52 protein-coding genes and 5 pseudogenes (2 of these 57 running past the window's edge) are annotated in these 57,502 nt (G+C 59.4%); 27 read left to right on the plus strand and 30 right to left on the minus strand.

What is annotated here, in order from left to right; all coding sequences use genetic code 11:
* From bcsA to FZ934_RS21010, 3 genes are all read right to left on the minus strand, one after another.
* Positions 1-1,202 carry the 5' portion of a UDP-forming cellulose synthase catalytic subunit gene (bcsA, locus tag FZ934_RS21000; protein WP_153272847.1) on the minus strand. It extends 988 nt beyond the left edge of the window, so 1,202 of the gene's 2,190 nt are visible here — the first part of the coding sequence; its start codon is at positions 1,200-1,202; its stop codon lies off the left edge, out of view.
* A 52-nt stretch (positions 1,203-1,254) separates the two neighbouring features.
* On the minus strand, positions 1,255-2,214 hold the full coding sequence (gene bcsN, locus FZ934_RS21005; RefSeq protein WP_153273971.1) for a cellulose biosynthesis protein BcsN: 960 nt from the start codon (positions 2,212-2,214) through the stop codon (positions 1,255-1,257).
* Between the two features lie 290 nt (positions 2,215-2,504).
* Entirely contained in the window at positions 2,505-3,302 is a 798-nt protein-coding gene (locus FZ934_RS21010; protein ID WP_153272848.1) for an inositol monophosphatase family protein, read from the minus strand.
* A gap of 220 nt (positions 3,303-3,522) precedes the next feature.
* Between FZ934_RS21010 and FZ934_RS21015 the strand changes: the two genes are divergently transcribed.
* Positions 3,523-4,530 carry a LacI family DNA-binding transcriptional regulator gene (locus FZ934_RS21015; protein ID WP_153272849.1) on the plus strand — a complete coding sequence of 336 codons (1,008 nt, stop codon included), beginning with the start codon at positions 3,523-3,525 and terminating at the stop codon, positions 4,528-4,530.
* A gap of 25 nt (positions 4,531-4,555) precedes the next feature.
* Here FZ934_RS21015 and FZ934_RS21020 read toward each other — a convergent pair whose 3' ends face one another.
* From FZ934_RS21020 to FZ934_RS21045, 7 genes and pseudogenes are all read right to left on the minus strand, one after another.
* Positions 4,556-5,134, minus strand: coding sequence for a sugar transferase (locus FZ934_RS21020; protein ID WP_153272850.1), 579 nt, complete (start codon positions 5,132-5,134; stop codon positions 4,556-4,558).
* A 2-nt stretch (positions 5,135-5,136) separates the two neighbouring features.
* A complete protein-coding gene (locus tag FZ934_RS21025) occupies positions 5,137-6,069 on the minus strand; it encodes an NAD-dependent epimerase/dehydratase family protein (protein ID WP_153272851.1) in 933 nt (310 codons plus the stop codon).
* A 34-nt stretch (positions 6,070-6,103) separates the two neighbouring features.
* The gene (locus tag FZ934_RS21030; protein WP_153272852.1) at positions 6,104-8,020 is read right to left on the minus strand and encodes a polysaccharide biosynthesis protein; all 1,917 of its coding nucleotides are present in this window, start codon (positions 8,018-8,020) and stop codon (positions 6,104-6,106) included.
* A complete protein-coding gene (locus tag FZ934_RS21035; RefSeq protein ID WP_153272853.1) occupies positions 8,010-9,368 on the minus strand; it encodes an O-antigen ligase family protein in 1,359 nt (452 codons plus the stop codon). Before FZ934_RS21035 ends, FZ934_RS21030 begins: the two co-directional genes overlap by 11 nt.
* The gene (locus FZ934_RS28240; protein ID WP_246737999.1) at positions 9,365-9,634 is read right to left on the minus strand and encodes a hypothetical protein; all 270 of its coding nucleotides are present in this window, start codon (positions 9,632-9,634) and stop codon (positions 9,365-9,367) included. Before FZ934_RS28240 ends, FZ934_RS21035 begins: the two co-directional genes overlap by 4 nt.
* Positions 9,631-10,185, minus strand: coding sequence for a glycosyltransferase family 25 protein (locus tag FZ934_RS21040; protein WP_246738000.1), 555 nt, complete (start codon positions 10,183-10,185; stop codon positions 9,631-9,633). The genes FZ934_RS28240 and FZ934_RS21040 overlap by 4 nt, the downstream gene beginning before the upstream one ends.
* 284 nt (positions 10,186-10,469) lie before the next feature.
* A pseudogene (locus FZ934_RS21045) lies at positions 10,470-11,781 on the minus strand (hemolysin family protein).
* A 254-nt stretch (positions 11,782-12,035) separates the two neighbouring features.
* Between FZ934_RS21045 and FZ934_RS21050 the strand changes: the two are divergent.
* The gene (locus tag FZ934_RS21050; RefSeq protein ID WP_153272854.1) at positions 12,036-13,280 is read left to right on the plus strand and encodes a D-arabinono-1,4-lactone oxidase; all 1,245 of its coding nucleotides are present in this window, start codon (positions 12,036-12,038) and stop codon (positions 13,278-13,280) included.
* Positions 13,281-13,362: 82 nt separating this feature from the next.
* Here the strand turns inward: FZ934_RS21050 and speB (FZ934_RS21055) are convergent, their stop codons facing one another.
* From speB (FZ934_RS21055) to FZ934_RS21065, 3 genes are all read right to left on the minus strand, one after another.
* Positions 13,363-14,409, minus strand: a complete 1,047-nt coding sequence (gene speB / locus FZ934_RS21055; protein ID WP_153272855.1) for an agmatinase — start codon at positions 14,407-14,409, stop codon at positions 13,363-13,365.
* 84 nt (positions 14,410-14,493) lie between these two features.
* Positions 14,494-14,886: a YybH family protein gene (locus FZ934_RS21060; RefSeq protein WP_153272856.1), complete on the minus strand. Its 393-nt coding sequence runs from the start codon at positions 14,884-14,886 to the stop codon at positions 14,494-14,496.
* A gap of 15 nt (positions 14,887-14,901) precedes the next feature.
* On the minus strand, positions 14,902-15,528 hold the full coding sequence (locus tag FZ934_RS21065) for a TetR/AcrR family transcriptional regulator (RefSeq protein ID WP_153272857.1): 627 nt from the start codon (positions 15,526-15,528) through the stop codon (positions 14,902-14,904).
* Positions 15,529-15,644: 116 nt separating this feature from the next.
* Between FZ934_RS21065 and FZ934_RS21070 the strand changes: the two genes are divergently transcribed.
* From FZ934_RS21070 to speB (FZ934_RS21100), 7 genes and pseudogenes are all read left to right on the plus strand, one after another.
* The gene (locus FZ934_RS21070; RefSeq protein WP_153272858.1) at positions 15,645-16,739 is read left to right on the plus strand and encodes a polyamine ABC transporter substrate-binding protein; all 1,095 of its coding nucleotides are present in this window, start codon (positions 15,645-15,647) and stop codon (positions 16,737-16,739) included.
* Positions 16,740-16,812: 73 nt separating this feature from the next.
* Complete coding sequence (locus tag FZ934_RS21075; RefSeq protein WP_153272859.1) at positions 16,813-17,676, plus strand: ABC transporter permease; 864 nt, start codon at positions 16,813-16,815, stop codon at positions 17,674-17,676.
* A complete protein-coding gene (locus tag FZ934_RS21080; protein WP_153272860.1) occupies positions 17,676-18,467 on the plus strand; it encodes an ABC transporter permease in 792 nt (263 codons plus the stop codon). Before FZ934_RS21075 ends, FZ934_RS21080 begins: the two co-directional genes overlap by 1 nt.
* Positions 18,464-19,558 (plus strand): ABC transporter ATP-binding protein, encoded by a 1,095-nt coding sequence (locus FZ934_RS28575; protein WP_153272861.1) that lies wholly within the window; start codon positions 18,464-18,466, stop codon positions 19,556-19,558. Before FZ934_RS21080 ends, FZ934_RS28575 begins: the two co-directional genes overlap by 4 nt.
* 9 nt (positions 19,559-19,567) lie before the next feature.
* A complete protein-coding gene (locus FZ934_RS21090; protein WP_153273972.1) occupies positions 19,568-20,302 on the plus strand; it encodes an MBL fold metallo-hydrolase in 735 nt (244 codons plus the stop codon).
* 13 nt (positions 20,303-20,315) lie between these two features.
* Positions 20,316-21,749, plus strand: a complete 1,434-nt coding sequence (locus FZ934_RS21095) for an aldehyde dehydrogenase family protein (RefSeq protein WP_153272862.1) — start codon at positions 20,316-20,318, stop codon at positions 21,747-21,749.
* An 83-nt stretch (positions 21,750-21,832) separates the two neighbouring features.
* Positions 21,833-22,803, plus strand: a pseudogene (gene speB / locus FZ934_RS21100) (agmatinase).
* A 14-nt stretch (positions 22,804-22,817) separates the two neighbouring features.
* Here the strand turns inward: speB (FZ934_RS21100) and FZ934_RS21105 are convergent.
* Positions 22,818-23,345 (minus strand): flavin reductase family protein, encoded by a 528-nt coding sequence (locus FZ934_RS21105; protein ID WP_153272863.1) that lies wholly within the window; start codon positions 23,343-23,345, stop codon positions 22,818-22,820.
* A 15-nt stretch (positions 23,346-23,360) separates the two neighbouring features.
* On the minus strand, positions 23,361-24,713 hold the full coding sequence (locus tag FZ934_RS21110) for an LLM class flavin-dependent oxidoreductase (protein ID WP_153272864.1): 1,353 nt from the start codon (positions 24,711-24,713) through the stop codon (positions 23,361-23,363).
* Between the two features lie 306 nt (positions 24,714-25,019).
* Between FZ934_RS21110 and FZ934_RS21115 the strand changes: the two genes are divergently transcribed.
* Positions 25,020-25,799, plus strand: a complete 780-nt coding sequence (locus FZ934_RS21115) for a polysaccharide lyase (RefSeq protein WP_153272865.1) — start codon at positions 25,020-25,022, stop codon at positions 25,797-25,799.
* 8 nt (positions 25,800-25,807) lie between these two features.
* Positions 25,808-26,989 (plus strand): adenylate/guanylate cyclase domain-containing protein, encoded by a 1,182-nt coding sequence (locus FZ934_RS21120; protein WP_153272866.1) that lies wholly within the window; start codon positions 25,808-25,810, stop codon positions 26,987-26,989.
* A gap of 61 nt (positions 26,990-27,050) precedes the next feature.
* Here the strand turns inward: FZ934_RS21120 and FZ934_RS21125 are convergent, their stop codons facing one another.
* A complete protein-coding gene (locus FZ934_RS21125; RefSeq protein ID WP_246738001.1) occupies positions 27,051-27,395 on the minus strand; it encodes a c-type cytochrome in 345 nt (114 codons plus the stop codon).
* 181 nt (positions 27,396-27,576) lie between these two features.
* Between FZ934_RS21125 and FZ934_RS21130 the strand changes: the two genes are divergently transcribed.
* On the plus strand, positions 27,577-27,801 hold the full coding sequence (locus FZ934_RS21130; protein ID WP_153272868.1) for a hypothetical protein: 225 nt from the start codon (positions 27,577-27,579) through the stop codon (positions 27,799-27,801).
* Positions 27,802-27,972: 171 nt separating this feature from the next.
* Complete coding sequence (locus FZ934_RS21135) at positions 27,973-29,652, plus strand: glycoside hydrolase family 3 protein (protein WP_153272869.1); 1,680 nt, start codon at positions 27,973-27,975, stop codon at positions 29,650-29,652.
* Positions 29,653-29,667: 15 nt separating this feature from the next.
* Here the strand turns inward: FZ934_RS21135 and FZ934_RS21140 are convergent, their stop codons facing one another.
* The 3 genes from FZ934_RS21140 to FZ934_RS21150 form a co-directional block, all read right to left on the minus strand.
* Entirely contained in the window at positions 29,668-30,048 is a 381-nt protein-coding gene (locus tag FZ934_RS21140; protein ID WP_246738002.1) for a hypothetical protein, read from the minus strand.
* A gap of 85 nt (positions 30,049-30,133) precedes the next feature.
* The gene (locus tag FZ934_RS21145; RefSeq protein WP_153272870.1) at positions 30,134-31,072 is read right to left on the minus strand and encodes a LysR family transcriptional regulator; all 939 of its coding nucleotides are present in this window, start codon (positions 31,070-31,072) and stop codon (positions 30,134-30,136) included.
* Positions 31,073-31,090: 18 nt separating this feature from the next.
* Entirely contained in the window at positions 31,091-31,810 is a 720-nt protein-coding gene (locus FZ934_RS21150; protein WP_153272871.1) for a UTRA domain-containing protein, read from the minus strand.
* Between the two features lie 230 nt (positions 31,811-32,040).
* On the opposite strand from FZ934_RS21150, the gene FZ934_RS21155 reads away from it, so the two are divergent.
* The 4 genes and pseudogenes from FZ934_RS21155 to FZ934_RS21170 all read left to right on the plus strand — a co-directional run bounded on the left by FZ934_RS21155 (position 32,041) and on the right by FZ934_RS21170 (position 35,043).
* Positions 32,041-32,868 carry a transporter substrate-binding domain-containing protein gene (locus FZ934_RS21155; protein ID WP_113363884.1) on the plus strand — a complete coding sequence of 276 codons (828 nt, stop codon included), beginning with the start codon at positions 32,041-32,043 and terminating at the stop codon, positions 32,866-32,868.
* An 81-nt stretch (positions 32,869-32,949) separates the two neighbouring features.
* A complete protein-coding gene (locus FZ934_RS21160; RefSeq protein ID WP_153272872.1) occupies positions 32,950-33,591 on the plus strand; it encodes an amino acid ABC transporter permease in 642 nt (213 codons plus the stop codon).
* Complete coding sequence (locus FZ934_RS21165; RefSeq protein WP_153272873.1) at positions 33,588-34,256, plus strand: amino acid ABC transporter permease; 669 nt, start codon at positions 33,588-33,590, stop codon at positions 34,254-34,256. Before FZ934_RS21160 ends, FZ934_RS21165 begins: the two co-directional genes overlap by 4 nt.
* Positions 34,253-35,043: pseudogene (locus FZ934_RS21170) on the plus strand (amino acid ABC transporter ATP-binding protein). The gene FZ934_RS21165 and the pseudogene FZ934_RS21170 overlap by 4 nt, the downstream one beginning before the upstream one ends.
* Positions 35,044-35,085: 42 nt before the next feature.
* On the opposite strand, the gene FZ934_RS21175 reads toward FZ934_RS21170, so the two are convergent.
* A complete protein-coding gene (locus FZ934_RS21175; protein ID WP_432443660.1) occupies positions 35,086-35,397 on the minus strand; it encodes a helix-turn-helix transcriptional regulator in 312 nt (103 codons plus the stop codon).
* Positions 35,398-35,493: 96 nt separating this feature from the next.
* Here FZ934_RS21175 and FZ934_RS21180 point away from each other — a divergent pair, with 96 nt between their 5' ends.
* The 7 genes from FZ934_RS21180 to folD all read left to right on the plus strand — a co-directional run bounded on the left by FZ934_RS21180 (position 35,494) and on the right by folD (position 42,591).
* Positions 35,494-38,400 (plus strand): monovalent cation/H+ antiporter subunit A, encoded by a 2,907-nt coding sequence (locus FZ934_RS21180; protein ID WP_153272875.1) that lies wholly within the window; start codon positions 35,494-35,496, stop codon positions 38,398-38,400.
* Entirely contained in the window at positions 38,400-38,738 is a 339-nt protein-coding gene (locus FZ934_RS21185; RefSeq protein WP_056815445.1) for a Na+/H+ antiporter subunit C, read from the plus strand. Before FZ934_RS21180 ends, FZ934_RS21185 begins: the two co-directional genes overlap by 1 nt.
* Complete coding sequence (locus FZ934_RS21190) at positions 38,735-40,369, plus strand: monovalent cation/H+ antiporter subunit D (RefSeq protein ID WP_153272876.1); 1,635 nt, start codon at positions 38,735-38,737, stop codon at positions 40,367-40,369. Before FZ934_RS21185 ends, FZ934_RS21190 begins: the two co-directional genes overlap by 4 nt.
* Positions 40,370-40,846, plus strand: a complete 477-nt coding sequence (locus FZ934_RS21195) for a Na+/H+ antiporter subunit E (protein WP_153272877.1) — start codon at positions 40,370-40,372, stop codon at positions 40,844-40,846.
* Positions 40,843-41,124 carry a K+/H+ antiporter subunit F gene (locus tag FZ934_RS21200; RefSeq protein ID WP_113363843.1) on the plus strand — a complete coding sequence of 94 codons (282 nt, stop codon included), beginning with the start codon at positions 40,843-40,845 and terminating at the stop codon, positions 41,122-41,124. The genes FZ934_RS21195 and FZ934_RS21200 overlap by 4 nt, the downstream gene beginning before the upstream one ends.
* On the plus strand, positions 41,121-41,492 hold the full coding sequence (mnhG, locus tag FZ934_RS21205; protein WP_153272878.1) for a monovalent cation/H(+) antiporter subunit G: 372 nt from the start codon (positions 41,121-41,123) through the stop codon (positions 41,490-41,492). The genes FZ934_RS21200 and mnhG overlap by 4 nt, the downstream gene beginning before the upstream one ends.
* A 199-nt stretch (positions 41,493-41,691) precedes the next feature.
* Complete coding sequence (folD, locus tag FZ934_RS21210) at positions 41,692-42,591, plus strand: bifunctional methylenetetrahydrofolate dehydrogenase/methenyltetrahydrofolate cyclohydrolase FolD (RefSeq protein ID WP_153269491.1); 900 nt, start codon at positions 41,692-41,694, stop codon at positions 42,589-42,591.
* Positions 42,592-42,726: 135 nt separating this feature from the next.
* On the opposite strand, the pseudogene FZ934_RS21215 reads toward folD, so the two are convergent.
* From FZ934_RS21215 to FZ934_RS21240, 6 genes and pseudogenes are all read right to left on the minus strand, one after another.
* Positions 42,727-43,751 (minus strand): annotated as a pseudogene (locus FZ934_RS21215) (ABC transporter permease).
* A gap of 36 nt (positions 43,752-43,787) precedes the next feature.
* Positions 43,788-45,329, minus strand: coding sequence for a sugar ABC transporter ATP-binding protein (locus FZ934_RS21220; RefSeq protein WP_153272879.1), 1,542 nt, complete (start codon positions 45,327-45,329; stop codon positions 43,788-43,790).
* A gap of 71 nt (positions 45,330-45,400) precedes the next feature.
* Positions 45,401-46,330: a sugar ABC transporter substrate-binding protein gene (locus tag FZ934_RS21225; RefSeq protein WP_153272880.1), complete on the minus strand. Its 930-nt coding sequence runs from the start codon at positions 46,328-46,330 to the stop codon at positions 45,401-45,403.
* 402 nt (positions 46,331-46,732) lie between these two features.
* Positions 46,733-47,710, minus strand: coding sequence for a SphA family protein (locus FZ934_RS21230; protein ID WP_153272881.1), 978 nt, complete (start codon positions 47,708-47,710; stop codon positions 46,733-46,735).
* 84 nt (positions 47,711-47,794) lie between these two features.
* Positions 47,795-49,720: a mechanosensitive ion channel family protein gene (locus FZ934_RS21235; protein WP_153272882.1), complete on the minus strand. Its 1,926-nt coding sequence runs from the start codon at positions 49,718-49,720 to the stop codon at positions 47,795-47,797.
* Positions 49,717-50,511: a hypothetical protein gene (locus tag FZ934_RS21240; RefSeq protein WP_153272883.1), complete on the minus strand. Its 795-nt coding sequence runs from the start codon at positions 50,509-50,511 to the stop codon at positions 49,717-49,719. The genes FZ934_RS21235 and FZ934_RS21240 overlap by 4 nt, the downstream gene beginning before the upstream one ends.
* Before the next feature lie 175 nt (positions 50,512-50,686).
* Here FZ934_RS21240 and FZ934_RS21245 point away from each other — a divergent pair, with 175 nt between their 5' ends.
* On the plus strand, positions 50,687-50,983 hold the full coding sequence (locus FZ934_RS21245; RefSeq protein WP_153272884.1) for a hypothetical protein: 297 nt from the start codon (positions 50,687-50,689) through the stop codon (positions 50,981-50,983).
* Positions 50,984-51,102: 119 nt separating this feature from the next.
* Complete coding sequence (locus tag FZ934_RS21250; protein WP_246738003.1) at positions 51,103-52,806, plus strand: tetratricopeptide repeat protein; 1,704 nt, start codon at positions 51,103-51,105, stop codon at positions 52,804-52,806.
* A gap of 510 nt (positions 52,807-53,316) precedes the next feature.
* On the opposite strand, the pseudogene FZ934_RS21255 reads toward FZ934_RS21250, so the two are convergent.
* Together FZ934_RS21255 and FZ934_RS21260 are read right to left on the minus strand one after the other, a co-directional pair.
* Positions 53,317-54,956 (minus strand): annotated as a pseudogene (locus tag FZ934_RS21255) (arylsulfatase).
* Between the two features lie 246 nt (positions 54,957-55,202).
* A complete protein-coding gene (locus tag FZ934_RS21260; RefSeq protein WP_432443653.1) occupies positions 55,203-56,141 on the minus strand; it encodes a recombinase family protein in 939 nt (312 codons plus the stop codon).
* 195 nt (positions 56,142-56,336) lie between these two features.
* Here FZ934_RS21260 and FZ934_RS21265 point away from each other — a divergent pair, with 195 nt between their 5' ends.
* Positions 56,337-56,726: a RidA family protein gene (locus FZ934_RS21265; protein ID WP_153272885.1), complete on the plus strand. Its 390-nt coding sequence runs from the start codon at positions 56,337-56,339 to the stop codon at positions 56,724-56,726.
* A gap of 19 nt (positions 56,727-56,745) precedes the next feature.
* Here FZ934_RS21265 and FZ934_RS21270 read toward each other — a convergent pair whose 3' ends face one another.
* Together FZ934_RS21270 and FZ934_RS21275 are read right to left on the minus strand one after the other, a co-directional pair.
* Positions 56,746-57,327 (minus strand): NAD(P)H-dependent oxidoreductase, encoded by a 582-nt coding sequence (locus FZ934_RS21270; RefSeq protein WP_065693286.1) that lies wholly within the window; start codon positions 57,325-57,327, stop codon positions 56,746-56,748.
* Positions 57,324-57,502, minus strand: partial view of an FAD-binding oxidoreductase gene (locus tag FZ934_RS21275; protein ID WP_153272886.1) — the 3' portion only. The gene runs 1,231 nt beyond the window's last position; 179 of the gene's 1,410 nt are visible here — the last part of the coding sequence; its start codon lies beyond the right edge, outside the window; it ends in the stop codon at positions 57,324-57,326. Before FZ934_RS21275 ends, FZ934_RS21270 begins: the two co-directional genes overlap by 4 nt.

Consider the following 57,502-nt stretch of genomic DNA (forward strand, 5'->3'; position numbering starts at 1 on the left):
GACGACATGTAGCAAAGGCGCTGCGGGATCGTCAGGCCGCGTTTGAGAAGCGGAAAACGGAACCGCAGGATCTGCATCATTCCTTGCGCCCAGCGGCTGCGCTGGCCGATAAAGCTTGCGAACGTCGCTGGCTGCAATCCGGCAATCAGCGGCTTGTCCACGTAGATGCTGTTCCAGCCGCTGCCGTGCAGGGCAAGTGCCGTCTCGCAATCCTCGGTGATGCTGATGCCGCTGAAGCCATTTTGCGATTCCAGTGCCTTGCGGCTGAGGACCGCGGCCGAGCCGCAGAAGAACGCCGCGTTCCATTTGTCGAGGCCGCGCTGGATGATCCCGTAGAACATTTCGTTCTCGCTCGGCATCTTTTCGAACGTGCGCAAGTTACGTTCAAGTGGATCGGGATTGATGAAGAAGTGCGGCGTCTGGACGAGGAATAGCTTCGGGTCGTCGTCGAAATAGCCCACGGTCTCGAGCAGAAAATCGCGTGCCGGCGCATGGTCGGCGTCGAATACGGCAATGAGCTCGCCGGACGAGTGTTTCATGCCGTTGTTCAGGTTGCCGGCCTTGGCGTGCTCGTTTCGCTCTCGGGTCAGATAGTTGACGCCGATATCCTCGCAAAGCTGGCGCAGTTCGTTGTGACGGGCGACGGCCGCCTGGGCCTCAAGCAGCTTGTTCGAATTGCGCTTCTGAAGCGTGCCGCCGTCATCGAGCAGCCAGACATGCAGCTTATCGGCCGGATAATCCATCGCCTTCGCTGCCGACAGCGTATTGGCAAGCAGATGCGCATCCTCGTTGTAGGACGGCACGAAGACGTCGACGTGAGGAAAGCGCTCAAGCTTTGCGGCGCGCGACGGACGTGGGGGCAAAGGGGTGGCGACGATGAAGAGGCTGAGCGCCAGCATCGCGACGCTGTACATTTCTGCGAGATAGAGCAGAAGGCCGGGAATGAAGTTTTCGAGCTGGTTGATCGGGGGCAGCGTGTTGGTAGTGCGCCAGTAGACATAGCGCAGAACAATGGCCGTGCCGAATGCCAGCGCGACCAGACGCCAGGTGCCGCCGCCGTTCAGCCCTTTGATGATGGCCATGCATGCCACCACGCTTATGCTGGCGATCAGCTGCGTCTGTAGGTTCACCGGCAACGTGATCAGTACGATCACGCAGAGCGAAACCAATGCCCATATCAAGATGCTTCGGGCTTTATGCATCGGTGTCCCTTCGAAAGCATGGAGCCGGCCTGTGTCGCCGGCTTAGTCTCGTCTATCTCCGGCAAGCGGCACTCATTGCCGCATCACCCACGCAGTCTGGCGACGGCACGGTAACTCCGCTTGCCGTCAAGGCTTGTTGTTGGACCGGCGCCGGGGCAATTGCACCGGCTTGCGGCATGTCGGGCCCCGGCACGAGCGGACCGACTGCTTGCGGAAGCACCGGTGCCGTATTCGGGGTAATAGCGGCGGCGCGCCTGACCGGGCCCCTGCTTATCGTCGCCGGTGCCGGTTCGTAGCCGATCGACATCGGCATATTCCGATATCCGCCATCGTCCGGATAAATCGGGCTCCCCGGTCGGCCGATAGTCGGATCCGAACCTTGCGTCAGGCCGTAGGGATTCCAGATCTCACCATTGAATGTCCCGACGATCGTGTAGCCGTAGACGATGCCGAGGAGCTGCCGTTCGGAAGCGCGCGCATCGCACAACCGAAGTCTGATCTGGATCATGCCGAAATTGCGCGCCTGCGTCTGGGCCGAGCGGCTGGAGCGAACCTGCTGCCAGGCGTAAAGGCATGTATCTCCGGTTCTGCTCTTTCCGGACGCATAGCCGAACGGCCCGTAGCTGTTCTGCAGGAAGGTCGCTGACGTCGCCAGCCGCACGCCCGGGACCGCGCTTGCCATCTCGCGCGCAAGACCGCTCTCGCTGACCATATGGTAGGGCGCGCTTCCCGTTCCGGGGTTCTCGCCGCTTGCGCCGAGGAACTGCACCTTCAGGAAGTTCTGGCCGGGTACCGAGGAGGATGTGAACAACGAAATCGTCTGTTCGATGCCGTTGCCACGGGTGTGCTGAACGACATTGACAATAGAAGGGCCGCCAGGCGGAGGCAGCGCTAGCGCTTTCTCGCTGGTAATTGTCTCCGGCATGTTCGGCTGCCGAATGCTCCCTGTCGAGGTGCAGCTGGCTGCTAAACCGGCCAACCCGGCAAGGGCTATCCATCTCAGCAGATGCATCGTTTGGACCACCGCAATCGTTCTTCCTAGCAACCCACACAAATTTCGCGCAGGCCTTTCGAATCAACGACCTAGAGGGTCGCTAGTAATGGTAAACGACGGATATGGTTAACGATCGGTTAACTGCGGTGATGGATGACGCGCCCGTGATCGCCGCTTCCGCGGCCGGGCGGGACCAATATCGGCGATGTTGCCGCCCGCCGTCTCTAGCCCAGTCGGCGGGCGTTTCGCCCGCCAGGACGAATGGTCCGGCAGACGTTTGTCCGGAAGTGCGTAACTCGGTTGTCAGGCTATAGACCGGCGATGGCCTTCAGGTCGTCGATAGCTCCAGGTGCTGTGGCAATGACCGGTGCGCCCTTGGTGAGCTTTTCGCCCTCGGTCGGAAATACATGATACCAGCCGCCTGCTTCCTTCACGAGGCAGTAGCCGGCGAGGCAGTCCCAGGCGTGCATGTAAGGTTCGTAGTAGCCGACCAGACGCCCGGCGGCGACATAGGCGAGCATTAGGGCGCCGGAGCCGTTGCGAATGAAGTTCCCGCCGGCGGTAAGCAGATCCTCGACAATCTTGGCGACGGTCGCGGGTGTCACATGGCTGTTCGCGCCGATCCCGGTGACTGCATTTCGAATGTTGCGCGACGGATCAAGTGTGAGCTTCTTGCCGTTGAGCGTCGCGCCCATGTCGAGTCCGCCCGCATACATTTCATCGTGGCACGGCGCGAAAATGACGCCGACCACGGGCACGCCGGAATACAGCAAGCCGATCGATATGCACCAGTTCGGCATGCCGTTGACGAAAGGGCTGGTCCCATCGATCGGATCGACAACCCAGGTAAACCCGGAGCTACCCGATTGCAGGCCATACTCTTCGCCGAGAATGCCATCGTCAGCGTAAGCGGCCAGTATCCGGGCGCGGATCAACTCTTCCACTTCGCGATCGGCAACGGAGACGACATCCTGCAGGTCCCGCTTCGTTTCGATGACGAGGGTGTCTCGTCGATTGAAGTAGTCGAGTGCGACGGCGCCGGCTTCTCGGGCAATTGCCTGCGCAAGAGCAAGGCGCGCGGGCAAATCGGGGGCTAGGCTTGGCATTTCATGGTTCCTTTAGATCGGCCGGGTTCCGGGCAACAGTTCGGGACAGTCAACCGATTATCCGGCAGACGATTCCAGCTTGTTGCAAACGCGTGCAAAACTCGCTCCGAAACCGACAGCTGTCAATAATGCATTCTTGCATAACCGCTTGAAATGAAAGTCTTCCCGATTGCACGCCTATGCGCACTTGTGCACAATAACGACAAATGGGGAGAGTCGGTTGGCTTCGAAGTTGTTTGTCAGTGCCCAGGAGGTCGCGCGTAGGGCGGGAGTGTCCCGTTCCGCGGTCTCTCGGACGTTTACGCCCGGTGCCAGCGTATCAGCCGAAACGCGTCAACGCGTTCTTAAGGCTGCCGAAGAGCTCGGCTATCACGTCAATCACCTTGCGCGCGGGCTGATGCGCAACGAAAGCGGCATCGTCTGTCTGATCGTGTCGGACGTGGCGACACCCTACCGGGCTGCCGTTCTCCGGGAGCTTACCCTGCAGCTTCAGAATGCAGGCAAGGTCGCCATGCTTATCAATACCGACCGCTCGGATGGCAGCGTGGATAGGGCCTTGCATCAGGCGATCCGCTACCGGGCCGACGCCTCGGTCATCCTCTCCGGTCTGCCCGACAAGTCGATCGTTCAGCTGTGCCTGCGCAGCGGCCAGCGCCTTGTCCTGATCAACCGCGATGACGACCAGCCCGGTCCACTGAGGATCAATGTCGATGATGCCGATGCCGGCTCCAGGGTTGCGACGGCGTTTGCCCGTGCCGGCTGCCGTAGACTGGCATTTGCAAATTCGCTTGCCGGTACGCCAAGTCTTGTGCGTCGCGAGAAGGGCTTTGTCGCCGCTGCCGCCGCGCTTGGGCTGGAGGTGGTCGTCGAGCGTTATGGCGCGACAGGCTACGAGGCAGGGCAGGTGCTGGCGCAGCGCTTGTTGACGCGCAGCGAGCGCCCGGATGCCGTGTTCTGTGCAACCGACCTTCTGGCCTGCGGCTTCATGGATGCCGCGCGCCGGCAATTCGGGCTTGCTGTGCCAAGTCAGCTCTGCGTCGCCGGTTTCGACAATATCGAGCAGGCGTCGTGGCTATCCTACGAATTGACGACATTCGCCCAGCCTGTCGACAGGATCGCGAAGTACGCGATTGACTGGCTTGGGACGGATGACAACGGCGAAGACGGACCCGAGCCAATCACCTTGCCAGCGGAATTGATCTGGCGCAGTTCGATCCGGGGCGGCTGACGTCGCCTCGCGGCTAGCCTCAAGTTCAGCGCGTGGCGGCGTCGCCGCTACCCTTGCCGGCGATCGAGCCGAAGATCAGCTTGAGATCCCGCCACAACCCGGCCGTCCTGATGTACTCCGCGTCGGCCTTTGCAAGAGCCTCGGGGGTGGACATGTCGATCCCGGAGAGCTGCGCCAGGCCGGTGATACCCGGCCGGATCGAAAAGACATTCTTGGCGCGCCGCGCGGCGATGACGCCCTGCTGTGTTGGCAGGCACGGGCGAGGGCCCACAAGACTCATGTCTCCCCGCAACACATTGATGAGCTGCGGAAGTTCATCAAGCTTATAGGCGCGCAACGTGCGGCCGATCGGGGTGATCCAGGCCTCGGCTGCATCATGAGATCCGACGTTGGGCGTACCCGCGGCCATGGTTCGGAATTTGATGCAGGTGAACGGCTTTTCGGCGTAGCCGACCCGCTCCTGCAGAAACAGGGCACCGCCGGGGGAGCTGCGGCGAACGAGATACGCGATGACCAGAAGAACCGGCGAGAGCACGATCAGGCCGACAAGCGAGGCGGAAAAGTCGAGCACGCGTTTCAGTCCGCGATCGAGAGTCTGCAGCATTGTCATTCCTTTTCACGCGGGCGCGGCGACAGCACTCTGTCTAACCCTTCGCGCATCGTGAAGGGAGGTGTCCAGCCAAGCGATCCACAGGTCTGCGAGCCGTCGACCTCAAGCGACTGCGTTAATCGCTGAACGAGCTCGGCCTTTCCAAGCATGCGCGCTGCCCTCTCAAGCACGACCACAGGAAAGGGCAACAGCATTGCCGACGTACCCGCAGCCGAGGCGATCATCCTGAGCAGCTGTGGCGTGGAAACAGCATCACCGTCGCTTGGCAGCAAAACCTTGCTCGTCACCGTCGGGCGAAGTGCCGCCGTCACGATGAGGTCCGTCAGGTTCTCCAGATAGATCATCGAGCGACGGTTTTCGACCGACCGCAAGGGCAGCGGCAGGCGCTTTCTGACAAGGCCGGCGAGGGCTTCGAAGCTGCCGCGTCCTCCCTCACCGTAAACGAGCGGCGGACGGATCGATATCGTCGTCAGGCCGGTTCGCTCGCCGATTTCGGCGAGACGCTGCTCCGCTTCCAGTTTGGAGCGGCCGTAGGCGCTCTCGGGCGACGGAATAGAGGTCGGCGTGAACGGACGACCGGGTACCGTCATTTCCCCGTTCGCCTTGATCGAACTCAGGAAAATGAAGCGCTTGACGCCAGCCGTCGCGGCTTGCTCCGCAAGCCGAGCGGTTCCGTCGACGTTGACAGTCCGATAGCTGCTGTCGTCTGTCTTTCCCTCGATAACATTCTGGTTTGCCGCGGCGAGGTGGACGACCGTATCGATGCCCTTCAGGGCCTCGGACCAATCGGTATCGGTCCCGACATCGGAAATGGGAAAATAGCCGGGCAGAGCGCGGCGGCTCACGGCTCGGTAGGGGAGGCCGCGTTGCTTCAGGGTTTCCTGCAGCCCCTTACCGATGAAGCCGGAAGCGCCTGTTATCAAAAACATTCAATCTCCATCAGGTGGGAGGAGGTCAAGGCCTTCAGGGCGCGAGTTCCTGCCTTAGCGACACAAGATCAACGACCTTCTCGAAGGGGCGATAGCCGGAGACGAGTTCGCTCAGGCAAACTCGAAGGGCCGCCGCATCTCCAGCGAGCGCGAAGTCGCGCAGTTCGTCGAGCTTGGTCGACAGCCCCGGCCACGGCATGAAGTGCTCTGTTGCTGTCCGGATCTTCGGATGCTCTGTAAATTCGGGGTTGTCGCTGATCAGCAGCTCTTCGTAGAGCTTTTCGCCGGGACGAAGGCCGGTCGTGACAATCTCGATATCGCCCGCCGGGTTTTGATCGTCGCGCACCGTCAGTCCCGACAATTCGACCATCCGCCGCGCCAGATCGATGATCTTGACCGGTTCACCCATGTCGAGCAGGTAGACGTCGCCGCCTTTGGCCATGGCGCCGGCCTGGATAACGAGCTGTGCGGCCTCCGGCACGGTCATGAAGAAGCGGGTAATCTCCGCATGGGTCAAGGTGATCGGGCCGCCGCGACCAATCTGCTGGCGAAACAAGGGAACGACTGAGCCCGAAGAACCAAGAACGTTTCCAAAGCGGACCATGGAGAATGTCGTTGTCGAGCTCTGCGCCGCCTGTGCCTGCAGGACCATTTCCGCAAGCCTCTTTGTCGCGCCCATGATGTTGGTCGGTCGGACCGCCTTGTCGGTGCTGACAAGGATCAACCGGTCCACACCGGCGGCAACTGCCGCTCGTGACACGGTGAGCGTGCCGAAAACATTGGTCTTGACGCCCTCTGCGGGGTTTTGCTCGACAAGGGGAACATGCTTGTAGGCGGCGGCGTGATAGACCGTAGCCGGTTGCCACGTGTCGAATATGCTTTTGATGCGCGCCTCGTCGCAGACGCTGGCGAGCAGCGGCACGATCGGAAACATATCCTCCGTCACGTCGCCCGATAGCTCGTTGTGCAGCGCATAGATGCCGTATTCGTTCTGATCGAGCAGCAGAAGTGCTGAAGGCTGGAGTTTCGCGATTTCACGGCAAAGCTGGCTTCCGATCGAACCAGCAGCGCCGGTGACGAGGACCACGCGCCCCTTCACATTCTGCTCGAGAAGCGATGGATTAGGAGGTACTGCGCTACGTCCAAGCAGATCTTCGATGTCGAGATCCTGCAGATCCGTCAATTGCGCGCGCCCGACCGCAAGCGCGCCGATATCGGGAACGGTGCGCACTGCTACTTTGGCGCTTCTCAGCGTCTCGATGATTTCGTTGCGGCGTGCCCTGTCGATCTGCGGGAGGGCCAGAAGCACCGTCCGTACTCGCAGCTCGGCGCAGGTCTTCAGAATGGTTGCGGGATTGAAGACCTTCACGCCGTTGATCAGGTTGCCCTGCAAACCGGGGTCGTCGTCCAGAAAGCCAACGACCTTGAATTCGCCTCCGTGACCCAGCGCACTTACGAGCTGCCGCCCTTGTGGGCCGGTGCCATAAACGAGGGTCCTGACTTCGGTGTTCTGCCTCAGAATGCGGTTATAGGCATCGTAGAGGAAATAGCGCGCCACGAAGCGCGAAAGGCCAACGGCGAGGAGCAAAAGCAGCGGCTGCAATATGCCGACCGTGCGCGGTATCGTCGGAATGCTGACGACAGTGAAAATCACCATGTACAGCAATCCGTAGATCGCCACGCATTTGATCACCGTGACGAAAGCGGCCCAGCCGATGAAACGGAATATCGCTCTGTAGAGGCCCGAGGTCACAAAAAGCGGTAACGCAATCAGCAGCGATACGGGAATCGTGACGTATTGGACGCCAGACAGGGCATACCAATCGTTGAAGCGAAAGCAGAACGCCAGCCAAACGGTCAGAACACAGAGGCCAGCATCGAAAATGAGCGCCACGAGCCGCTTGGCCGGCCGCGGGATAGCGAGAATTCTCTGGGTATAGCTATCCACGATGCGATCCGCCCTGGCCGATCATTCCGCCCTCGAGTCCCGTAGCCGTCGAGAGCTTGATGTCTCTTGCGCGATCACGCATGCGAAGAGTGCATGCAAAAGTCAAGGCGCCGCAGAGGAGGACGAAGCTCTCGCCGATGGCAAGCCGGTTGTTGGAGTTGCTGAGAATCGTGAAGCAGAAGTAGATCACGAATGTCAGGTAGCATGAAAACGCGCTCTTGCTGATAACGCCTACAAGCGCGGCCCGGTGCAGCCGGTAGATCGTGGCCGCAAGAATGAACACGAAAATGCCGAGACCGACAAAGCCGTAGCGGACAAGGATCTCGAGATAGCCGTTGTGGATCAGCGTATAAGGAACGCCCGCATAGTCGGTCGTATGCCAGATCGTCAGCCAGCCGTTGCCACTACCGAAGATCGGATGCACCTTGAGCACCTCGAGCGCGTTGGTCCACAGCTGAAGACGTTCATCCAGTGACGTTGGCGTTCCGTTCGATGCGATCGCGTCCTTCATGACCGCAATGAGGGAATCGCCGTCGTAGAGGCGTGTGCCGATACCGGCTACCGAATTGAATGTCGCCAGTGCGACTTTCTCGACATTGGCGCGGACAAGATAGGAGCCGACGACCACGATGCCGAGCAGGGCGATCATTGCAGTCCTGACATGGGTCTGGCGGATGTAGACGAAAGCGCAGATCACCATGGTTGCCAAAGCCGGAAGCATAGCAAGCCACACGCCCTTGGATTTGGCGCCGTAGATATTGAAGAGGGCAAACGCCATGATCACCAGCGCCAGGGCGATTGCCACGGTTCTCGCACGTCGCGCGGCACCGACTTCGATCTGGTGGGCCATGAAGTGAAAGACGCCCAGAAACAGAAAACCGCAGCCGACGGCGCCGTGTATCGAATTGTGGTGAAGGAGAGGGGAAATCTGCTCGCCGGCCGCGATCGACCGGTACGGCGTGAGAACGACGAAAAGCAGCACCGCGATCGTGAAGAGCGCAAACAGCGCTCGTTCGACGGATTTCCACGTCGCCGCAAGAGCGACGCCGAGGATCGGAAAAAACGCCGGAAACACATAGAGCCATTCGGAAGCACCATGTTCCCCGAAAGCAATGTATTCGAATAGGAACCGGATCAGCGCGTAAGCTGCCCACGCCACGCACAGCACCGCCAGCCAGTCTCGCATGACGCGACGGCAATCCGCCTGGCAGGTGACGGCGGTTATGATGGTCAAAGTGATGGCGGCGTAGCGGTAAACGTCGCTTTCGACGACGACCGCGGACATGAACGCCAGCCACAGGACGACGGGAACAGCGGCGGCGATGCGGTTGTAAACGGGTGTTGTGTTCATCCGAGTGCGTACTTTATCCGTCGGGTTAACTCGATGATGCGAAAGATGTGCGTCGGGATCTTCCTGATGCCGCGGAGCTTGATCGAACGGTACTTGGCTCGATCGGCTATCTGGCTTTCCTGCGACCGTTCCGAAAGATGCAGGACATTATCCTTGACGCTGTAGACGTCGAGGCCGGTCGCCCAGCCGCGTTCCAGAGCAATATCGTAAGGTAGTTCGATCCGCTCCAGCTTTTCGAGCAGCCTCAAGGCGCCCTTGCGCGTCACCAGATAGCAAGCAGCAGACCCTTGGGGCCAAACAGACAACGACCGACGTCGTCGCCGTGGCTTGTTCTGGCGACGCTGCGATGAAACACTGTTCTGTGGTTCAAGAGCTTTACGACATCCGCGGACGGTGCGGCAGCAAGGATTGCGGCTGCGCGTTCAACGAGGTCTGCCTGCAAGGAGACGTCGTCTTCCATGATAATCGCGGTATCGGCACTGCTGGCGAGGAACGTGCGGATTGCGCTCATGTGCGCCAGATAGCAGCCATACTCGGCCTGCAGCATGGGGCGCCCGTTGGCGCGAACGAAGGCGCGGTGCAGATAGAATGGCGCCTCTGCGAGCGAAACCTTGCTTGCATCGACGCCTGCAACCCGCTCAACAACTAGTCCAAGCCTCTCTGCTTCGCTCTGGATGTGTTCCCATCTGTCGAAAGAGCGATCGAGATTGATGACGTAGGCCGCAATGGAATCGGGAAGCGTTTGGCCGCAAGCCGTTGCGGTCAGCTTTGTCGCTTCACCCAGTTGCGTCTCCTGCGTGGACAGCCGATCCTGCATCACCGCTCTTCCAAACCTCTTCGATCAGAACAGCCAGAAAATGACATTTCGATGATCGGCAAGCACTCGCCCATAAGGTGCGTACTGCATTAATGCGTCTTCATGGTAGGCGCAAGCCGCCTGAAACGCAGCCGGTGTCGCTGTCACCGTATCGGCGTTTGAGCGCGCTGTTATCAGTCAAATGTAGCGAAGGAAACCAAAAGTTTTCCACAGTCGCGATGCCGTCAGGCCTGATTATCGGCGAAAAGGGATGGAGTGCGTGCATCCGCCGCACTCCAGTTTGCTTAATGCAGGGATTGTCCGCCATCCGCGGCGGACGGCGGTGTTTCGGCTGTCAGCAGCAGCTTGTCGATGCGGCGTCCGTCGAGATCGATGACTTCAAATCGCCAGCCGTTCTTGACGAAGCTCTCGCCAAGATCCGGCAGATGCTTCAGTTCCTCCAGAACGAGACCGGCAACCGTCTGATAGTCGCGATCGTCGTCAGGGGCAAAGCCCATGAAGTTTGCAAACTCGTCGATCGGCGTCCAACCGGAGACGAGATAGCTGCCGTCATGGCGGCGAACGATTGCCTGTTCGCCGATGGTGTCCTCCTGTACCGCGCCGAGAATACCCTCCAGGATGTCGCCTGACGTCACGATGCCTTCGAAATGGCCGTACTCGTCATAAACGAGAACCAGGTGGCAGGGGGACCGGCGGATCGCCTGAATGACATCGAGAGCACCCGACAGATCGGAAACCACCGGCACCTCTTGTACCATGCCGGCGATATCCACCTTCTGCGATGATGCCAGAGCATCGTAGAAATCCTTCGCAAGCAAAATGCCGATGATTTCATCGGAGTTGTTTTTGCGGACTGGAAGTCGGGCCTTCGTCGAGCGCTGAAGCTGGCTCCGGATCTCTTCGAAGCTGTCCTCGATGTCAATCACCTCGACGTCGCGGCGTGGTGTCATCAATGCGCGCGCGTTTCTGTCGGCCAAACGCATGACACCCGAGATCATCGCCGATTCCTCGGTTTCGATCACACCGGCGCTGTGTGCTTCCGCCAGAACGGTCTTGATTTCTTCGTCGGTGACGCCATCGGCCGTCTTTCCGGATTGGCCGAGGATGCGAAGGACGAGCCTGCCGGAAAAGTCCAGCAGCCAGACAAGCGGAGATGCCAGGCGCGACATCCACAACATGGCGGGGGCGACCTTGGCTGCGACGGCTTCAGGCGCGCGCAAGGCGATCTGCTTCGGCACCAGTTCGCCGACGATGAGCGAGAGGTAGGTGATTGCAACGACGACGGAACCGACGCCGAAACCGTCGGCCATCGCCGGGACAAGCCCTGCGCGGCGAGCCAGCCGGACAGGCGAGCGCCGAGCGTCGCACCCGAAAACGCCCGGAAAGCACACCGACAAGGGTGATGCCGATCTGCACCGTCGATAGAAAACGGCCGGGGTTCTCGGAGAGCTTGATAGCAATGGAAGCGCCTCTGCTTCCCTGGTCCGCGAGAACCTTCAGTCGGGCCGGGCGTGAAGAGACTACAGCAAGCTCGGACATGGCCAGAACGCCATTCAGGACCGTAAGAATAATGACAATCGAAATTTCGAGAAGCAAAATCGAACCTTATGTTTTTTGCAGTTCTGCAAAGATAGGCAAACTATGCGCCGAACGCCAGTCGAAGAAATGTGACTGACATCTTAAGAGTAATAACGCGCATTCATTCGCTCCGATGATGCGCTCTGCCATGGAGCGCTACCGGCGCCTTTCGCGATTCCCAAGCGGAGGCTCTTATGATCATCCTTGCGTCGCCATCGGAGTGATTCTCGGACGGCGGTCGTTCAATTCCGTACAGCCTGTCGAGGTTCCTCATGAAAACCCCACCGAGCACCAACTGGGCAGCGAGCTTTCGCTACGGCTTTCGCGACTGCGTTTATCCGACATCCGTCGATGCGCTCTGCGAGACCGTTGCACGATCCAAAAATCTGAAGGTTCTCGGCTCTCGGCATTCATTCAATGCGATCGCCGATGGCGATCTGGCTGTCATCTTGTCCGATATGCCAGTTGATCCGGTTGTGGAAGCTGATGGTGCAAGCGTTTCGGTGGGTGGGCACGCGACATACGGGGAACTCGCCAGTTTTCTCAATGAACGCAAGCTCGCAATCCATAATCTCGCGTCGCTTCCGCATATTTCGATTGCCGGCGCCATAGCGACGGCCACGCACGGCTCGGGCGATGGGAATGGAAATCTCGCAACGGCGGTAAGCGCAATAGAGTTCGTCGCTGGTGACGGCACTCTCGTTCGCCTTAAACGAGGTGATCCCGATTTCCCAGGCGCTGTCGTGCATCTGGGAGCGCTTGGCGTCATTACCCGGGTGACGCTGGATGTGTTGCCGGAGTTCGAGGTCGCGCAAGGCGTCTATGAGGGACTATCGTGGCCCGCTTTGCTCGAGAATTTCGATGCGATCATGGGGGCATGCTATAGCGTCAGCGTTTTCACGCAATGGCGCGAGCAGGCCGGTGCGATCTGGCTGAAACGCAAGGCTGGCGCTTATAACTGGGCCGAAGATATGTTTGGCGCGATGCGCTCGACGGTCAAGCGCCATCCCATCATTGGACTGGACCCGCAGAATTCGACCGACCAGTTGCAGCAATACGGACGCTGGTCGGATCGCCTGCCGCATTTCAAGATGGGATTCACGCCAAGCAATGGCGAGGAAATCCAGTCGGAGTTCCATGTTCCACGGCGGTTCGCGGCTGCTGCCATTGAAGCGCTTCTTGGTATTCGCGAGCGCTTTGTCCCTTTGATCCAGGCCAGCGAATTTCGCACAGTTGCCGCTGACGATCTCTGGCTAAGCCCGCAATACCAGCGTGATACGCTTTCAATCCATTTCACGTGGGTTCGAGAACAGGCTGCCGTCGATGAGGCCGTTTCTCATATAGAGGAGGCGCTTTCTGCGTTCGAGGCCCTGCCGCATTGGGGCAAGGTGTTCTCGCTGCGCCCGATTGGCCGGCTCTATCCGAAGTTTGCAGATTTTTCAGCGTTGAGGGATCGATTGGATCCTCAGCGGAAGTTCTCCAACCAGTGGCTGGAGACCGTTCTCTCTGAGCGTTGACCGTTGAGCCTGCTCCGGCCGCGGGCTTCCCTTTACAGGTCGATGGCGGAGCGAAAAACGCGCTGCCATCGACTGTGTTTAATCAGCCCTTGGTCACGGCAGGGCTGAATACCAGCAGGCTCAGGATTTCAAACAACACCTGAGCACCAGCCTGCGCGGTGTTGGTCGTGCTGTCATATTGCGGCGCCACCTCGACGACATCGCCTCCGACAAAATTGAGCCCCTTCAGGCCGCGCAGGAGTTCCAGAGCCTCACGGCTGGTCAGGCCGCCGATCTCGGGCGTGCCGGTGCCTGGTGCAAAGGCGGGATCAAGGCTGTCTACGTCGAAGGACAGGTAGGTCGGGCCATCGCCGACGATCTGCCGAGCCTTCTCGATGATCGCCGGGATGCCCATCCCGTTGATTTCCTCGGCGTGAATGACCGTCATTCCGGATTCATAGGAGAATTCCCAGAGGTATTCGGAAGGCCCTCTGATTCCGATCTGGATCGTACGCGTCGGATCGAGGACGCCGTCCAGAACGGCATTGCGCATCGGGCCGCCATGGTGGAACTTCGTCTGGTCAAACGGGCCGCCGGTATCGCAATGGGCGTCGATATGGATAAGCCCGACGGGCGCCTTGGCGCCGACCGCTTTCAGAATCGGATGCGTGATCGAGTGGTCGCCGCCGACGGAGAGCGGAATGACGCCTGCTTCGACAATCTTGCCGATAGCTGCCTCGATATTCTGATGGCATTGCTCCAGCCGGTAGCGGCTCCCAAAAGGGATATCGCCGATGTCGGCGGCGCGCAGGTCGTAGGCCGGTGCGCAGTCCAGTACGTGGTTATAGGGACCGATACGCTCGATACTGCGCACTGCGCGCGGTCCGAAGCGTGAACCCGGCCGATTGCTGACGCCGAGATCCATAGGGATACCGACTGCGGCAACCTGAAGGTCTCCGAAATCAGGAGCGGCAAAATTCACTTCCTTGTAGGGCAGGCCTGCAAAGGTCGAAATACCGGAATAAGGTGCCGCGCGCGTCCCTCCTTTGAAGATTTTCTCGGCCACGCGCCTGAAACGCGGATCGAAGAACTCGGCACTGTCGCCAAACTTCTTGCGCAGATCCTCTAGGTGCTTCTTCAAATCGACCATTTCGTATTCCTTCTTCCCCAGTTCTTAATAGAATTTCTGATGACGGCCGCTCGCTGAAGTCGGGCCGCATCTGGTCAGCAGGCCTCAGGGCCGTGGCGAGAGATGCTCATGGATTGCCAGCCACTCACCGGTCACCTGCTTCTCGAAAACGATTGTTTCCCGCTCTGCACTGGTGACCGGCTCCCCGTTAAAGGTGAGGTCTGTCTCGACGGAGTGGGTGAAAATGGCAATAGGGCCGGCGATGCGGACGTCTCGATCGCTCGAGCGGCAAGCGCGCACACGAAAGCCGTCACGGCTCTCCCAGAGTACCCATTCCGCTTCATATTCGGCGCGTGTGCCGAGCCGTCGGTCGAGATTATGAAATATGAAGGTGGCTTCGGGCGCGAAAGCCGCGAAATATCTGTCGCGATCGTGCCTGCCGAACGCGTCGACGAGGCTATCCGCAGCCGCAAGCACGGCATCCTGCTGGTGTTCCATCCCTTTGGTTCCCTGTTATTGAATTCTTGGGCTGCTGATCAGGAGTGCCAGCGGCCTGTTCTGTCTCGCCACGTGCTCCTTGAGCGCCTCAAGCGTCATCGCTTCCTCTCTGACGAACTCGATGAACATCATGTTGAGATTGTTGAAAACCATCTGCCCGACGGCGACCGCATCAATTCCCGGCATCACGGCACCGCGCAGCTGGAGCTTTTGCACCAGCATCGAAACCTGATCGCAGAGGCGCCCGTCCAGTTCCGTGTAACGCCTGCTGAACGGGCTTCCCGGCTGTTGAATGGACGTCGCCATCGCAATGCGCCACATTTCCTTGCTGAGATAGACGAGAGAGTGATCGAAATACTGGTCGATCAGAGCCTGCAATGCATCGAGCGTCGTGGCCGGAGGATTCTCGACGATGGCTTTGCCTGATTCCAGCACTTCCTCGACTTCCATCGAGACGGTGGCGACGAGGATATCTCCCTTGTTCTCGTAGTAATTGTAGAAAGTGCCGACGGAGACTTCTGCGCGCTCGGCAATATCCTCGATCCGCGCACTGTCGTAGCCAACCTCGCGAAAAAGGCTCGCTGCGGCTTCCAATATGCGGCGATTGCGATCGGCTTTCTGCTTGGCGCGCAGTCCCGTCATGTCTCATCTTTCAAATAATGAATGCCCTCAAAATTCATATTGACTTAAAAAATGAACTCATTCAATCTTTTTCATGAAGGCGCCGAAACGAGCGCTACCGACCAGAGGGCAACATCATGACTGATCTTATTGCAGGCATATCTGCGCGCAGATTTCTGACTTCGGCTGCGACATTGGCTCTTGCCGCGGCATCTGTGGCGCTGACTTCCGCGCCGGTTCTGGCGCAGGACGAGTTGAATGCACTTGTCTGGTGCGATCACACCGACCCGGCATTGATCGAGCCGTTCGAGAAGGCGAACAACGTCAAGGTCAACCTGAAGGAATACGAGGGCACCGGCGCCGGGCTTTCGATCATCGATCAGTCGCGTCCTGGAGACTGGGACGTCCTGGTTATCGACGGTGTCGACGTACAGCGTGCTGTCGACAAGGACATCCTTGCCGAGATGCCTGCCGATGCGCTGCCGAATGCGGATATCTTCCCGGAAGTGCGCATGGAAGCGAACAACAGCAGGGACGGCAAGATCTACGCCGTCACCGAGAAGTTTGGCTACAATACCGTCTCCTACGACAAGACCAAGGTTGATCCGGCAGACATGAAGGACATGTCGAAGCTCTGGTCCGACAAGTACAAGGGACGCATTGCCGTTTACGACTACTACCTGCCGATGATCGGTCTGACCGGTATCGACCTCGGCAAGGCAACGGCAAGCCTGTCGGATGCCGACATGCCGGCGATCAAGGACAAGCTGTTCGCGCTGAAGGCCAATGCAAAGCAGGTCAGCGATGTGGTCTCGTCGCAGACGGCGCTTGCCACCGGCGAGGTCGACATCGTGTTCGGCGGCGGCGAATGGCTGACGGCTGGGCTGGTCAAGGATAAGCCCAATCTGGACTGGACCATTCCTGAACAGGGCGCGGTGCGCTGGGCGCAATCGATCGGTGTGATGAAGGACTCGACGAAAAAGGACCTCGCCCTGAAGTTCGTGCAGTATATCGTCAGCCCGGAAGGGCAGGCGCGGCTCGCGACGTCGTCCTGCTACTGGGCAATGCCGGCGAATGCGAAGGCAGGCGAGCATTTGACTGCCGAACAGAAGACCGCTTTGCGCTGGGATGAACAGGCCGATTATCTGAAGCGCACCCAGCTTTATCCAATCCCAAGCGCGGAACTGGACGCCAAGATGCAGGACGCCTGGACCGAAATGCTGCAGCACTGACAGCGTCGTTTCCTTCTTAGTGCCATCCATCACCCCTCTCCCTCGTCGGGAGAGGGCAGTCGGAGACTTGTCCGTGGCTGCTGTTTCCCTTGAAGATACCGAACGCCGGAAGGCCTGGGGCTTTGTCGCCCCGGCGCTTGTCTGGACGCTCGTCTTCTTTGTCGCCCCATTTCTCTTCATGGTCGCCATGAGCCTCTGGGCGCAGCAGGGCGGTTCTATTGTCCGCGTCTGGAATTTTGGAAACTATATCGCCTTCTTCGAAAAGGACGCGCTCTTCCGCGGGCTGACGAACTCGCTGGAGATTACTGCCATCGTCACTGTTCTTTCGATCCTGCTGGCTTATCCGCTTGCCTGGATCATTGCTGAGCGGGTGCCGAAGAAATATCAGCGAACGGCGTTAATCCTGGCGATCTTGCCATTCTGGACGTCCTACGTCGTCAGATCCTATTCCTGGCTGCTGGTGCTGGCGCGCAACGGCGTGATCAATCAGACACTGATCAACATCGGCGTCATTACCGAGCCGCTGGAGCTTGCCAGCAATCGTACGGCAACGGTTATCGGCTTCGTCCACTTCTTTGTCATGCTTCTCACGCTGACGATCTATGCCAATCTCGTGCAGCTTTCGCCGAATTATCGGCGTGCGGCAGCGGACCTCGGGGCGAATGCATTCCAGACGTTCTGGCATGTCATCCTGCCACTCACCATGCCTGGCATCATGACCGGTGCGTTCCTGACTTTCGTTCTCTGCATCGGCGATTATGTCACGCCGCAAATTCTCGGCGGCAACAATGAGCTTGTCCTGCCGCAGATCATCATGTTGCAGCTTGGCCGCCGTGCGGACTTCCCGATGGCTGCTGCGCTTTCCATCATCCTGATGCTGGCCGTTACCGCCGCATACGTTGCCTGCGCCCGCTGGCTGAAGATTGAGAGGACGTGATGACGCGCGATAGAGCCACCAATATCGTTTCCAGCGTCTATGCCGCCCTGATTTTCGGCTTCATTTTCCTGCCGGTGATCGTGCTTGTGCTCTTCTCGTTTCAGGACGGGCGCCTGCCGGTGCCGCCTTTCAACGGTTTCTCTCTTCAATGGTACGAGGCCGTCTTTGCCGATCGCAAGCTGATGTCGGCGCTGCTGCATTCCTTCTTCGTCGCAACGCTGTCGTCCCTTGTCGCCTGCCTTCTCGGGTTCCTCGCCGCCTATGCGCTCGCCCGCTTCAAGCTGCCGGGCTCCGCCTGGCAACGAGGTTTGCTGATCGCGCCGATGACGGTCAGCTACCTGATCATCGCGCTAGGGCTGCTCACCGTCCTCAATGTGCTGGGCATCGCCCTTTCGCTCTGGACTGTCGGTATCGGTCACGTGGTGATCAATCTGCCGCTCTGCTTCGCGATCATCTATTCGTCCATGGGTGACCACCACATCAATATCGAGCGCGCGGCGCGCGATCTCGGGGCCAGCGACTTGAAGGTCATGGCGCTTGTGACGGCACCGATGCTGTTGCCGTCGTTGCTTGCCTCCTTTTTCCTGTCGATGACGTTCAGTTGGGATGAATTCATCATCGCCTTCCTGCTGTCGCGCTTCGATGTGACCCTCCCGGTCGAGATCTGGAGCCTGCTTCGGTCCGGTCTCAACCCCAAGACCAATGCCATCGGCTCACTGGTGTTCCTCGTTTCGGTCATCCTGCTGGTCGTGCTGGAACTGTTCCTGTTCGGAAGGACAAAGAAATCATGACCGCACCGGTTTCAATCGAGAACGCCACGAAAACCTTCGGCAGTTTCACCGCGCTCGACAACGTTTCGCTCGATATCAACGCTGGCGAATTCATCGTTCTGCTCGGGCCTTCCGGCTGCGGCAAGACCACGCTTCTCTCCATCCTAGGAGGCTTCCTGTCGCCGACCAAGGGACGGATTGCGATCGGTGGCAAGGAGATGACCAACGTGCCGCCGGCAAAGCGCCCGACGACCACGATGTTTCAGGACTACGCGCTCTTCCCACACATGAAGCTGAAGGACAATGTCGGTTTCGGCCTGCGAATGCGCGGTGTCGGCAAGACGGAGCGTGAGGAACGGGCGAAGAGCTTTCTCGATCTTGTCGGCCTCAAGACCTCCGCCGACAAAAAGCCCCACGAGCTTTCAGGGGGGCAGCGACAGCGCGTGGCGCTCGCGCGGGCTCTGGCTGTCGATCCCGACGTTTTGTTGCTCGATGAGCCGCTTGGCGCGCTTGACCTCAAGCTTCGCCGGCAGATGCAGGACGAGTTGAAGGCGATCCAGAAGCGTGTCGGCACGACCTTCGTTCACGTCACACATGACCAGGAAGAGGCGATGGCGATTGCCGATCGGATCGTGGTCATGAACCAGGGAAAGATCGAGGATTTCGGGCCGCCTTCAGAAATCTACATGCGTCCCCGGTCGCTCTTCTCGGCCGGCTTCATGGGCGAAGTGAACTTCATTCCAGGCAAGGTGATGGAAGCCGCTAGCGGCCGGGCGGTTGTGGAGACCCGGCTGGGCAATGTCGCCCTGCCAGGCACCTGCTTTACGGCGGGGGTGCCATCGGCCGGCGACGCGACGACACTCTGCATCAGGCCGGAACATTTTCGCGGGGCCGGCGAGGGAGATGCGCCGGTCACGGTCATGGGGCAGGCCACAATATCCGGCAGCGCGTTCTTCGGCACGCATTACCGCTGCCACCTTGCGCCCATGGCGGCGCCCGACATGAGCATCGTCGCGCATATGCCGCAATCAGCGGCGGTAGCGGAAGGGCAAGCGGTCGCGCTTGCCGTCAACGTCGGCGATATCGTAGCCTTGCCCTCGAAACAGGCATAGGCTGAGATGATGGAACGTATTGCGCCGGACAGGTGGTACCAGGTGAAGCGGCTGGGGGATGACATCACCCTCATATCCGAGCCTTTCATTCAGGAGTTTTACCGGTGCAACGTCTGGCATGTGCGCGGGCGCGACCGCGACATGCTGGTTGATAGTGGCATGGGGGTCGTATCGCTGCGCGAATGGGTGCCGCTCGTCACCGAGCGTGATCTGATCGCCGTCGCGAGCCACACTCATTTCGACCATATTGGCTGCCATCATGAATTCGAATGCCGCGCGGTTCATTCAGCAGAGGCCGATCTGTTGGCCAACCCGACGCGGGCAAATACGCTCGCGGATCCGTACGTGACCGACGATATCTTCGATGCGCTGCCGCCCGAGCCATATTGCTCGAAATGCTACGCCGTGAAGAAAGCGCCGGCGACACGCCTCCTCGAGGATGGCGACGTTATCGATCTCGGCGACCGGACCTTCGAGGTCATCCACACGCCCGGCCATTCGCCGGGAGGCATCGCCCTTTGGGAAGCTGAGACTCAGACCCTGATTTCCGGCGACATTCTTTATGACGGCCCGCTGATCGAGGATACCTACCATTCCAACGCCGCCGATTACCTCGCCTCGATGGAACGGCTTTTGGCCATTCCGGCCCGCGTCGTGCATGGCGGGCACTTTCCAAGTTTCAGCGGCGAACGATATCGCGAGCTGGTCACGGGCTGGCTGAATGAAAAACAGAAGAAAATCTGACGGGAGTGACGAAATGCTCGACAAGCGCAAATTCTACATCAACGGCGAATGGGTAACGCCACTGGCAGCTGTTGACCTCGAGGTCATCAACCCCGCAACCGAAAAGCCGGTTGCCATCATCTCGATGGGAACACCTGCTGACATCGATCGTGCCGTCGCGGCTGCAAAGAAGGCCTTTGTGAGCTACAGCCGGACAACTGTCGAGGAACGTCTGGCGCTGCTCGAAAAGCTGCTTGAGATCTACAAGCGCCGTTACGAAGAAATGGCGCAGACAATCACCCTTGAGCTCGGCGCCCCGATAACGATGAGCCGCGAACAGCAGGCGGATGTCGGTGTCGGTCACCTGCAGGGGTTCATCGATGCCCTTAAGAAACTGAAGATGCGGGATGAGCTGCCGAATGGCGACGTTCTGCTGCGCGAACCGATCGGCGTTTGCGGACTGATTACCCCTTGGAACTGGCCGATCAACCAGATCGCGCTGAAAGTCGTTCCGGCCTTGGCGACGGGCTCGACCTGCGTGCTGAAGCCCTCGGAGTTCACGCCGCTCAACGCCATGCTTTATGCGGAAATGGTGCATGAAGCGGGCTTTCCCGCCGGCGCCTTCAACCTCGTCAATGGTGACGGCATCAATGTTGGAGCGGCGCTGTCTCGGCACAGGGACGTTGACATGATGTCGTTCACCGGATCGACCCGCGCCGGCGTTGCCGTCAGCAAGGATGCTGCGGACACGGTCAAGCGGGTCACGCTCGAACTCGGCGGGAAGTCTCCGAACCTCGTCTTCGAGGATGCAGATCTTGAAGACCGGATCACAGGCAGCGTTTTCGAATGCTTCAACAATTCAGGCCAGTCCTGTGATGCGCCGACCCGCCTCCTGGTGCAGAGGTCCGTTTACGACAAGGCTGTGGAGATCGCCGAGCGCGTCGGTCGCGGCGCCAGCGTCGGTAACCCAACGGAAGAAGGCGGGCATATCGGCCCGCTGGTCAGCGACATTCAGTTCGGTCGCGTGCAGGCATTGATCGATGCGGGGATCGCCGAAGGTGCGCGCGTCATCGTTGGCGGAGCCGGGAAGCCGGAAGGTTTCGAGACTGGTTACTTCGTCAAGCCGACCATCTTTGCCGACGTCAACAACGAGATGCGCATCGCCCGGGAGGAGGTGTTCGGACCCGTATTGGCAATCATGCCTTTTGACACCGAGGAAGAAGCGATCGCGATCGCCAACGACACCAGCTACGGATTGGCAGCCTACGTCCAGACCGGCGACCCTGTTCGCGCCGAGCGGGTGGCGACACGGCTGCGGGCCGGGATGGTTCACATCAACGGTGCGCCGCATCGCTACGGGAGCCCTTTCGGCGGCTACAAGCAGTCGGGCAACGGACGAGAAGGCGGTATGTTCGGCCTTGAGGATTTCCTTGAAGTGAAGACGCTTCATCGTCTCGACGCCGCCTGATCGCAATGTGAAAACAAGGGCTTGCGCACGCAGCGCCCGCATCGCACATTGCGCGGCAAGTCTCGCAATCACAGGAAAAAACGATGAGTGGAACTTTCCATCAACCGGTTGATGCGGCGGAAGTTCCGCGCTTCGCCGGCCATTCGACCTTCATGCGGCTGCCGGCGGTAGAGACCGCGGCCGGGCTCGATATCGCGCTTGTCGGCATTCCCTGGGACGGCGGAACAACCAATCGGGCGGGCGCGCGCCACGGGCCGCGAGAGGTTCGCAATCAGTCGAGCCTGATGCGGCGCGTCCATCATGTCTCGGGAACCGAGCCGTTCAGCATCGCGAACGTCGCCGACGTCGGCGATCTCTCCGTCAATCCCATCGATCTCATCGACGGTCTCAAGCGCATCGAGAGCGGCATGAACGAGATTGTCGCGGCCGGCGCCATTCCCTTGTCGGTGGGCGGCGACCATTTGACGACGCTTCCGGTTTTGCGTGCTGTAGCAAAAAACCGTCCAGTCGGATTGATTCATTTCGATGCGCACTCCGATACCAATGATCGCTATTTTGGCGACAACCCTTACACGCACGGAACGCCGTTCCGGCGGGCGATCGAGGAGGGGCTGCTGGATGCGAAACGGATCGTCCAGATCGGAATCCGCGGGTCGATCTACGATCCCGGCGAGCATGACTGGGCGAAAGAGCAGGGCATCCGGATCATTTACATGGAAGAGTTCGTCAGCCGCGGTGCGGAGGACGTCATGCGCGAAGCTCGCGAGATCGCCGCTGGACTGCCGACCTACGTGACCTTCGATATCGACAGCATTGATCCATCGATGGCGCCGGGAACGGGAACGCCGGAGGCGGGCGGTTTCACGACCCGCGAGGCGCAGCAGATGATCCGCTTGCTTGCCGGGGTTGATATCGTGGGGCCGATGTCGTGGAGGTCTCGCCGCCATTCGACCTCGCGGGCATGACGGCGCTTGCCGGCGCCACTGTCATGTTCGAACTTCTCTGTGTTATCGCCAAACAGGTCGGGGATCGGCGTAACGCTGCCGGAGCCTGATCCGCCGGCGTCTATCAGGAGCGAATGGCGGCCTCGCCCGACAATCGCCGGTAGCCGCCACGCCAGTAAAGCAGCGGCTCGACATCCTCACGGGTTTCGATCGCGCAGACGCGACCGATGAGGATGGCGTGCGAATGGTGGTTGAGCACCGTTTCAAGTTCGCAGTCGAGAACGGTCAGCGCATCTTTCAGCGCCGAGGTGCCAGTCGAAAGACTGTACCACTGTGCATCCCGATAGCGCTCGATCCCACGCCGTCCATCGAAGCCCGCGAAGGCTTGCGCGACATGCTGCTGGTCGGCGGCGAGCACGTTCACGCAGAAGCGTCGGTACCGCTCAACCACGGGCCAGGACGAGGATCCGCGATTGAGGCTGACGATTACCGACGGCTGATCTGCGGATAGAGAAGAGACCGACGTCGCGGTAAAGCCCGTCCGGTCTTCGCATTCGCCAACCGTGATCACGCTGACGGCGCCGGCGAGATGGCGCATCGACAGCTTGAAGGCAGATTGATCAACGACGGGTCTGGTTGCCACCTTAAGCATCTGCTCTCTCCCTGGTTAGCCTGCGGCTTGCGCCTTCGCGAAACGATTGGTCGGCATGGAAAGGCCAAGGTTCTCGCGAAGCGTCTTGCCCTCGTATTCCTCCCGGAAGAGCCCGCGACGGCGCAGCTCCGGCAGGACGAGCGTCACGAAGTCATCGAGGCTCGACGGCAGGGTCGGGAACATCAGGATGAAGCCATCCGCCGCGCGGGTCTCGAACCATTCTTCCATGAAATCGGCGATCTGCTTCGGCGTGCCGGTGATGCCATTGCCGGTGTGCTTCTCGGCATAGTGGCGGACAAGTTCACCGACCGTTCGTCCGCTCTTGACGAAATCGGTAAGCTCTTCAAACAGCGCCCGAGATCCCTTGGGCTCCTTCGGCAACCGATCCATCGGAAACGGCTTATCCAGCGGGACGCCGCTCAGGTCCGCTTCGAGAAACTCGGAGAGCATCAGACGACCGACATCAGGGTGCATCTTGTCGATGAGGTAGTTGACTTTGGCTTGGGCTTCAGCCTCGGTTTCGCCGACGTTCAGCACCACACCGGGCATGATCTTGAGGTCGTCGGGATTGCGGCCGTAGGCCGGCATGCGTCCCTTGACGTTTTCGTAGAATGCGCGGTTGCGATCGATGTTCGAGGCGAGGCTGAAGACGATCTCGGCCGTGCGCGCCGCCATGTCCATGCCGGGTTCCGAGCCGCCGGCCTGCGCAATAACCGGACGACCCTGCGGCGATCGCGCGATGTTCAGCGGTCCGCGCACCTGGAAGTGCTTGCCCTTGTGATTGAGCGTGTGGTGCTTGGTCTTGTCGTAGTAGACGCCGTTCTCGCGATCGAGCAGCAAGGCACCATCCTCGAAGCTGTCCCAGAGACCGAAGACCACGTCCACGAACTCGTTGCCGCGTTCGTAGCGAAGCGCATGCGGGTCCAGGCCCTCGCGATTGAAATTGTAGCCCGTCTCGTCGTGATCCGAGGTGACGACATTCCAGCAGACCCGGCCATGGCTCAGGTGGTCGATCGAAGCAAACAGCCGCGCGACATTGTAAGGCTCGTAATAGCTTGTCGATACGGTGGCGACGAGGCCAAGCTTCTCTGTCGTCACCGACAGGGCCGACAGCAGCGACAAGGGTTCGAAGCGGTTCATCTTCGTCGGAATACGGGAGAGAGCATCGGGGTCGCCGACAGCTGCGGCCGGAGAATCGGCCATGAACATGAAATCGAGCTTCGCGGCTTCCGACCGTTTGGCGACATCAAGCAGGTGACTGAAATCGTTTGCTCCGTGAACGTCGCTTGCCGGGTGCAGCCAGGATGCTGGATGAAAGCCGAACGTATAGACGAAGGTGCCCAGTTTCATCTTGTCGGTACGCGCCATGCCATTCTCCCGCGAGCTTTGATGATTGCCCAAGGTAACGCCACGCGACTTTTTTCATCAATATCTCAGGGCTGACTTCCGTTTTAGTTTTTCTAAAGAGTCGCGGGAGATCTGTGTTGAGGCGGCCGGCGGCGATCGACCGGTCCCGATTGGCTCATCCCTACCCTCGGCATCTCCAGCATCCCACAAAGTGTTTAGCCTTCAGCCGGTTGCAAGTCGGCTGCGGACGTGGTGTCCTTCTCTGTTAAGAGGCGGCCACGAGTAGCCAAGGGGACAAGCCAAGCATCGCCGCCCCGAGGAGGACCGATGCGCGGATTTATTTCTCTGCATGGCTTTCTGATGACTGCGATCACGTCGTCATTCACCTTATCGGCGATGATCGCGCCTGACGCGGCCGAAGCCGCCGATGGGTTTGGCAGCTTCTCGCTGCAATCGAGCAAGTCCTATTCCTATCAGCGAGCAGCCGCTCCCGACGGCGCGAAAGCGGAGCGCTTCGAGTTGCGCTCCGGCGACTGCTCGTCATCCATGGGCGATTGCCAGACAGACCGCGAACGCGTGGAAAAATGGGAAAACAAGCCCGCGTCCCGGCAAGACCACGAATACTGGTATCATTTCTCGGTCTTCATTCCCAACGACTGGCCGGCGAGCGGCTCGGTCAATACGAAACTCGGGCAATTCCACCAGTTCGGGCAAGGTAAGGGAGCAGTCCTCTTCGAGATTCAGAACGGCCGGTATATCTTCGAGCTTTCCAATCCGGCGGTCAGGCAAGCGAGCCCGATGCATCCGCTGGCGCCTCTCAAGCAGATTGGGCTTACCTCCGCAAATGCCATGAAGGGCCACTGGACGAGTATCACCGTCAATGCGAACTGGTCGAGGACGCCCGCGGGCTTTATCGATGTCTGGGTCAACGGCGCCAAGAAGGTAGCGCTGAAGGGGCCGAACGTTGACCGCGATACGCCGGTTTATTTCAAGTACGGTGTTTACCGAAGCCTGAAAGCGGCAGGGAAGGGCGAAGCTCCGCTGATCGCCTGGTACAGCGGCATACGTCGGGGATCGACGAGGGAGTCGGTCGACGGAGCACGATAGGTGACGCCATGAAGCGCACCCTTGCGACAATATTGGCTGCCGATGTCGCGCAATACAGCACGCATATGGAAGCGCACGAGGCGTCAACGCTGGCGCATCTTGCCGAATTGCGCGAGCGTATGGACCCGATCATTGCCAAACACAATGGCCGTATCGCCAATACGGCTGGCGATAGCGTCATCGCCGTATTCGAGAGTCCGGTCGAAGCAGTCGAAGCCGCCATCGAGATACAGGAGGCACACAAGACCTATAACACAGGCGTCAAGGAGCAGGAGCGGCTGCGTTACCGAATTGGCATCAATATCGGTGACGTCACGATCCAGCCGAATGGAGACGTGCTTGGTGCTGGCGTGAACATCGCCGCGAGATTGGAATCCGTGGCGGCGCCCGGCGGCATTTGCGTCTCGGAAAATGTCTTCGAACAGGTTGACCGCAAACTGCCGACGACGCTGACCAAACTCGGCGAGCAATACGTCAAGAATCTCGAAAAACCGATCAAGGTTTATGCGATAGGAACTGGCAGCAATGGTGCCGGTCGTTGGCTCCAGGCATCCCTGGTCCGTATGCTGAAGCGCCCTTCGACGCAATTGGCAATCATCGGCTTGGCCTTTGCTGCGGTGATGCTCTCGCTTTACCTGTTCATGAACATTCGAACCCCTGATTGGGCGACCCGTGGCAACGAGCGCGGACAGTTCAAAGGTCTTTCAAAGAACGAGATTCTCGCGAAGTTCGATCTGGTGACAACAGGGCATTTTGAGAATTCGGACTACTACATCATCCGCTACTGGGGCGGATTGACGATGGACGTTCTCGAAGAGTTGGCCGAAGCTCTTGGTGGGCATGTGGTGACCATCAACTCTGCCGCCGAGAACATGTATCTTTTCGACCTCTCTCTCAAGCAGCCTGGCCACTGGATGGTGCAAGATATCAGTGACGGCTCGAAGCAGAGCAGCGGACCGATGATCGGATTTGTTCAAACGCCCGGATCGGTCGAGCCTGATCAGGGATGGCATTGGCTGGACGGAGAGAGGGTGAGCTTCACGAATTGGGATAGGGGAAGCCCGGGAAACTCGAAAGGGCACCAGGATCTGGCGCAATTTCGCGCTCGCGACGCAAATCCCGTGCCTTACTGGGATGACATCGATGATTGTCAGGATTCAGTGATTATCGAAGTTCCTGCGCGCCCTTAAGCGTCATGGCGACGCCGGCGGATCGAGGCGATTTTGCCACGGTTCAGGAGTGGGCTGGGATTCATGGATTCGCCTTCAGAAAGGCGATCAGGTCATCGATCTCGAATCCCCATAGGCCCGCGAAACGCATTTTCGTGCCCGGCACCATTTTGGTGGGCTTGGATAAAAACGTGGCGAGGTTTTCGTCGGTCCAGACAAGCCCGTGTTCTCCGGCTGCCTTCAGGGCTGTCGAATACTCATAATCGTTGAGCACACCGGCGGTTCTGCCGGCCACGCCTTTGAGTGAAGGCCCGAACGAGCTCCGATCGCTGTCGATCGTGTGGCAGCCTGCACACGATCGAAAGATCCGCGCTCCGCGCTCCAGATCCGCTGAACAAGCCTCGCTCGCAAACGCGGCCAGGGACAATGCGAGCGTCGTCAGCTGAACGGGAAAGCTTTGAACGGACTTCACCGGGAATGTCATCAAGTTCAACTCGTTTGTTGCGTGCTCTGAGCGATAGACGCGATCCTACCACGGACCAAGGTCTAACTTGTCGAGTTGCTGCGTTTATGGTCCGTTCATCGGAGACGCACTGCTGGGGAAAGTGATGAGTACGACGCATTGGCCTAAGTCACCGCTCGATGGGACGGACATCAACGTTCTCTCCGGGATATTGAGACAGTGGTGCACGAGACATCAGTGTGATTTCGATGGCGAAGCGAGCCAAGCGAAAGCGCGCGAGCTTGTCCAATGGTTCGAGTTCGGCGTAAAGGATCCGTCGGAGCTGACGGAATTAATCGAAGGCAAGCACTGGCAGGTGCACTCCATCTGATATTCATCCTGGATGCGACAGGCACGTTATCGGCTGCAGCGCACTTTCCTTTGCGTGCCGCTGCGGCTGCCCGGTCTGAGCAATCACGCTTCGGATATTCCTCGAACACTCCTTGTCAGCGATCGCGTATCGTGAGCACCTAGCGATCGTTACGGGATGGGGGAGGAACTCATGACAATCTACGATCAACTGCGCGAACCGCCGTTCAGTCTCGACGAGACTGCGATCGCCTGGGTGCGTGATATCTATGCGTCGCTCAGCCTCGATGAAAAGGTCGGTCAGCTCTTTACCCTGATCATGATCGGGACGGATGAAGAGGAGTTCAAGCGCATTGGCGCCTTGCGGCCGGGCGGTGTGACCAGGTTCTTCACGCCAGATCTCGACTTTGAACGACGCGTGATCTCGGATCTGGTCGAGAGAAGCAAGGTTCCACCGATCATCAGTGCCGACCTGGAAGGAAGCCGTCATTCCTTCGCGTTCGGTACCCCGGTGCTCGGCCAGCTTGGCCTTGCCGCCGTGGATGACGTGGAAGCGACGGAAAAAAGTTCGGAGATACTGGCGCGTGAAGGCCGGGCGATGGGCGTGCGGTGGTCGTTCACGCCGGTCATCGACATCAATGCAGCCTTCCGGTCGCCGATCGTCGGAACGCGCTCCTATGGTTCGGATATCGACAAGGTCGAACGCCATGCGGTTGCCCACGTCCGCGGCCTGCAGAAGAACGGGATAGCTGCTACCGCAAAGCATTGGCCTGGCGAAGGATATGACGACCGCGACCAGCATCTCGTCACTACAGTCAACCCGCTCTCCATGGAGCAGTGGGAAGAAACGTTCGGGCGGCTCTACAGGCGGCTGATCGGAGAGGGTGTTCTGTCTGTGATGAGCGCCCACATCGCGTTGCCCGCCTATATCAGATCGAAGCATCCCGATGCGGCGCTTGAAGCTTTCCGGCCGGCGTCGGTTTCCCGCTTGCTGAACGTCGACCTGTTGCGCAATCAACTCGGGTTCAATGGCATCATTGTCTCCGATGCCACGCCGATGGGTGGCTTGTCGGCGTGGGGGCATCATACGCAGACGATGCCCGAGATCATTGCCAACGGTTGTGACATGATCCTTTTCAGCGACGCGCCCGAGGAGGATATGGCGGCGGTCAAATCCGGGGTCGAAAGTGGACTGATAACGTCTGAGCGGCTGGAGGAAGCTGTTGTCAGGGTGCTGGCGCTGAAGGCACACCTGAAGCTCTTTCAGCCTTCAGATGTCCTGCCGGATGCCGCTCAAGCGCGCAGCGTTCTCGCAAATCCCGAAAGTGTCACGACGTCCAGGGACGTTATCGCGAGGTCGCCAACGTTGGTGAAGGATGTCCACGGCATCTTTCCGCTCGATCCTGCCAAGACGAAACGCGTGTTGATGGTGGATGGAGGGATTATCCATCCGCTCATGCCTCAGCCGCTGAAATTCTCGCTGCCGGAGCTTTTGGTTCGAGAGGGATTCGAGGTCACGATCGATCGACCGGACATTGTCCCAAACCAGGAGGATTTCGATCTTGTGATCTATGCGTTGGGCGACGAGTCGCTTCTCGTGCGAGGCCGGATATTCGTCGACTGGCACAAGATGGGCGGCGGCGGCCTGTTCAAGGCCATGTATCGCCCTTGGACGAACATTCCTTCCGTCATGATCTCCTTCGGGCACCCTTATCATCTTTACGATGCTCCGCGCGTGCCAGCTTACATCAACGCCTATTCGACGATGGACAGCGTCCAGGAAGCCGTCGTGGATTGCATGCTGGGCCGCAAGCCGTTCCTCGGGACGAACCCGGTCGATCCCTTCTGCGGCCTGGAGGACGCTCGATACTGAGGACGGCAGTGCGACCTAGGGAAAAGTCTTGACGACCTCATACTTTCCACCTTCCCAGGCTCGCATTTCGCCATCTTCGCAGCTGTAGTTCTCGTCTGTCTCGGATATCCCGACACCGATGCCATCAACCTCGGGATCGTCGAAAGTGACGAGAATGTCCGACTGCTTGATCTTGCGCGATCTGAAGTCTCTGAGGATGAACTTGTAGCATCGTAGATCCCGGTCAGAGATCTCGCGCTGAATACGAGCCTCGGTCTTCTGGTTGATCTCGGAGAGCGGGCGGGTTTCCGCGAACGATTGGTCAGAGAACGCCGCCGACAAAAACACGGTCGATGCCAGCGCCAGAGCGAGCTTGCTAATCCGAGATCTGTACTTCGAGATTCCGAGGCTGCACATTGCTAACCATCCCCCATGGACGTTCATCAGCGCAGTCTAGAAGAAATCGCAACCTGCGGCTTGGATCAACCGTTTTTCGTCTCGTCTAGGAGGCCGTAGGCGCGGAAAGCTGAGCTTGCCGCCTCGAGATTGCGATAACCCAGTCGCGAAATTCGGAGCCGTAAGGTTTTTGCAGCGCCGAGCGATCCCAGGCAAGGAAATAGCTCTCGCGGAGCGGCATCCTGATATCGACAGGGATGACCAGCGTCTGCGCTTCCAGTTCGTCTGAAATCATCGACATCTGTGCAAGTACGATGCCGCGCTTGTTGACGGCAGCGTCGATGGCGCTGCTCGATAGAGTGAATGACAAGCCGGAGGGTTGGCCTTTCAGTCCGGCTCCGATCTTTGTCGCGAATTCAGCCCAACTGGGGTAGGGCGTGAAATGCCGTTCCCACTCCACGTGCAGTAATGGATAGGACAACAAATCCGCGGCCCTCAATTCTCCCTTGCCGAGGAGCGCAGGGGAGCAAGCCGGAACAACCCAATCGCGAAAGAGTTCGGCATAGTGATCATGCTGCAGGACGTCGGATCCATAGCTGACACGGAAATCGACTTCGTCGAAGCCCATCCTCGGCTCCCTGTCGCGTCCGGTCACGCGCACATGCGCATCGGGATGCAGCGCCTGCCAGTCAAAAATGCGTCTGCCGATCCATTTGTTGACGACCGAAGACAGGGCGCTGAGCACCAGCGCATTCTCGTTACGTGCCCGTTCCAGCACCTGCTGGGCAAGAGCGAACTGCTCGAAGCCTTTCGAGATCTCGCGGTGGTACAGCCTTCCCCATTGCGTCAGCTCGACCGTTCTGCCACTGCGTTCGACAAGGGTAATGCCGAGAAAACTCTCGATCTTGCGGATTTGCTGACTGATGGCGCCCGGAGAAACGTTGAGTTCGGCCGCCGCCGCCATAACGCTTCCGCAGCGGCCCACGGCCTCGAATGCCTGCAGGCCCTTGAGCGGAATTCCACGAAATACCTGTTCGTCGCTCAACGCGTTTCCCCGCTATGGTTACTGACGCAACGCACTCTCGGTTGGATGAAAGATTCCGGCAAACTGGAAGCGATCGCCGGGATGGGTGATCTCGACATATGTCACCATGCGATCATTCTGCCACGTTTGGCGTATGAGGTTGAGGCATGGATCGCCGCGATCGATCTTGAGAATGCGCGCCGTTGCCGCGTCGGCGGAGACGGCGCGTATCACATGTTTCGCCTTCGACCAGGGGACCTGCGACAACAGCCATTTCGCCGGCGGCGCACCAACGAAGCTCTCGGTCCTGGCAAGAGGCACGGTATCGAGAAGGATGATCCGGCGTTCCACCGCGGTTGGTTTTCCGTCGACGATATGCAGGCAGTGAATTCTGAGAATCTCGACGCCTGCTATGCTGTTCAGCTGGGCCGCTTCGACCGGCCCCAACGTCTCGATCTTGCGCGTCAGTATTTCATGGCGATGCTCGTAGCCTGCCAGCGTGGCGGCCGTACCGATGTCCTGAATGTCCATGACGGTCCGGTTGATCTGTGGCGCCGCGACGAACGATCCTGTCTTGCGCTTGCGAACCACCAGCCCCCGTTCGACGAGCGCCGTCAGCGCCTTGCTCACGGTCATGCGCGAGCAGCCATAATCGTTGACGAGATCGTGCTCCCTCGGGATGCGATCTCCCGGGCGCCAGTCTCCGCTCAGTATCTTCGCTTCGATGTCTTTGAATATCCTGATATAGATTGGTTCCAAGACGCGACACCCGTTTACCGCTGCACGTAAAACGACGCAAAGACCAAGCCTGCGCCTGAAAGTAGATGTTCGGCACAAAAATTGCTTTCGTCGACTTTGACGTTGACACCTTAGGCCAGCCTATATCTATTTGTATAGTCAAAAGCGGGTCAAAGAAGCCTGCAACACGGGACTGAAATCGGGAACTCGAACGCATCCTGCCGGATGCGAAAACTGGAGAGATGACAATCATGATCGCACGTTCACTGCTCAAGGGCCTCGTCGGCGCCGCATTTTTGGTCGGTGCGACCCTGTCGGCGCATGCGGCCGATACGCTTGCCGCTGTAAAGGCGGCCGGTACGCTGAAAGTCGGCACCGAAACCGCCTTCGCGCCGTTTGATTTTATCGATGCCGGCGAGCATGCTGGCCTGAACGTTGATCTTTTTGCGGAAATCGGCAAGGAGCTCGGCGTCAAGATCGAGTGGGTGGCGCTTCCTTGGGACGGCGTATTCCCGGCACTCGAGGCCGGAAAATTCGACGTGGTTGCTGGTCCAGCCACGATCACCAAGAAGCGCATGGAGCGCTACCGTTTCACGCCGCCGATCGCCGAAGCCACGATCGCCATCCTGAAGAAGGCCGGCGATACCACGATCTCCAAGCCGGAAGACATTGCCGGCAAGACGATCGGTGTCGGCAAGGCGACGTCGCAGCTCGATCAGCTGAAGGAATTTGCGGCAACGCTGCCGTCTAAGGTTGATGTTCGCGAGTATCCCGCCTTCACCGAATCTTACGCTGACCTTGCTGCCGGCCGTATCGCTGGTGTTGCGAACTCGCTGCCGAACATCGCTTTCGTCGCCAAGCAGCGTGAGGGCACGTTCGAGGTCGTCCTGCCGCCTTTCGGCAAGAAGTCCTATTTCGGCTTCATCGGCCTGAAGGATGCCGATCATGCGCCGCTGATGGACGCCATCGATGCCGCTCTGCTGAAGATCAAGGCTGATGGTCGCATGGCCGAACTCCAGAAGAAGTGGTTCGGCGCCACCTTCGATACGCCGGATGCCGTCAAGGACCCTGCGTTCTGATAACAGGCCGATCGGTGATTGCGCCCCACCGGGGCGCAATCACAGGCGCCATTATGACAGCCAGGCGGACGAAAGCCGGACATGTCCATTAAACTCTTTGAACTGCTTCTCTACGCGTCGATTTACACCGTAGCGATCAGCGTTGTTTCCATTTTGATCGGTTTCGCCATCGCGATCCTGCTATCGGGCATGCTTCTCTCCAAGAAGCGGCTGTTCATTACCCCTGCACAGATATTCATCAGCTTCTTCCGCGGCGTGCCTCTGCTTGTGCAGTTGCTGCTGATCTACAATATGCTGCCGGCGATCGGATTGAATGTCCCGAGCATCGTTGCGGCAATCGTCGGCCTTTCGCTTTGCACGGCCGCCTACCAGGCGGAAAACATGCGCGGTGGCTTTGCCAGCGTGCCGGTCGGTCTGATCGAGTCGGCGGAGATGGTGGGCCTGACGCCTGGCCAGATCTTTCGACGCATCAAGGCGCCGATTGCCTTGCGCCTCACCTTTCCGGCCCTCGTCAACGAAGCTATTCTAATTCTCAAGGCGTCGTCGCTCGTGTCAGTCGTCGGTGTCATTGAGCTGACCCGAATGGCGCAAGACCTTGCCGGCAGCACCTTCCTGCCGCTGCAGATATTCGCCGCCGCCGGTCTCATCTATCTCGTGATTAACTGGATCGTCGCACTTGCCGGGGATTTCATCGAGCGCTCCTTGCCGGGAGTGCCGCGATGACCTTCGATATCAACGTCATTCGCGACCAGTTGCCGGCGATCGCAAGCGGTGCCGGCGTCACCGTTCTCATTTGGGTCGTAGGCACCATTGCTGCCGCCGTCATCGGCTTCTTCGTCGCCGTAGGCCGTCGGTTCGGCGGTTTCTTACTGGACAAAGTCCTCGGCTTCATCGTCGCCGTCCTGCGCGGTACGCCGTTCCTGATCCAGATCTTTCTGGTCTACTACGGCGGCCCCTTCATCGGATTGAATCTTGATCCGTTGCCGGCAGGTCTCATCGGCATTTCCATCTATGGGGCGGCCTACTACAGCGAGATCTTCCGCTCCGGCTTTCTGGCGGTGCCCAAGGGCCATATCGAGGCAGGAGAATGCGTCGGGCTCACCCAGAGCCAGATCATCAGGCGCATCCTTTTGCCAGAGATGACGATGCTTGTGCTGCCGCCGTCGTTGAATATGGCTGTCCTGCTGATGAAGGAAACAGCGGTTCTTTCAATCATCACGGTGCCGGAGCTGACGGCAACGTTGAGTGCCATCGGCGCGCAGCAGTATGCCTTCGTAGAGGCACTTACGGTCCTGGCGCTCTTTTATTGGATCCTTGTCGAGATCACCGGCCGTCTTGGCCACCTCGTCGAAACGAAACTCACCAGATTCAGGTTTTTCAACGCATGAGCCTTCCCGCGATCGCAGTCAAAAATCTCGTCAAGCGGTTCGGAGAAACCACCGTCCTGCAGGACGTCGGTCTTGATATTCCGCAGGGTCAGGTGTCGTGCCTGATCGGCCCATCCGGCTCGGGAAGAGCACGCTTCTGCGCTGCATGGCCTTTCTGGAAGAGGCAACATCGGGCACGATCACAGTCAATGGCGAAGTTCTTGGCTTCACGGAGAACGCCCAAGGGGTGCGCGAGCGTATTTCCCCCGCCGCCAATCGTGCGATCCGTGCGCAGATCGGCATGGTGTTCCAGCAGTTCAATCTATGGCCTCACATGACGGCGCTCGGCAACGTCAGTGAAGCCCTGAAGACCGTTCACAAGATGAACCGCAAGGAGGCCGAGGAGCGTGCCATGGCGCAACTCGTCAAGGTTGGCCTCGAAGCGCGGGCAGGGCACTATCCTTCGCAACTCTCCGGCGGTCAGCAGCAGCGTGTCGCGATCGCTCGTGCGCTCGCCTTGAAGCCGAAGATCATGCTCTTCGACGAACCGACATCCTCGCTCGACCCCGAACTGACAGGCGAAGTGCTCAACGTCATGCGCGACCTCGCGAAGGAAGGCATGACCATGGTGGTTGTGTCACACGAGATTGGCTTTGCGGCCACGGTCGGGCAGCAGATTGCTTTTCTTGATCACGGCAAGATTCTCTTCACCGGTCCGCCGCAGGAGGTCTTCAAGAAGCCGCGTCATCCGCGTCTCGAGCAGTTTCTTGATACCTATCTCGACCGAGGCGCTTCGATGCTGCTTTGACGATCTGGCGCAATGCGCCAGGTCTCCGATCCAAGGTGAAGCTCAGGTGTTTGTCACGCGCTTGGTGCAAAGCGCCACCGTTTCATCCTCAAGGCAGACAAAAGTGGCGCCGCCATTCTCGAAGGCTAGCCGTAACTGCGCTTCCGTGGCACGGTGCACTTCGTGGCGTCGGCTGCCCTCGTAATCCTTGATCGTACTGCGCGACACACCCGAGCGATCGGCGAGGTCCGTTTGGGTCCAATCGAGGAGGCCTCGCGCTGCGCGACAAAGTGCCGGTGTCAGAATCTTCGAATTGTTCGCGTGACCCATTGCGCAAAGCTGCCCATATTGGTTACTATCTTTCATATAAGGCAATTCTCGCCGAAAGACCAGCGGTTGATTCTGCATCTGATGGTGGATTTGGCGGAGACAAAAGCGAAGGAATAAGGTGTTGGGATAACAGGCGGATCGATTTCTCTTCTTGCGCTGCTTGTCCTTCCCTTTCTCGGAAGCTTTCTTTCCGTGTTCCTGTTGAACACGTCGTCGCGCCGCCTGCCGGCGGGGTTGGCCGGTGTAGTGACGCTGGCGTCACTACTTCTTACGGCGATTAACTATCCCGCGGTCTCGGGCGGGGGCGTGGTTTACTACAAGCTGCAATGGCTCCCGCAGCTTGGCCTTGATTTCACGTTGCGGATGGATGGTTTTGCATGGATTTTCGCCATGCTGGTTACCGCGATCGGTCTGCTCGTCGTCCTCTATGCTCGCTACTACATGTCGGAAGAGGACCCCGTTCCGCGCTTTTTCTCATTTTTTCTGGCTTTCATGGGAGCCATGCTCGGGATCGTGATTTCCGGCAACGTGATCCTGCTGTCGGTCTTCTGGGAGCTGACGAGCATTTTCTCATTCCTGCTGATCAGCTATTGGCACAACAGCGCCGCGGCACGTGACGGTGCCCGCATGGCGCTGACCGTCACCGGGATCGGCGGCTTTTGCCTGCTGATCGGCCTCATTCTGCTCGGAAACATTGTCGGCAGCTACGACCTCGACAAGATCCTCGCTTCAGGCGACATCATTCGTGCTCATCCGCTCTATCTGCCGGCGCTTATCTTCATTCTGCTCGGCGCGTTGACGAAGAGCGCGCAGTTCCCGTTCCATTTCTGGCTGCCGAATGCGATGGCCGCGCCGACGCCGGTGTCGGCCTTCCTTCACTCCGCAACGATGGTCAAGGCGGGCGTTTTCCTGCTTGCCCGCTTCTGGCCCGCGCTTTCAGGCACCTGGGAATGGTTTTGGATCGTCGGGGCGGCGGGAATTATCACACTCCTGCTTGGCGCCTATTTCGCGATGTTCCAGCGAGACCTCAAGGGACTTCTGGCTTACTCCACAATCAGCCACCTGGGTTTGATCACGACGCTGCTCAGCCTGGGCAGTCCGCTGGCAACGGTCGCAGCGATCTTCCATATGCTAAATCACGCCACCTTCAAGGCGTCGCTGTTCATGGCCGCCGGGATCATCGATCATGAGACCGGCACGCGCGATATGCGAAGACTCAGCGGATTGTTCCGGTTTATGCCGTTCACGGCCACTCTTGCCATCGTCGCAAGCGCTGCCATGGCGGGCGTGCCGCTTCTGAATGGCTTCCTGTCAAAGGAGATGTTCTTTGCCGAGGCCGTCGAGACACATGCGGACTCGATCCTTGATCGAATTTTGCCCTATGTCGCGACGCTGGCCGCTGCCTTCAGCGTCGCCTATTCCCTGCGCTTCATTCACACTGTCTTTTTCGGGCCGCCGCCGCACGACCTGCCGGTCGCCAAGCCGCACGAGCCGCCGCGCTGGATGCGCTTTCCGATAGAACTTCTGGTGGTCCTCTGCCTCGTGGTGGGTATTATCCCGGCGCTGTCGATCGGTCCCTTCCTGCATACGGCTGTCGTCAGCGTTCTTCGTGAGGACACGCCGGAATACAGCCTCGCCATTTGGCACGGCGTCAATCTTCCGCTGATCATGAGCGCGATCGCGCTTGCCGGAGGCGTGGCGATCTATGTGCTGCTGAAAGACTATTTCGCGCGTTGCGACGATGGCCCGCCCATATTCCGGAAGCTCAAGGGGCAACGAATCTTCGAGCGTATCCTAGTCGAGGTGTCCTGGCGTTGGGCTCGTATCGCCGAACAGCGGCTCGGAACGCGCAGGCTCCAGCAGCAGCTGCGCTGGGTCGTGGTGATGGGCTTTGCTGCCGGTTTGCTGCCGCTTTACCTCAGAGGTTTTCAGAGCCGACCCTTTACCAATTCCGGAATAGATCCGGTGTTCGCGACATTGTGGGCGATCGGCATATGCCTTGCCATCGGCACGGCTTACCTCGCGAAATACCATCGGCTTGCCGCGCTGATCATGCTTGGCGGCGTCGGATTGATCGTCTGCACGACTTTCATCTGGCTCTCGGCGCCTGATCTCGCCATCACCCAGTTGCTGGTCGAAATCGTCACGACGGTTCTGATCCTTCTTGGCCTTCGGTGGCTGCCGAAGCGGAGCGAGGGGTTCGGCGAAACGATGACATTGCGTTCGAGATTCCGTCGCTTCCGTGACTTCGCGCTTGCCGTCGTGTGTGGTGTGTCGATGTCGTTGATGGCCTACGCGGTCATGACGATGCCGGTGCCGGACGCGATCGCGAATTACTTCCTGGAGAACGCCTATTCGCTGGGCGGCGGGCGCAATGTCGTCAACGTCATTCTCGTCGACTTCCGAGGCTTCGACACGCTTGGTGAGATCGCCGTCCTCGGCGTCGTTGCCCTGACTGTTTATGCGCTGCTTCGCCGCTTCCGCCCTGCGGATGACAGCATGGGGATGCCCGAGCAGCAGCAGATCCAGAACCGCTTCGATGAAGAGCGTCCGGAGCGCTCTGCAGGGGATACCGTCCGCGACTACATGCTTGTGCCGTCCGTGATTATGCAATGGCTGTTTCCTGTCGTCATTACCTTCGCGGTCTACATTTTCATGCGCGGACACGACTTGCCGGGTGGCGGCTTCTCGGCCGGACTGACGCTGTCTATCGCTTTCCTGCTCCAGTATCTCGCTGGTGGGACGCGCTGGGCGGAAGATCGAATTCGTATTCTTCCGCTGCGCTGGATGGGGGCGGGGTTGCTTACGGCATTCCTGACGGGTGCGGGCGCCTGGCTATTCGGTTATCCGTTCCTGACGACCCATTCCCGCTACATCGAGTTGCCGCTGATTGGAAAAATGCCGGCGGCGACCGCGCTTCTGTTCGATCTCGGTGTCTTCAGTCTGGTTGTCGGCTCGACGGTGCTCATTCTCGTCGCGCTCGCGCACCAGTCGATCCGCATCAACCGCCTTCGCGCGATAGAGACCGCCAAGTCGGAGGAGGCGTAATGGAACTGATCTTGTCGATCGCGATCGGGGTGATGACGAGCTGCGGGATCTGGCTGATCCTGCGCCCGCGAACCTACCAGGTTATTGTCGGGCTCTCGCTGCTGTCCTACGCCGTCAATCTCTTCATTTTCGGCGTTGGTGGCGTCAAGGCCAACGTGCCGCCGATCTTGGGAGATGGGCTTCCGGTGACGGCGCTTGCCGATCCGGTGCCGCAGGCGCTCGTGTTGACGGCTATTGTTATCGGCTTTGCAACGACCGCGCTTTTCCTTGTGGTGCTGCTCGCTTCCCGTGGACTGACCGGCAATGACCATGTCGACGGCAGGAACGAACCGCGATGAACAGCTGGACACACCATCTCGTTATTGCGCCGATCCTCATTCCGCTCGTGGCGAGCGCTGTTCTGCTCTTCGTCGATGAGCGCCGCCGCACCACCAAGGCGATGATCAGCCTTGCCGCCACGGTCATTCTTGCATTCGTCGCCTTCCTGCTTTTCCGCATCGAGAGCGGTCCGAATGATTTCGAGGGGGTCTATCTTCTCGGGAATTGGGCAGCACCTTTCGGGATCGTTCTGGTTCTCGACGGGCTCTCTGCGCTGATGCTGCTCTTGACAGCGCTGCTGGCGGTCCCCGCGCTGGTCTTCTCGATGGCGCGATGGCACGCCGTCGGCGCTCACTTTCACAGCATGTTCCAGCTGCTGCTCATGGGCGTAAATGGTGCCTTCCTGACGGGGGACCTGTTCAACCTCTTCGTCTTCTTCGAAGTGATGCTCGCGGCATCCTACGGTCTCCTGCTGCACGGTTCCGGTCCGTTGCGTGTGAAGGCGGGCATGCACTACATCGCGGTCAATCTCGTGGCGGCGCTTCTCTTCCTGATCGGCGTCAGCTTGATCTACGGCACCGCCGGAACGCTGAACATGGCCGATCTCGCCGCCCGCATTCCCGACATCGAGCCCGATCGCCGTATGTTGATGGAAGCTGGAGCGGGTATTCTCGGGATCGTGTTTCTGATCAAGGCCGGGATGTGGCCACTCTGCTTCTGGCTTCCACCTGCCTATAGCGCCGCCTCGGCGCCGGTCGCCGGTATTTTCGCGATCATGAGCAAGCTCGGCATCTACGCGATCTTGAGATTGACGATGTTGCTCTTCGGGGAGGGGCCGTCCGCGGGGTTCGGCAATATCGTTCTTCTCTATGGCGGGATGGCCACGATCATCTTCGGCACCATCGGCGTGCTGGCCTCTCAGGCGCTCGGTCGGCTCGCCGGGTTCTCCGTTCTGGTGTCCTCAGGCACGCTGTTGATGGTGCTTGGCATCAATGACGGAGCGATATCCTCCGGCGGCTTGCTCTACCTCGTCAGTTCGACGTTATCGATCAGCGCCTTCTTCATGCTGATCGAACTCGTGGAACGCGGCCAGGATGCGGGAGCGAACGTTCTCGCGGTTACGATGGAAGCCTATGGTGATGCGGAAGAGGACGAGCCCGAGGAGGCTGATGGCGTCGCCATGCCCGGCACAATGGCTATCCTCGGTGTCTGCTTTGCCGCCTGCGCGATCCTGCTTTCCGGTCTGCCACCACTTTCCGGGTTCGTCGCAAAGTTTGCCATGCTTTCGGCGATGATGGGCACGGGCGCGATCGGAGTGCCGCCGACTGCCGCGATCTGGACACTCATTACGCTCGTTATCCTGTCTGGAGTGGCAGCGCTGATTTCCATGACGCGAGCGGGCATCCGAACCTTCTGGAGCTCGATCGAGGGAACAGTGCCGCGGGTTCTCGTCATCGAGATCGTGCCCGTCATGTTCCTGCTGTTGCTGACCCTTGGCCTGACAGTGCAGGCGGGGCCGGCAATGCAATATATGGATTCGACCATCCGAACGCTGCGCAAACCCAGCGTCTACATCGATGCGGTCAGCAAGGCTGTGCGGATTCCGGACTACAAGGCAAGCGGCGCCGGCAGCGAAACGGGGAGCCACTAGATGTTTCCTTATCCGATCCTGACCGCTTGCCTGATACTGATGTGGCTGCTTCTCAACGGGTTTACGCTCGGCCAGTTCGTGCTGGGCGCTATCGTCGCCGTGGTAGCGTCATGGGCCATGGCTTCGTTGCGCCCGGAAAGGCCGAACCTTGCCAAGTGGTACCTGCTGCCGAAGCTCTTTTTCCGGGTGGTCTACGATATTGTCGTATCGAACCTCGCGGTTGCGTGGGTCATTCTTCGAAGTGGTCGTCAGCGGCATAGTCCGGGTTTCCTGACCATTCACCTCGAGATCAGAAACCAGTTCGCTCTGGCGCTGCTCGCCGTCATCCTGACCAGTACCCCGGGATCGGCCTGGCTCGAATACGATTCCAACGACAATACAGTTCTTCTTCACGTCCTCGACATCCAGAATGAGGCGGTTTGGCGCGACACCATCAAGAACCGGTATGAGAAACTGTTGATGGAGATATTCGCATGAGCGCCATCATTCTTTTCACGGCGGTTTCGGTCGCGCAGCTCATGCTGGTGGCGGCAATGGCGATTGCGTCGATCAGGATGTTCATCGGCCCGCGCGCGCAGGACCGCATCATCGCGCTCGACACTTTTTACGTCAACGCGATGCTGCTGTTGGTCACCTTCGGCGTTGGTACCGGCCGCGGCGTCTATTTCGAGGCCGCGTTGGTGATCGGTATGCTCGGCTTCGTGGCGACGGTGGCGCTTGCGAAATTCCTGATGCGCGGGGAGGTTATCGAATGATCCATGACAGCACCGATCTGCCGATTTGGGCGGCCGCTATCGTCGCCGGACTTTTGCTGATCGGCGCATCGCTCGCCCTGATCGGTGCAATCGGCTTTCTGCGGTTGCCAACCTTTTACGAGCGGATTCATGCACCGACGCTTGGCACCAGCTGGGGCGTTGGCGCGATCATGCTTGCATCGATGGTCTTCTTTTCCCTCGCTTCGGAGCGACTGGTAATCCACGAGCTCCTGATCGGGGCTTTCGTCACCGTCACGACGCCCGTGACGTTCATGCTGCTCGCGCGCGCTGCCCTTCACCGCGATCGAGCCGAAGGCGATCCGATCGTTCCGGCAAAGGGAAGTGGTCGCGATCTTACCGAGAAGTAGGTTCGGACTTGGCGCAGCAGGTCGAAATCCTTTCCTGATGGATTACATCAGCGTGCTCGGCTGCAGATGATTGTTTTGATAAAATGTGTCAGCGCCACATTGAGGTTGCCTGCGCGCCAACCTAGTGTCCGGTAGCCGCTTTGCATGTGCCAACAGCGTGACATGCGAGCAACGACACAATGCCTTTGTTGGGTAGGACATGACGACAGTAATCGACGGCAAACAGGTTGCAGCTTCTGTAATCGAGACGGTGAAGGCCGCGACATCGGCTTTGCAAAAGCAGAGCGGCGTGGCGACGGGTCTGGCGGTGGTCATCGTCGGTGACGATCCGGCAAGCCACGCCTATGTCAATTCGAAGGGCAAGATGGCCAAGGAGTGCGGCTTCAAGTCCGTGCAGCATACGCTGCCGGAGCAAACCAGCCAGGAAGAGCTTGCCACCCTTGTCGCCTCGCTGAACGAGGATCCTTCGATCCACGGCATCCTGGTACAGCTGCCGCTGCCGAAGCACCTGAAATCCGATCCGATCATCCAGTCGATCCGTCCAGAAAAGGATGTCGATGGCCTGCATGTGGTCAATGCCGGAAAGCTTGCGACCGGTGATCTCGAGACCGGTCTCGTCTCGTGCACGCCGGCAGGCGCCATGGTGTTCGTGCGCCGCACCCATGGCGAGGATCTGTCTGGCCTGAATGCCGTCGTCGTCGGCCGTTCCAACCTGTTCGGCAAGCCGATGGCGCAGCTGCTGCTGAATGCCAACGCGACGGTGACCATCGCGCATTCACGCACCAAGGACCTGCCGGCAGTCTGCCGCAACGCCGACATCCTGGTGGCGGCGGTTGGTCGTCCGGAAATGGTCAAGGCGGATTGGGTCAAGCCGAGCGCAACGGTTATCGACGTCGGCATCAACCGGATTGCCGCCCCTGAAAAGGGCGAGGGCAAGACGCGCCTCGTCGGTGATGTCGCATTTGCCGAGGTGGCTGATGTCGCCGAGGTGATCACGCCGGTCCCTGGCGGTGTCGGCCCGATGACGATCGCCATGCTGATGGCTAACACCGTGATCGCCGCGCATCGCTCGGCCGGGCAGACGCCACCAGTCTTCTGATCAGCGCGATGGTGCCGCGCCCCGTCGAGGCGCTGATCAGTTCTGCGCTAAGAGCAACACAAGACGCTTCCCTACTGAAAAAATAAGGCCCGCGACGATATCGCGGGCCGTATTTTTATAGCGTTGCGCTGCGCGTCAGTGTTTTGCGCGACGCTTCTGACGATGCACGTCGATAACGACGGCGGCCACGATGATCAGGCCTTTGACGATCTCCTGATAGTAGGCGTCGACCCGCAGGAAGGTGAAGCCCGACGTCATGACGCCAAGGATGACCGTTCCGATAACCGTGCCGGTGATCCGACCGACGCCGCCGGTCAGAGACGTTCCGCCGATAACGGTCGCTGCGATCGCATCCAGCTCGTACATCACGCCCATGCCGGCCTGAGCTGTCTGAGCGCGCGCCGCCGTCACGATGCCGGCGAGGCCAGCGAGAAGACCTGCGATCGCATAGACCTTGATGAGGTGTGCTTCGATATTGATACCCGACACACGCGCAGCCTGCGGGTTGGCGCCGATCGCATAGGTGAACTTGCCGTAGCGGGTGTAGCGCAGGACGATGTGGAAGATGAAAGCGACGACAAGGAAAACGATAACGGGCCAGATACCGGTTCCGATGAAGTTGAACTGCTCCGTCAGGCCGGAGACCGGCTGCCCTTCGTGTACCACTTCGAAATACCGCGCGCGGACACCATCATGCCAAGCGTTGCGATGAAAGGCGGGATCTTCGTCTTCGCGATGAGCTGTCCGTTGACATATCCCGCGGCAAGGCCAATGAGCAGGCCGACGCCGATCGGAATGAAGAACGGCAGGTCAGTCAGCCCCGGATAGAGTGCGCGAGGCCAGGTCGACGCCTGGGCAAAACTTGCCGCGATCATCGCCGTCATGCCGACGACCGAGCCGGAGGAGAGGTCGATGCCACCGGTGATGATCACCTGCGTCACGCCGACGGCGATGATGCCGATAACGGAAACCTGAAGGATCATGATGGTGAGGCGCTGAGAGTTCATCAGGAAGCTCTGCCCGACAAAGATCCAGCCGAGGATTTCGTAGATCAGCGCGATACCGACGAGCACGAGAAAAATGCTCAGTTCCGGCGGAACGCGATGGCGCCGGGATCTCGCGGGAATGGCTGCGGCCGCTTCGGCGGTGTTCGTATTCATGTCTTCCTCCCTTGGCGACAGGACGGGTTACGGCGCTTATTGTGCCGCGAGCTCCATCACCTTGACTTGAGTTGCTTCACTGCGGTTCAGGAAGCCCGTTACGCGCCCCTCGTGCATGACCATGATGCGGTCGCTCATGCCCAGAACTTCCGGCATTTCCGATGAGATCATGATGACCGCGACGCCTGTCTTGGCCATCTCGGTGATCAGGCGGTGAATTTCCGCCTTGGCGCCGACATCGATTCCGCGCGTCGGTTCGTCGAGGATCAGGATCTTCGGATTGGTCAGCATCCAGCGGCCGATCAGAACCTTTTGCTGATTGCCGCCCGACAGGTTCTCGACGCGCTCGAAGAGATGCGGCGTCTTCACGCGCAGCTTCTTTGCCATATCAGCGCAGGTCTGTTCGAGGGCCGCTTCCTGGACAAAGCCGCCTTTGACGTAACGATCGTGCAGGACCGCGACCTGCATGTTTTCAAGGACATTGAGGATGAGAAGACAGCCCGTATCCTTGCGGTCTTCGGTCAGGAAGGCCATGCCGTGGCGGATCGCCGTGGTCGGCGTTCTGATATCGACCGTCTTTCCGAAAAGTTCGATGCTTCCCGCCGATGCCGGGGTCACGCCGAACAAGGTCTCGGCGACATTGGAGCGACCGGAACCGACCAGGCCCGCAATCCCGAGGATTTCACCTGCACGAACATCGAACGAGATATCGCGAAAGACGTTGTTGAGAGCGAGATTCGATACCTTCAGAACGACGTCCCCGATCGGGACATCCTCCTTCGGGAACATCTGGGTGATCTCGCGACCGACCATCATGCGAATGATGTCATCGCGGGTGACGTCGGTCGAGGCGTGGGTGCCGATATATTTGCCATCACGGAAGACAGAGAACTCGTCGGCGATTTCGAAGAGCTCGTTCATCTTGTGCGTGATGTAGACAATGCCGATACCGCGCGCACGCAGGTCCCGGATAATGCGAAACAGGTGCTCGACCTCTCGCTCCGTCAGCGCCGATGTCGGCTCGTCCATGATCAGGACGTCTGAATTGTAGGAGACGGCCTTGGCGATCTCGACCATCTGACGGCTCGCGACGGACAGATGCCGGACCTGGATTTCAGGATCGATGTCGATGTTCAGCCGCTGAAAGAGTTCTTCCGTCAGCCGGAACATCTCGCCGTGATCGATGAAGCCGAATTTGTTCTTCGGCTCGCGACGGATCCAGATGTTTTCCGCGACAGTCATGAAAGGCATCAGGTTGAGTTCCTGATGGATCATGGCAATGCCGTTTTCGAGCGCATCCAACGGGGATTTCAGGCGGATCTCAATGCCCTTCATCCGCACTTCGCCTTGATCAGGCGTGTAGATGCCGGCCAAAATCTTCATGAGCGTGGACTTGCCTGCGCCGTTCTCGCCCATCAGCGCATGGACCGAGCCGCGCTTGAGCTTGAACTGCACGTCATCCAGGGCAAGAACGCCCGGAAATTCTTTACGGATGCCTTCGGCAGCAAGAAGATATTCCGCGTTAGGAACAATGCCGCTCGCGCGCACGGCTGCCATCGTCGACGGGCTTAAAGCCATCTCAATACCTCCCCGATACCGACAGTCTTTGTAAATGGATGCGGGCCGGAGCCCGCATCCAGATGCCCTGCTTAGTTCTTCGCGACGAAGTCCTTGACGTTCTCAGGCGTGACGAGCTGGAAGGGAATGTACACCTTCTTGTCGATCTTTTCGCCCTTTGCGAGCTTTAGAGCGGCGTCGAGCGCGCCCTTGCCCTGACCGGCGGCGTCCTGGAAGACGGTGACGTCAAGATCGCCGGCCTGCATTGCTGCAAGAGCGTCCTGCGTTGCGTCAACGCCGCCGATCACCACCGACTTCATGTCCTTGCCGGCAGCCTTCAGCGCCTGGATGGCGCCGATCGCCATTTCGTCGTTGTTGGAGATGACAGCGTCGAACTCGAGGCCGCTGGAGAGCCAGTTGGTCATCAGGTCGGAGCCCTGCGTACGCTCCCAGTTGGCAGTCTGCTTCTCGACGATTTGAAGGCCTTTGCATTCATCCGTCTTGAGAACGTCTTCCACGTCCTGGGTACGCATGCGAGCCGCCTGGTTCGACAGTTCGCCCATCATCACGACGACCTTGCCCTTGCCACCCAGCAGGCGGCAGACTTCCTTGGTTTCCAGCGTGCCGGATTCCTTTTCGTTGGAAGCAACAAAGGCCTGCTTTTCCGGCAGGGTGTCAACGTTCACAGGCTCGCGGTTGACGTAGACGAGCGCAATGCCGGCGTCGGCAGCGAGCTTGGACATGGCAGCCGTCGCATCCGTATCAACTGGGTTGACGACGATGGCGTCAACCTTGGATGCGATGAAGTTCTGAATCTGGCTCTGCTGCTTTGCAACGTCGTTGCCGGCGTCTTCCACCTGAAGCGTGACGCCGTTCAGGGTCTTGGCATAATCCTGCATGCCGTTCCGGAGAACCGTCAGGAAGTTATCGTCGAATTTCGCCATCGAGACGCCGACCGTTTCGGCATGGGCTGCAGTCGACATCAGAAGCGCGGCAGCTGCGCCAAGCATGAATTTTTTCATCATTTCCTCCTCAAACGGTGTCCGGCGCACCCTCCTCACTCCGGATGTCGGCCCTCCGCCGACCACTCGCTGACTTCTGCGAAATGAAATAAACAAACCGCAACTCGCAGCGAATGGAATATTTGTTCCATATCTTGCTGCGTCGGTCAAGGCGTTTATCTGAACGCGCGGACAGGAAGTGGATAAAGCAGAGAGATCGCCGGTTTGCGCCGCTCGCGAAAGCGTCGGATGCCGGTGGATGGCCGCGAAAATGAAATGAACATTCCGACGATAACCAGCCGCTCGTCAGGCCGAATGAAGGCCCACGCAAGCCCGGCACCGGAGCTGGTCTGCCCAGGAATCTGATGGTGCTCCCTTCAGCGTGATTCTACGCTTGAGGGACGGAGCTAGTGGCAGAGCTGCCTACTCGACCTTCTTCGGGGCGCGGGGCGCGAAAGCCAGCGAAAGCCATACATTCCAACCCTCCGGTCGGTTCTTGGCGCCGAACTCATAGTAGCCCTTGAGGTTCAGAAAACCGGATGTCTTGTCATTGACATCGAAGTTGTAGCCGACCTGTGGTCCGACACCGAAGACACGGGACTTGAAGTCGCCAAGGCTTGCACCCGCCCCGCTGTCTCCGGTGATCTGCTGGTAGGCATATCCGGCGACGCCGACATAGAGATGCTCATTCAGGAATTGCGACGCGCCCCAATCGATATGGGCGTCGACGCCGTTCTGATAGTCGGTGTCCGGGTTCTCGAAATTGTAGGTTAGGCCGCCGACAATGGAGAATTCGCGACCGGTGGAGACATCGAGGTAGGTGTAGCCAACGCCGCCATCGATGGCGCCGTGGCCGATCCCGAGATTGGCAAGGCGGTCGGAATCGTAGGCGCCGACAGGTATGTCGCCGGTGATATAGGCAAGGTAGTTATCGACGCCGTCGTTCCATTTCAGAGTGGCCTGCGGCAACAAGTCCCCGAATGCCGTCCGGCTATCGCATCGCTCTCCGGAGACCGAGCCGCCAAGCGGCCCGGTCAGGGTCGCGTCGACGCAGGCGTGACTGCGGCCGGCGACGCCGAGGAGGCTAACAGCGAATTGCCCATTCCATAAAGGCTGTTCGAACGTGTAGGTGGGTCCGAAGGCAAGCAGATTGCCGCGGCCCTTGATGCCGAGATCGACCTGACCGCCGCCACCGCGGGTAAAGGCTTCGCTCGCGCCAGCGCTGACCGATGGATGGATATACACGGTGGCGAACGACCATCCTGGCTGGGCAGGAACGGCGGCGAAGCTTCCGTAAAGGCCGGGCAGCCAGAAGCTGATGCCGGACTCATCTGCTCGGGCCTCCTGTGCAAAAAGGCAGGATACTCCGACGCAAAGTGCGGCCGTCCAGTTCCTTGTCATCGAATCGCCCCCACGATCTACCTGGACGAGAGTACATGAGTGATTGCAGGCTGCAACTCACGATCGTTCGCCGAAGAGGCAACATCACTCCACACCCGATGACTTTTCCTGCTGGACGCGGACGGCGCTCGCGGCCGCGGCGCCGCCGCCCTTATCATCGCCACCAACTTGAACTGTGGGTTGTGCAAACTCGATGCCGCTTGCCTGGAATGCTTCTCTGATCTTCGCGTAGGCTTTGCGCCTGATATAGGTCTGCATGCCCGGCACGGTCGTCATGGCGAAGCTGATGACGATCCCGTAATCGCCGAACTCCTCAACGCCCTTCATCTTCAAGGGTTGAATGAACAGAGGCCCAAGCTCGGCATCCTCGGCGAGTTCAGCACCGATGCGCTTTGCTATCTTTCGTGCTTTCTCGATATCCGTGTCATAGGCGACATTGATGCGGAATTTGTCGATGACCCAGTCTCGGCTCATGTTCTCGACCGCACCGAGTTCGCCGAAGGGCACCGTGAACACGGGGCCGCGATGATGGCGCAGTCGTACGGAACGCAGACTGAATCCCTCGACGGTTCCCTTGTAGCTCTTCGCTTGGATGTATTCCCCGACACGGAATGCGTCGTCGAGCATATAGAAGACGCCGCTGATGACATCCTTGACCAGGGTCTGCGAACCGAAGCCGATCGCGACTCCGAAGATGCCGGCACCAGCGATCAAAGGACCAATCTGCACGCCGAGTTCCGACAGCACGATCAGGCCGGCCATCACGGCGACGATCACGGCCAGGGCGTTGCGAAAGATCGGCAGCAGCGTGCGAAACCTTGCACGGCGGGCGGCATCGGCAGGTGGAAGAGCGGTGGTATCCGTTGATGTCGCGAGGGCTCTGTCGATCCAGCTTTTCGCGAGCTGCCAGAGGAGGTCAGCCACCAGGAGCACCAGAACACTTTTCAGCAGGCCATAGAACAGCGCCCTGACCAGCGGATCGTTGTGGGCGAAACCGTCGGAATTCATCTCCCAGACGAAGGCAAGCCATGCGACGGCGAGCGTGATGACCGTCGCACGAGCACCTCTCGCGACGATGACATTACGGAGCGAGCCTGCGGCGCCTGAGGAGAATTCCTCGGCTGCCTGCCCGACGCCGCGGAGGATGCCGGGGAGAACGAGGGCGTAAATTCCAAGCCAGAACAAGCCCTGGAGATCGAGACACCACAACAGCCAGACCGCGAAGAGAAACACTGTCAGCGCTGCCCTCGAAGCGCGCGGCTTGAGCGACGTGGACCAGGAGGCCTCGATTGCAAGCACGAGAATGACAATCGAGAAGCAGTAGGAAAGGGCTTCGGATACCGCGGGATCAACGCCAAGCGGCGCCCCTAGTGCTGCGTTGGCGGCAGCAAAAATCACGACGGCGAGAAGGATGCGCGCTCGCAGACGAAGCGGGCGTTGCCGCCCCAGCGCAAGTGCGATGAGAACCGACCCCAGCCGATACAGCACGAATGCCGACAGGTAGGCGAGCAGGCTCACGCGTGCGAGCGGTGGCCAGTCGACAGCGAAGAAGATAATCGCCATCGTTGCAGCGAAAATCGCGACCGGCGCAAGGCTACCCAATACGCCGTCGGAACGCGGTCGGTACTTCCGGAAAAACCATTCAGCTGCCAGACCTACGGCGACCAACGCGGCAAAGATGATGAATACGGGTGCGTAGCCGTGTGAGATTGCATCCTGTCTGGTGCGGGTGGCCGCTGCTCCGATCTCCATGGGAATACGGGGAACGGCCGAGATGATCGCGTCGATCCTGGTTCTGACGCCGGTCTCCCACCCGGCAAGTTTTGGCTTGTCGGCAGCAGCTGATGGTGCCGTGGTTACCGTGCTCCTGCGCTCGGCAAGCAGAGACTGCACCTCAGGATCCTTAAGGAGCTTGAGGAGTTCATCGACTTTCTGTTCTGCTGATGGCGCTTGGGCATGCGCCGAAAAGGCGACGACGAGTGCAAACAGAAGCGTCGACAGCCATTTCATTCTGCGAGCTTTCTTATTGGGAACTGGAAGTTCATACCGGCAAATATCTGCCAGCGGGGCGAGCCCGCGCCATCTTTCCAGACTGTGTACTGCGGCTCAACAAACGCGTTCATGGTGATGCCCTTGTCCAACGGGATCACTTTGCCGACGCCGAAGCCGACGGGGACATAAGAACTGCCGCTTTCGAAGTTGAAATTCCAGGTCGCCGAGGAACGGAGATACCAGCCGCGCGCCAGGTTGAAGTTAACGATCGGCTGAAACGTGAAAAGGTTGACATCAGGCCGGTCGCTCTGACCGGCGAAGGACGTCTGGTACGTCGCAAGGCCACCGATAAGGCCCCACGTCTGTGCTGCGACGACGACGCCCGCGCCACCGATCTGCCACTTGCCGCTGCCGAGCGATTCGCCGGTTGCTGTCGGCAGGACGACGAGCGGGCCGGCGCCCAACGTCACCTCGCCATGCTTCGGCAGGATGAAGATGTCCATGAGGGTCAGATCGCCGAGCCCCGTCACGTATCCGGAAGGCTCGTCGGGCGCGGTCGCGACCGGCAGGGTATAACGGAATAGCTGCGGCATTCCGCCGAGATCGTATGGTATCAACCCACGCAGCAGAAGCTGGTTTGACTTCGGGCTGCCCGGCACATCGTTGAAGCTTGGAATGTAGTAATCGTGGAAATTGACCGTGATTTTCGGCGTCAGCGGATTGTTGGCCTCGTTAACGTCTGAGTGCTCTTGAGCGACTGCGGTACCAAAGGACAAGGCAGTGAACGCAAGTATCAACCACAGCTTCATGGCTACTCCTATCGCTGGAATCGCATCAAGCCATGTCTCCCCTATGGACACCAGTCTGTAACGGTAACAGCAACGTTGGTCTGGCGATGCAGCTCGCGTTTACTGTTACGTACTTCCCCGCTTGCGTACTGTCGCTTAATTTCATCGCCTGTCATCCGGGACACGGGGTTGTGCAATGAACGAGCGCAACGAGGCGGCAGGAAATGGAAGAAAAGCCGCCCAGCGAGGACTGTGGAGGCTGATGCTGAAGCTGCCTTCATCAAGAGGCCGGCTGCAAATTCTGGCGGCCACGATGCCCTCGCTTCACGATCTCTTCGAGGCCTATGAGGAGGCCTCGGTTGCTCTCGAAAACATGCTCAAGGAGCGAGATCGTTCGGACTGTCCGTTGATCGTCGAATACGAGCAGCTCTGCGTCGATATCGAAGACGATGTGATCAGATACATGCTGGAGAAGGGCTCCGGCGGCCCGTGACACGCCTCGATATAATCGCCTCTCGGTTATATTACGTTCACCGATTGCAACTAGATGTAATATCGGTCATAACTTGCCTTCTTCTGCCTGTGCCTGGTCGAATTGTTTCGAGGGATGCCATGCGTGGTGAAGCTCAGGACGAGAATATCGCGGAAGTGTCAATGGACGAGGAGCGTGCCGAGATCGAGCGGCTTCTCGGCGACGGGCGGCTTCATCTTTCAGAGCGGCAAAGGGAGTTGCTACGCTATCTCGCGGAGCGGCGGTTCTCCGGCAACAGGGAAGGCGTGAAAGCCTACTGCATTGCGATCGATGTGCTCGGCCGTACCAGCGCATTCGAAGCGGGGATCGACCCCATCGTTCGCATCGAGATGAGCCGACTGCGTTCCGCGCTCGACAGTTATTACGAGGCTTACGGGGCGACCGGCGGCATTAGAGTGCAAATCCCCAGAGGCAGCTACCTCACACGCTTCTACAGCGCAGGCCCGGAAGAAACTCCGTCAGAGCCGGTTATCGGGATTGCCGAGAGTGCATCCACGGAGCAAGAGGCGTCGACCGCCGTTGAGCGCGGCCGTCGCCTGCCTCCGACCGCGGCGCTCTGTGCAGCCGCTGCCGTTGCCGGCGTTTGCGCTACTGCCTTGTTTGCAGTGTGGCGCCTCCTTGCGGATCCAGTCTGGACCGAAAAGCCGATCGTATATGTGAAGCTCGAAGCTGCGGATGCAGGGCTCGTGCAGGAGGCCAGCCTTGTTCGCGAGTCCCTGGTTTCCGCGCTCAGCAGCTTCCAGACGCTGAGTATTGCGGAGCCTCGCTATTCCGCTGCCAGAGCGGCGAACAGGGTGGGTCACACCTACGAGATCGACAATCGGTACTACGATGATAGTGGCAACAGGAGCGTATGGTGGCAAGTTGTCGAAAGCCGCTCCGGCGACGTTCTGAAGTCCGGCCTTGAAAACATCGGGGCGAATGGCCGCGGTCAATCGCTCGTCGTCCAGGAGGCCGCCGATGCCCTGGCACGGCGGTTTGCACCGACCAGAAGCGTGATTAACGACGCGGAACTGCGCGACAGCCCGGAGGATGCGATCGGAAACGCCTGCATCCTGCGGGCTGAATATGCGTTGGAGGCGGGCGGCCCCGACCAGATCGCTGCGAGCCGACGTTGCCTGGATGCGACGCTTTCGCGCAACCCGAGAATATCAGATGCAACGGCTGTGCTTTCGCGCATTCTGCTTTCCGACAGCTCCGCGACCGCCGACGTGGCCGCCGGAATTGAGCTTGCGCGCAAGGCAACGGCCGAAGCGCCGCTGTCGGAGCGTGCACAAACCGCATTGATGGTCGCCCAGTACGCGACCGGCAAGAAGGTCGCGGCGATCGAAACGGGAAACCGCGCCATATCGCTTAATCCGAACAGCCCGGATGCGACGGCAGCGTTTGCCTTGGTCCTTTACCGATCGGGCTTTGGCGCCGCCGGCGTGTCCATGGCACGCGAAGCAACGGGAATGTCGGATGCGGCGCCTCGGGACGCACTGATGGTGCTGGCGTTCGACGCGTATGCGCGCAAGCAGTACTCCGAGGCCTCGCTGCTCGCGGAGCAAATCAACGGCAGGGACTTCTCCGTGCAGGTTCTGCGAACCGCGGCTCTCGGCGAACTCCAATCGCCGGAGGCGGCCGAGCGGCTTGCGGAGCTTCGCGCGCTGGATCCCCTGTTTGAGCGCTCCGCGGAAGAGCGATTTGCAGTGCTGCCCCTGTCGGACGAGTTGAAGGCGGGGCTCGCTAAGGCGGGAGCTCGTTTCGCTTCGAACCAGCTGGCAAGCTCTGAAAACGAGTAAAGCGCAAACGAACAACGGTTACTTTGACCGTTACTTTCTTGCGCATTTCGCGCGCTTGGCTCCCCCATGATCCATGAAATTCTCGTCGTGCGAAGAAGCTGTAACTTTATGTATGGGCTCTTGCGAAGACGTGTTTGGAAAGCGAGGTCGACACGACGCGTAGGCGATTGAACAGGAAGATTTTTCTCGCCGCGGCAACTGCCGTCTAGTGGATCGTTTCCCGTCGGTTGGAAAGAGCGACGCCGACGTGACCCTGGCTGGACTTCCCGCGACCGACGATCGGACGGGCAACGAGTTCCATTTTCAATCGGCTGCCTCAGCACTTCAATCAGCAGTCCGACGCGGGCCTCGTCGGCTATTATTATGGTCAGGTGCTGGAGATAGTGGGGCCGGCGCGCCCAAGGCGCCTTCAAGGGCCGCGTGGCGCGCTTGGCGCGACGATCGGCTCACCTTCATGGCCGAAGCGGGCGCCGCGATTAGGACGCGCCCGCTTTGGTTGGTGAGGCAGGCCTACCGCGCGTTCGCCGGGCTCTGATCCAATGAGCGCATCAAGGCGTCGATCATCTGGTCGACGCTGAAGCTTGCTACGCGCTGGCTCGGCGGATACTCCCGGAATGTCTGCAGGAATGGAGCTACGCGCCATACGCCGTATTGCACCAGATAGGCGTTCTTCGCGTACCAGTCATAGTACTGGTCTGAGACAATATCCGCCCGTTCGTATGGATCCATGCGGAGATTGAATGTTTTCGGCGCCCGCAGGCAAGTAAAGGGATTGGCCCAGACTTGCATGCCGCCGGGTTCCCGCTGCTCGCAGAAGACGAGCTTCCAATCATTGTAGCGATATGCAACCAGATTGCCGTCGTCGTCGAAGTAGTAGAAATCGGACCGTGCGGACTTCGTGTCCTTGCCGGTCAGATATGGCAGCTGATTGTAGCCGTCGAGATGAACCTTGAACTGGTTGCCACCAATCTGTGTGCCTTTCAAGAGCTTGTCCTTGATATCCGCGTCGCCTGCGGCCGCCACCAATGTCGGGAACCAGTCAAGGCCGGACACCATTTGGTTCGATACTTCACCTGCCTTGATGTGCCCTGGCCAGCGCACAAATGCCGGCACGCGGAATGCACCCTCCCAGTTGGTATCCTTCTCGCTTCGGAAGGGGGTGGTCGCGGCGTCCGGCCATGACCACTGGTTGGGGCCGTTGTCCGTTGTGTAGACGACGATCGTGTTGTCCGCGATCTTCAAGTCGTCGAGTGTCTTCAGCAACTTTCCAACATCGCCATCGTGCTCGATCATCCCGTCGGCATAGTCGTTGCCCGGCATGCCACTCTGTCCCTGCATGGATTCGCGGACGTGGGTGAAGGCATGCATCCGGGTCGTGTTCATCCAGGTGAAGAAGGGTTTGCCCGCTTTGGCCTGCCGATCGATGAAGTCGATTGCCGCCGCCGTCGTTTCGTCGTCGATCGTCTCCATGCGCTTGCGGTTGAGCGCACCTGTGTCTTCGATCTTTCCGTCTGCTGATGCCTTCAGAACACCGCGGGGAGAATTGGTACGAACGAATTCCTGGTCGTCCTTGGATAATAGGGCCGTTCCGGCTCTTCCTCGGCGTTGAGATGATAAAGGTTGCCGTAGAATTCATCGAAGCCATGCTTGGTCGGGAGAAATTCATTGCGGTCGCCAAGGTGGTTCTTGCCGAACTGGCCTGTCGCGTAACCGAGCGGCTTGAGCGCCTGTGCGATGGTAATATCGCGCGATTGCAGGCCGACGGTTGCGCCGGGAATGCCGACTTTGCAGAGGCCGGTTCTAAGGCAAACCTGCCCGGTAATGAATGTCGAGCGACCGGCCGTGCAGGAGTTCTCCGCATAGTAGTCGGTGAACATCATACCCTCCTTGGCCAGGCGGTCGATGTTGGGTGTCTTATAGCCGAGAACACCAAACGAATAGGCGCTGATGTTCGTCTGGCCGATATCGTCACCGAAGATCACGAGGATGTTCGGTTTGGAGGAATCTTGCGCCGGAGCGGCGTCTGCGGCCGGCGGCATGGCTGGCGTGGGCTGTTGGGCCATGGATGGCGTCATGAATGTCGATGACGTCAGGGTCATCGCCAGTGCGGCGGTGGTGCTGAGAAGTCTTGTGGCGATTCTCCGGGTCATGGCGTTCTCCTTGAGATCCGGTCGTTCAGCATTCTGCTCTCCTTGTGGTCGGCACGCGTGGCCGTTGCCGGAGCGGCTTGTCGCTTTCGACAAGGAGATTTGAACGTCTTTCGCTCGCGCGTAAGTACGTAACGGTAAATGCCGATGTAACGAGGTTACAGAAGGCTGCAGGCGCGCTTGGGAGAGCGCCTTGTAACCCGCATTTTGGCGCGTCTATTCACGCGTTCGCTCGCGTCTTGCACTGCTTCAACGAGGGAGCAGTCCAAAGCGGTGAGCCTCGTCCAGAAAGTGTCTGACCGAGGAGGGCTGCCATTTTCGGCCGCCGCGCGCTGGAACCTCGCCCATCTTATCCAGTTGCGCTGCGATGCCGCGCAGCGAGAGTGTCGGGTCGGCAATCGCGACGGCAGCCACGAGCTTCATCAATCGATCCTCGGGGATTCGACGGCTGGAACGGGCAAGCAGTTCCGGATCGGCGTGCTTCTCGCGCACCATCCTATGGACCGCACGCCGAAGTCGCTCCACCGTCCAGTCTTGCCCACGCCGATTGAGAATGAGCGCAATGTTTTCCCAGCTGTGCTGCGGGCGCAGTTGCTGGACAACTGGCAGCCAACTCTCCGATGACGATTGCAGGTCGTCGAGATAGGCTTTTTCGCGCGCTCTCGATATTGCTGCCCGTGCTTCTGGCAGCCCATCCCGCAGGCCCGGATTGCCAGCGAGTTTGCCTTTCGCTTTCGCGGCCTTCATGCCGGCCCTTGTGCGCTCCGCCGTGACCGATCGGTCGAGCCTGACAATGGCGCCAAGGACCTCCAGCGCAAACATGCCTTGCGACGTCGCGGTATCGATCGGGTCGTGCAGCGATCGAAAATGAATTCCCCGCGCCAATAGGCGCACTATCAGCTGTAGGAGGTTCGCCGCTGATTGGCCGAGCCGGTCGAGGTTCGTGACGACAAGCGTTTCGCCTTCCGTGAGTTCGCTCAAGACCTTCTCAAGCACAGGCCGATTGTCGGACGTCCCGGAGGCATGATCCTGACGAATTTGATCGCAGCCGGCGGCGCGCAATTCCGCCACCTGTGTATCGGTTCGATGCGCGTCGGGCGAAATACGGGCATAGCCGACGAGGCGCCGCGAGGGAGGCTCGGCGCCTCCTGAGGCGTCTTCTGTCTTGGCTGTCTCGACTCTCATCATTTTTAGATACAGGCAAATGAGCACACTTCAAAATGACTGTTCGTCAGTGCGCTGTGCTTATAATAGACCAACGACGGGAAAATCGTCGTCTGACGCTGTACGTGCCGAATTCCGAACCCCAATGTCTTGCATGCGTCCGAAAGGTTGGTACGTTGTTTTCGACGTCGCAACCATTTGTTTCGTATGGATCTTTTCATGAAGAATGCTTTCAATCCGGCCTCCGTGCGCAAGCCGTTCGGCAACTACAACCATGGTCTGCTTGTGCCCCCTGGCGCGTCGCTTCTTGTGACATCGGGACAGCTCGGGATCAGCGTGGATGATGTGATTCCCGCGGATGTGACCGCGCAGGCAGAGCTGTGCTTCAAGGCAATTGACGCGATCCTCGATGAAGCCGGTATGACATTTGCCGATGTCATCCGCATCTCCGGTTTTGTCACCCGGAGAGAGGACTTTCCCGCCTACATGGCGGTGCGCGATCGGTTCACGCTCGATCCCAAGCCGGTCTCGACGCTGATCATCGTTGGCGGGTTTACGCGGCCGGAGTTTCTGGTCGAGGTCGAGGTGACCGCCGCCAAGGTGATCTGATCAGAGGGGCAGTCTCGCGTCAGAACCGTTCCATCGCCGCCTTCACCCTGCCGAGGAAGGCAGCTCGTGTCTGGTCGGTGCAGTTGTTCATGTCGTAGTGAGCGAGAAAGGTCACCGGCCGTACTGGGTTAATCTGCGCGCGCAGCACGCGCTTGACGATCTTCTTCGGCGGATTGCCGGCGACGAAGGCACGGAACGGTGTCGCGCCGTAGGTCAACACAGCGCCGAGCTTGCGGATATGGCGGAGCCTGGATTCGACCTTGCCGTCGACGAGCTCGAAGGAGACGCCCGGTAGCCAGACGCGGTCGAAATAGCCCTTCAGGATGGCGGGAAAGCCGAAATTCCAGACCGGCGTGACGATCACCAGGCCTTCCGCGGCTTTCAGCCGGTCGACGTAGCCTTTCACCAGCTCCGTATTCTCGGGATAGTCGTGGTAGATCAACCTGTCGCGGCGAGACAGGACCGGGTCGAAATCTTCCGCATAAAGATTGCAGTCATCGACCTCATGACCTGCGGCCTTCAGGCTTTCCAGCGTCTGGCGGTAAAGCGCGTTGCCATAGCTTGATTCCACCGGATGCGAGTGAAGGACGAGAACTCTCACGAGGCCTCCATCACGGCGGCCAGCCCGGGGAAGAGGTAGTTCTTGCCCGCGGCGAAGTCGAAGTTCGGGTTCTCCCAGGCGATCATCTTGCCGGGGTTCAGCAAACCCTGCGGATCTGTCTCGTGCTTGAAGGCCAGCTGCACCTTGTCCGTCTGCTTCATGCCGCCTTCTTCCA

Source organism: Rhizobium grahamii, from assembly GCF_009498215.1.
Classification (GTDB): Bacteria; Pseudomonadota; Alphaproteobacteria; order Rhizobiales; family Rhizobiaceae; genus Rhizobium; species Rhizobium grahamii_A.

Coding starts and splice junctions, on each gene's coding strand:
- FZ934_RS21130 (WP_153272868.1), top strand. CDS start 27,577: ATGAGTACGACGCATTGGCCTAAGTCACCGCTCGATGGGACGGACATC.
- FZ934_RS21120 (WP_153272866.1), top strand. CDS start 25,808: ATGAAGCGCACCCTTGCGACAATATTGGCTGCCGATGTCGCGCAATAC.
- folD (WP_153269491.1), top strand. CDS start 41,692: ATGACGACAGTAATCGACGGCAAACAGGTTGCAGCTTCTGTAATCGAG.
- FZ934_RS21060 (WP_153272856.1), bottom strand. CDS start 14,886: ATGGAACACCAGCAGGATGCCGTGCTTGCGGCTGCGGATAGCCTCGTC.
- FZ934_RS21160 (WP_153272872.1), top strand. CDS start 32,950: ATGTCCATTAAACTCTTTGAACTGCTTCTCTACGCGTCGATTTACACC.
- FZ934_RS21220 (WP_153272879.1), bottom strand. CDS start 45,329: ATGGCTTTAAGCCCGTCGACGATGGCAGCCGTGCGCGCGAGCGGCATT.
- FZ934_RS21040 (WP_246738000.1), bottom strand. CDS start 10,185: ATGCAGGATCGGCTGTCCACGCAGGAGACGCAACTGGGTGAAGCGACA.
- mnhG (WP_153272878.1), top strand. CDS start 41,121: ATGATCCATGACAGCACCGATCTGCCGATTTGGGCGGCCGCTATCGTC.
- FZ934_RS21065 (WP_153272857.1), bottom strand. CDS start 15,528: ATGACGGGACTGCGCGCCAAGCAGAAAGCCGATCGCAATCGCCGCATA.
- FZ934_RS21165 (WP_153272873.1), top strand. CDS start 33,588: ATGACCTTCGATATCAACGTCATTCGCGACCAGTTGCCGGCGATCGCA.
- FZ934_RS21090 (WP_153273972.1), top strand. CDS start 19,568: ATGGAACGTATTGCGCCGGACAGGTGGTACCAGGTGAAGCGGCTGGGG.
- FZ934_RS21190 (WP_153272876.1), top strand. CDS start 38,735: ATGAACAGCTGGACACACCATCTCGTTATTGCGCCGATCCTCATTCCG.
- FZ934_RS21010 (WP_153272848.1), bottom strand. CDS start 3,302: ATGCCAAGCCTAGCCCCCGATTTGCCCGCGCGCCTTGCTCTTGCGCAG.
- speB (WP_153272855.1), bottom strand. CDS start 14,409: ATGGTCGATTTGAAGAAGCACCTAGAGGATCTGCGCAAGAAGTTTGGC.
- FZ934_RS21240 (WP_153272883.1), bottom strand. CDS start 50,511: ATGAAGCTGTGGTTGATACTTGCGTTCACTGCCTTGTCCTTTGGTACC.
- FZ934_RS21235 (WP_153272882.1), bottom strand. CDS start 49,720: ATGAAATGGCTGTCGACGCTTCTGTTTGCACTCGTCGTCGCCTTTTCG.
- FZ934_RS21250 (WP_246738003.1), top strand. CDS start 51,103: ATGCGTGGTGAAGCTCAGGACGAGAATATCGCGGAAGTGTCAATGGAC.
- FZ934_RS21225 (WP_153272880.1), bottom strand. CDS start 46,330: ATGAAAAAATTCATGCTTGGCGCAGCTGCCGCGCTTCTGATGTCGACT.
- FZ934_RS21020 (WP_153272850.1), bottom strand. CDS start 5,134: ATGCTGCAGACTCTCGATCGCGGACTGAAACGCGTGCTCGACTTTTCC.
- FZ934_RS21080 (WP_153272860.1), top strand. CDS start 17,676: ATGACGCGCGATAGAGCCACCAATATCGTTTCCAGCGTCTATGCCGCC.
- FZ934_RS21155 (WP_113363884.1), top strand. CDS start 32,041: ATGATCGCACGTTCACTGCTCAAGGGCCTCGTCGGCGCCGCATTTTTG.
- FZ934_RS21115 (WP_153272865.1), top strand. CDS start 25,020: ATGCGCGGATTTATTTCTCTGCATGGCTTTCTGATGACTGCGATCACG.
- FZ934_RS21245 (WP_153272884.1), top strand. CDS start 50,687: ATGAACGAGCGCAACGAGGCGGCAGGAAATGGAAGAAAAGCCGCCCAG.
- FZ934_RS21200 (WP_113363843.1), top strand. CDS start 40,843: ATGAGCGCCATCATTCTTTTCACGGCGGTTTCGGTCGCGCAGCTCATG.
- FZ934_RS21070 (WP_153272858.1), top strand. CDS start 15,645: ATGACTGATCTTATTGCAGGCATATCTGCGCGCAGATTTCTGACTTCG.
- FZ934_RS21265 (WP_153272885.1), top strand. CDS start 56,337: ATGAAGAATGCTTTCAATCCGGCCTCCGTGCGCAAGCCGTTCGGCAAC.
- FZ934_RS28575 (WP_153272861.1), top strand. CDS start 18,464: ATGACCGCACCGGTTTCAATCGAGAACGCCACGAAAACCTTCGGCAGT.
- FZ934_RS21025 (WP_153272851.1), bottom strand. CDS start 6,069: ATGTTTTTGATAACAGGCGCTTCCGGCTTCATCGGTAAGGGGCTGCAG.
- FZ934_RS21135 (WP_153272869.1), top strand. CDS start 27,973: ATGACAATCTACGATCAACTGCGCGAACCGCCGTTCAGTCTCGACGAG.
- FZ934_RS21105 (WP_153272863.1), bottom strand. CDS start 23,345: ATGCTTAAGGTGGCAACCAGACCCGTCGTTGATCAATCTGCCTTCAAG.
- bcsN (WP_153273971.1), bottom strand. CDS start 2,214: ATGCATCTGCTGAGATGGATAGCCCTTGCCGGGTTGGCCGGTTTAGCA.
- FZ934_RS21230 (WP_153272881.1), bottom strand. CDS start 47,710: ATGACAAGGAACTGGACGGCCGCACTTTGCGTCGGAGTATCCTGCCTT.
- FZ934_RS21050 (WP_153272854.1), top strand. CDS start 12,036: ATGAAAACCCCACCGAGCACCAACTGGGCAGCGAGCTTTCGCTACGGC.
- FZ934_RS21185 (WP_056815445.1), top strand. CDS start 38,400: ATGGAACTGATCTTGTCGATCGCGATCGGGGTGATGACGAGCTGCGGG.
- FZ934_RS21110 (WP_153272864.1), bottom strand. CDS start 24,713: ATGGCGCGTACCGACAAGATGAAACTGGGCACCTTCGTCTATACGTTC.
- FZ934_RS21035 (WP_153272853.1), bottom strand. CDS start 9,368: ATGAACACAACACCCGTTTACAACCGCATCGCCGCCGCTGTTCCCGTC.
- FZ934_RS21260 (WP_432443653.1), bottom strand. CDS start 56,141: ATGATGAGAGTCGAGACAGCCAAGACAGAAGACGCCTCAGGAGGCGCC.
- FZ934_RS21095 (WP_153272862.1), top strand. CDS start 20,316: ATGCTCGACAAGCGCAAATTCTACATCAACGGCGAATGGGTAACGCCA.
- FZ934_RS21195 (WP_153272877.1), top strand. CDS start 40,370: ATGTTTCCTTATCCGATCCTGACCGCTTGCCTGATACTGATGTGGCTG.
- FZ934_RS21140 (WP_246738002.1), bottom strand. CDS start 30,048: ATGTGCAGCCTCGGAATCTCGAAGTACAGATCTCGGATTAGCAAGCTC.